67 protein-coding genes (2 of these 67 only partly in view) are annotated in these 57509 nt (G+C 40.0%); 37 read left to right on the forward strand and 30 right to left on the reverse strand.

The window, feature by feature from the left end:
* The 4 genes from LDM98_RS01440 to LDM98_RS01455 all read right to left on the reverse strand — a co-directional run.
* Positions 1-44, reverse strand: partial view of an NYN domain-containing protein gene (locus tag LDM98_RS01440; protein WP_223897499.1) — the start only. Its footprint begins 709 nt before the window's first position; 44 of the gene's 753 nt are visible here — the first part of the coding sequence; it begins with the start codon at positions 42-44; its stop codon lies beyond the left edge, outside the window.
* Position 45: 1 nt separating this feature from the next.
* Positions 46-657, reverse strand: coding sequence for a 16S rRNA (guanine(966)-N(2))-methyltransferase RsmD (gene rsmD / locus LDM98_RS01445; protein WP_223897501.1), 612 nt, complete (start codon positions 655-657; stop codon positions 46-48).
* Positions 658-721: 64 nt separating this feature from the next.
* Positions 722-2050 (reverse strand): SH3 domain-containing protein, encoded by a 1329-nt coding sequence (locus tag LDM98_RS01450; RefSeq protein WP_223897503.1) that lies wholly within the window; start codon positions 2048-2050, stop codon positions 722-724.
* A 68-nt stretch (positions 2051-2118) separates the two neighbouring features.
* Entirely contained in the window at positions 2119-2652 is a 534-nt protein-coding gene (locus LDM98_RS01455) for a DUF2062 domain-containing protein (protein ID WP_223897505.1), read from the reverse strand.
* Positions 2653-2769: 117 nt separating this feature from the next.
* On the opposite strand from LDM98_RS01455, the gene LDM98_RS01460 reads away from it, so the two are divergent.
* The 18 genes from LDM98_RS01460 (at position 2770) to LDM98_RS01545 (ending at position 17783) form a co-directional block, all read left to right on the forward strand.
* Positions 2770-3705, forward strand: coding sequence for a ribose-phosphate pyrophosphokinase (locus LDM98_RS01460; protein ID WP_223897507.1), 936 nt, complete (start codon positions 2770-2772; stop codon positions 3703-3705).
* A 23-nt stretch (positions 3706-3728) separates the two neighbouring features.
* Complete coding sequence (lepA, locus tag LDM98_RS01465) at positions 3729-5540, forward strand: translation elongation factor 4 (protein WP_223897509.1); 1812 nt, start codon at positions 3729-3731, stop codon at positions 5538-5540.
* The gene (locus tag LDM98_RS01470; protein ID WP_223897511.1) at positions 5540-5896 is read left to right on the forward strand and encodes a hypothetical protein; all 357 of its coding nucleotides are present in this window, start codon (positions 5540-5542) and stop codon (positions 5894-5896) included. Before lepA ends, LDM98_RS01470 begins: the two co-directional genes overlap by 1 nt.
* Positions 5896-6342 (forward strand): hypothetical protein, encoded by a 447-nt coding sequence (locus LDM98_RS01475; RefSeq protein WP_223897513.1) that lies wholly within the window; start codon positions 5896-5898, stop codon positions 6340-6342. The genes LDM98_RS01470 and LDM98_RS01475 overlap by 1 nt, the downstream gene beginning before the upstream one ends.
* 109 nt (positions 6343-6451) lie before the next feature.
* Positions 6452-7240: a bifunctional hydroxymethylpyrimidine kinase/phosphomethylpyrimidine kinase gene (gene thiD / locus LDM98_RS01480; protein ID WP_223897516.1), complete on the forward strand. Its 789-nt coding sequence runs from the start codon at positions 6452-6454 to the stop codon at positions 7238-7240.
* The gene (gene thiE, locus LDM98_RS01485) at positions 7224-7844 is read left to right on the forward strand and encodes a thiamine phosphate synthase (RefSeq protein WP_223897518.1); all 621 of its coding nucleotides are present in this window, start codon (positions 7224-7226) and stop codon (positions 7842-7844) included. The genes thiD and thiE overlap by 17 nt, the downstream gene beginning before the upstream one ends.
* Complete coding sequence (locus LDM98_RS01490) at positions 7841-8719, forward strand: ABC transporter substrate-binding protein (protein ID WP_223897520.1); 879 nt, start codon at positions 7841-7843, stop codon at positions 8717-8719. The genes thiE and LDM98_RS01490 overlap by 4 nt, the downstream gene beginning before the upstream one ends.
* A gap of 10 nt (positions 8720-8729) precedes the next feature.
* Positions 8730-9680 carry a DUF523 and DUF1722 domain-containing protein gene (locus LDM98_RS01495; protein WP_223897522.1) on the forward strand — a complete coding sequence of 317 codons (951 nt, stop codon included), beginning with the start codon at positions 8730-8732 and terminating at the stop codon, positions 9678-9680.
* On the forward strand, positions 9677-10546 hold the full coding sequence (locus tag LDM98_RS01500; RefSeq protein WP_223897524.1) for a hypothetical protein: 870 nt from the start codon (positions 9677-9679) through the stop codon (positions 10544-10546). The genes LDM98_RS01495 and LDM98_RS01500 overlap by 4 nt, the downstream gene beginning before the upstream one ends.
* 27 nt (positions 10547-10573) lie before the next feature.
* Positions 10574-11932, forward strand: a complete 1359-nt coding sequence (locus tag LDM98_RS01505) for a deoxyribodipyrimidine photo-lyase (RefSeq protein WP_223897525.1) — start codon at positions 10574-10576, stop codon at positions 11930-11932.
* A 9-nt stretch (positions 11933-11941) separates the two neighbouring features.
* Positions 11942-12580, forward strand: a complete 639-nt coding sequence (pdxH, locus tag LDM98_RS01510; protein WP_223897527.1) for a pyridoxamine 5'-phosphate oxidase — start codon at positions 11942-11944, stop codon at positions 12578-12580.
* A gap of 138 nt (positions 12581-12718) precedes the next feature.
* Positions 12719-13702 (forward strand): DUF2156 domain-containing protein, encoded by a 984-nt coding sequence (locus tag LDM98_RS01515; RefSeq protein ID WP_223897529.1) that lies wholly within the window; start codon positions 12719-12721, stop codon positions 13700-13702.
* Positions 13699-14142, forward strand: coding sequence for a GNAT family N-acetyltransferase (locus LDM98_RS01520; RefSeq protein WP_223897531.1), 444 nt, complete (start codon positions 13699-13701; stop codon positions 14140-14142). The genes LDM98_RS01515 and LDM98_RS01520 overlap by 4 nt, the downstream gene beginning before the upstream one ends.
* Positions 14123-14773, forward strand: a complete 651-nt coding sequence (locus tag LDM98_RS01525; protein WP_223897533.1) for a hypothetical protein — start codon at positions 14123-14125, stop codon at positions 14771-14773. The genes LDM98_RS01520 and LDM98_RS01525 overlap by 20 nt, the downstream gene beginning before the upstream one ends.
* 150 nt (positions 14774-14923) lie before the next feature.
* Positions 14924-16354 carry an SDR family oxidoreductase gene (locus LDM98_RS01530; RefSeq protein WP_223897534.1) on the forward strand — a complete coding sequence of 477 codons (1431 nt, stop codon included), beginning with the start codon at positions 14924-14926 and terminating at the stop codon, positions 16352-16354.
* Positions 16355-16458: 104 nt separating this feature from the next.
* Complete coding sequence (locus LDM98_RS01535) at positions 16459-17007, forward strand: lipocalin family protein (RefSeq protein WP_223897536.1); 549 nt, start codon at positions 16459-16461, stop codon at positions 17005-17007.
* Positions 16997-17380: a sirohydrochlorin chelatase gene (locus LDM98_RS01540; RefSeq protein ID WP_223897537.1), complete on the forward strand. Its 384-nt coding sequence runs from the start codon at positions 16997-16999 to the stop codon at positions 17378-17380. The genes LDM98_RS01535 and LDM98_RS01540 overlap by 11 nt, the downstream gene beginning before the upstream one ends.
* A gap of 100 nt (positions 17381-17480) precedes the next feature.
* The gene (locus LDM98_RS01545; protein WP_223897539.1) at positions 17481-17783 is read left to right on the forward strand and encodes a hypothetical protein; all 303 of its coding nucleotides are present in this window, start codon (positions 17481-17483) and stop codon (positions 17781-17783) included.
* Between the two features lie 270 nt (positions 17784-18053).
* On the opposite strand, the gene LDM98_RS01550 is transcribed toward LDM98_RS01545, so the two are convergent.
* Positions 18054-19211, reverse strand: coding sequence for a transposase (locus LDM98_RS01550; protein WP_223897541.1), 1158 nt, complete (start codon positions 19209-19211; stop codon positions 18054-18056).
* A 326-nt stretch (positions 19212-19537) separates the two neighbouring features.
* Here LDM98_RS01550 and LDM98_RS01555 point away from each other — a divergent pair, with 326 nt between their 5' ends.
* Together LDM98_RS01555 and LDM98_RS01560 are read left to right on the forward strand one after the other, a co-directional pair.
* A complete protein-coding gene (locus tag LDM98_RS01555) occupies positions 19538-20338 on the forward strand; it encodes a CPBP family intramembrane glutamic endopeptidase (RefSeq protein ID WP_223897543.1) in 801 nt (266 codons plus the stop codon).
* On the forward strand, positions 20335-21594 hold the full coding sequence (locus LDM98_RS01560) for a serine hydrolase (RefSeq protein ID WP_223897545.1): 1260 nt from the start codon (positions 20335-20337) through the stop codon (positions 21592-21594). Before LDM98_RS01555 ends, LDM98_RS01560 begins: the two co-directional genes overlap by 4 nt.
* 109 nt (positions 21595-21703) lie before the next feature.
* Here the strand turns inward: LDM98_RS01560 and LDM98_RS01565 are convergent, their stop codons facing one another.
* From LDM98_RS01565 to LDM98_RS01590, 6 genes are all read right to left on the reverse strand, one after another.
* Positions 21704-22228, reverse strand: coding sequence for a M23 family metallopeptidase (locus tag LDM98_RS01565; protein ID WP_308443040.1), 525 nt, complete (start codon positions 22226-22228; stop codon positions 21704-21706).
* 69 nt (positions 22229-22297) lie between these two features.
* Positions 22298-22531 (reverse strand): hypothetical protein, encoded by a 234-nt coding sequence (locus tag LDM98_RS01570; RefSeq protein WP_223897547.1) that lies wholly within the window; start codon positions 22529-22531, stop codon positions 22298-22300.
* Between the two features lie 125 nt (positions 22532-22656).
* On the reverse strand, positions 22657-23496 hold the full coding sequence (locus LDM98_RS01575; RefSeq protein WP_223897550.1) for a CPBP family intramembrane glutamic endopeptidase: 840 nt from the start codon (positions 23494-23496) through the stop codon (positions 22657-22659).
* A 151-nt stretch (positions 23497-23647) separates the two neighbouring features.
* Entirely contained in the window at positions 23648-23812 is a 165-nt protein-coding gene (locus LDM98_RS01580) for a hypothetical protein (RefSeq protein WP_223897552.1), read from the reverse strand.
* Between the two features lie 38 nt (positions 23813-23850).
* Positions 23851-24822: a nitroreductase family protein gene (locus LDM98_RS01585; protein ID WP_223897554.1), complete on the reverse strand. Its 972-nt coding sequence runs from the start codon at positions 24820-24822 to the stop codon at positions 23851-23853.
* Positions 24823-24949: 127 nt separating this feature from the next.
* On the reverse strand, positions 24950-25336 hold the full coding sequence (locus tag LDM98_RS01590) for a hypothetical protein (RefSeq protein ID WP_223897556.1): 387 nt from the start codon (positions 25334-25336) through the stop codon (positions 24950-24952).
* Between the two features lie 521 nt (positions 25337-25857).
* Here LDM98_RS01590 and LDM98_RS01595 point away from each other — a divergent pair.
* The 3 genes from LDM98_RS01595 to LDM98_RS01605 all read left to right on the forward strand — a co-directional run bounded on the left by LDM98_RS01595 (position 25858) and on the right by LDM98_RS01605 (position 28579).
* Complete coding sequence (locus tag LDM98_RS01595; RefSeq protein ID WP_223897558.1) at positions 25858-26400, forward strand: flavin reductase family protein; 543 nt, start codon at positions 25858-25860, stop codon at positions 26398-26400.
* Between the two features lie 291 nt (positions 26401-26691).
* Positions 26692-27900 (forward strand): tryptophan synthase subunit beta, encoded by a 1209-nt coding sequence (trpB, locus tag LDM98_RS01600; RefSeq protein WP_223897560.1) that lies wholly within the window; start codon positions 26692-26694, stop codon positions 27898-27900.
* Positions 27901-28159: 259 nt separating this feature from the next.
* Positions 28160-28579 (forward strand): ankyrin repeat domain-containing protein, encoded by a 420-nt coding sequence (locus tag LDM98_RS01605; RefSeq protein WP_223897561.1) that lies wholly within the window; start codon positions 28160-28162, stop codon positions 28577-28579.
* A 108-nt stretch (positions 28580-28687) separates the two neighbouring features.
* Here the strand turns inward: LDM98_RS01605 and LDM98_RS01610 are convergent, their stop codons facing one another.
* On the reverse strand, positions 28688-29155 hold the full coding sequence (locus tag LDM98_RS01610) for an SRPBCC family protein (protein ID WP_223897563.1): 468 nt from the start codon (positions 29153-29155) through the stop codon (positions 28688-28690).
* 22 nt (positions 29156-29177) lie between these two features.
* Here LDM98_RS01610 and LDM98_RS01615 point away from each other — a divergent pair, with 22 nt between their 5' ends.
* The 12 genes from LDM98_RS01615 (at position 29178) to LDM98_RS01665 (ending at position 38734) form a co-directional block, all read left to right on the forward strand.
* Complete coding sequence (locus tag LDM98_RS01615; protein WP_223897565.1) at positions 29178-29465, forward strand: DUF3833 family protein; 288 nt, start codon at positions 29178-29180, stop codon at positions 29463-29465.
* Positions 29466-29541: 76 nt separating this feature from the next.
* The gene (locus LDM98_RS01620) at positions 29542-30024 is read left to right on the forward strand and encodes a glutathione peroxidase (protein ID WP_223899054.1); all 483 of its coding nucleotides are present in this window, start codon (positions 29542-29544) and stop codon (positions 30022-30024) included.
* Positions 30025-30208: 184 nt separating this feature from the next.
* A complete protein-coding gene (locus LDM98_RS11750) occupies positions 30209-30331 on the forward strand; it encodes a hypothetical protein (RefSeq protein WP_255593169.1) in 123 nt (40 codons plus the stop codon).
* Complete coding sequence (gene nirK / locus LDM98_RS01625; protein ID WP_223897568.1) at positions 30328-31416, forward strand: copper-containing nitrite reductase; 1089 nt, start codon at positions 30328-30330, stop codon at positions 31414-31416. The genes LDM98_RS11750 and nirK overlap by 4 nt, the downstream gene beginning before the upstream one ends.
* Before the next feature lie 180 nt (positions 31417-31596).
* The gene (gene rpiB, locus LDM98_RS01630; RefSeq protein ID WP_223899055.1) at positions 31597-32031 is read left to right on the forward strand and encodes a ribose 5-phosphate isomerase B; all 435 of its coding nucleotides are present in this window, start codon (positions 31597-31599) and stop codon (positions 32029-32031) included.
* Between the two features lie 82 nt (positions 32032-32113).
* Entirely contained in the window at positions 32114-32932 is an 819-nt protein-coding gene (locus tag LDM98_RS01635; protein ID WP_223897569.1) for a TIGR01777 family oxidoreductase, read from the forward strand.
* A 78-nt stretch (positions 32933-33010) separates the two neighbouring features.
* Positions 33011-33949 carry a ferrochelatase gene (gene hemH, locus LDM98_RS01640; RefSeq protein WP_223897571.1) on the forward strand — a complete coding sequence of 313 codons (939 nt, stop codon included), beginning with the start codon at positions 33011-33013 and terminating at the stop codon, positions 33947-33949.
* Positions 33949-35370 carry an NAD(P)/FAD-dependent oxidoreductase gene (locus tag LDM98_RS01645; protein ID WP_223897573.1) on the forward strand — a complete coding sequence of 474 codons (1422 nt, stop codon included), beginning with the start codon at positions 33949-33951 and terminating at the stop codon, positions 35368-35370. Before hemH ends, LDM98_RS01645 begins: the two co-directional genes overlap by 1 nt.
* Complete coding sequence (locus LDM98_RS01650) at positions 35363-36370, forward strand: sensor histidine kinase (protein WP_223897575.1); 1008 nt, start codon at positions 35363-35365, stop codon at positions 36368-36370. Before LDM98_RS01645 ends, LDM98_RS01650 begins: the two co-directional genes overlap by 8 nt.
* Entirely contained in the window at positions 36351-37046 is a 696-nt protein-coding gene (locus LDM98_RS01655) for a LytTR family DNA-binding domain-containing protein (protein ID WP_223897577.1), read from the forward strand. The genes LDM98_RS01650 and LDM98_RS01655 overlap by 20 nt, the downstream gene beginning before the upstream one ends.
* A gap of 110 nt (positions 37047-37156) precedes the next feature.
* Entirely contained in the window at positions 37157-37930 is a 774-nt protein-coding gene (gene proB, locus LDM98_RS01660; RefSeq protein ID WP_223897579.1) for a glutamate 5-kinase, read from the forward strand.
* A gap of 222 nt (positions 37931-38152) precedes the next feature.
* On the forward strand, positions 38153-38734 hold the full coding sequence (locus LDM98_RS01665) for a hypothetical protein (protein ID WP_223897581.1): 582 nt from the start codon (positions 38153-38155) through the stop codon (positions 38732-38734).
* A gap of 15 nt (positions 38735-38749) precedes the next feature.
* Here LDM98_RS01665 and LDM98_RS01670 read toward each other — a convergent pair whose 3' ends face one another.
* Genes LDM98_RS01670 through nifJ form a run of 3 tightly spaced genes read right to left on the reverse strand, consistent with a single transcriptional unit; the run spans position 38750 to position 43754 of the window.
* Positions 38750-39154 (reverse strand): PGPGW domain-containing protein, encoded by a 405-nt coding sequence (locus LDM98_RS01670; protein WP_223897583.1) that lies wholly within the window; start codon positions 39152-39154, stop codon positions 38750-38752.
* Between the two features lie 32 nt (positions 39155-39186).
* Entirely contained in the window at positions 39187-40182 is a 996-nt protein-coding gene (locus LDM98_RS01675) for a dihydroorotate dehydrogenase-like protein (protein ID WP_223897585.1), read from the reverse strand.
* Between the two features lie 2 nt (positions 40183-40184).
* Positions 40185-43754 (reverse strand): pyruvate:ferredoxin (flavodoxin) oxidoreductase, encoded by a 3570-nt coding sequence (gene nifJ, locus LDM98_RS01680; RefSeq protein WP_223897587.1) that lies wholly within the window; start codon positions 43752-43754, stop codon positions 40185-40187.
* Between the two features lie 398 nt (positions 43755-44152).
* Between nifJ and LDM98_RS01685 the strand changes: the two genes are divergently transcribed.
* A complete protein-coding gene (locus LDM98_RS01685) occupies positions 44153-45856 on the forward strand; it encodes an EAL domain-containing protein (RefSeq protein WP_223897588.1) in 1704 nt (567 codons plus the stop codon).
* 86 nt (positions 45857-45942) lie between these two features.
* Here the strand turns inward: LDM98_RS01685 and LDM98_RS01690 are convergent, their stop codons facing one another.
* The 7 genes from LDM98_RS01690 to LDM98_RS01720 all read right to left on the reverse strand — a co-directional run bounded on the left by LDM98_RS01690 (position 45943) and on the right by LDM98_RS01720 (position 49911).
* Positions 45943-46152, reverse strand: coding sequence for a hypothetical protein (locus LDM98_RS01690; protein ID WP_223897590.1), 210 nt, complete (start codon positions 46150-46152; stop codon positions 45943-45945).
* Positions 46153-46173: 21 nt separating this feature from the next.
* The gene (locus LDM98_RS01695; protein WP_223897591.1) at positions 46174-46782 is read right to left on the reverse strand and encodes a fumarylacetoacetate hydrolase family protein; all 609 of its coding nucleotides are present in this window, start codon (positions 46780-46782) and stop codon (positions 46174-46176) included.
* A gap of 140 nt (positions 46783-46922) precedes the next feature.
* Positions 46923-47399: a GNAT family N-acetyltransferase gene (locus LDM98_RS01700; RefSeq protein ID WP_223897592.1), complete on the reverse strand. Its 477-nt coding sequence runs from the start codon at positions 47397-47399 to the stop codon at positions 46923-46925.
* Positions 47400-47432: 33 nt separating this feature from the next.
* Entirely contained in the window at positions 47433-47660 is a 228-nt protein-coding gene (locus tag LDM98_RS01705) for a hypothetical protein (RefSeq protein ID WP_223897593.1), read from the reverse strand.
* Between the two features lie 90 nt (positions 47661-47750).
* Complete coding sequence (locus LDM98_RS01710; RefSeq protein ID WP_223897594.1) at positions 47751-48395, reverse strand: hypothetical protein; 645 nt, start codon at positions 48393-48395, stop codon at positions 47751-47753.
* 75 nt (positions 48396-48470) lie between these two features.
* The gene (locus LDM98_RS01715) at positions 48471-48899 is read right to left on the reverse strand and encodes a GIY-YIG nuclease family protein (protein WP_223897595.1); all 429 of its coding nucleotides are present in this window, start codon (positions 48897-48899) and stop codon (positions 48471-48473) included.
* 76 nt (positions 48900-48975) lie between these two features.
* On the reverse strand, positions 48976-49911 hold the full coding sequence (locus tag LDM98_RS01720; RefSeq protein WP_223897596.1) for a hypothetical protein: 936 nt from the start codon (positions 49909-49911) through the stop codon (positions 48976-48978).
* Positions 49912-49964: 53 nt separating this feature from the next.
* Between LDM98_RS01720 and LDM98_RS01725 the strand changes: the two genes are divergently transcribed.
* Positions 49965-50498 (forward strand): transposase, encoded by a 534-nt coding sequence (locus LDM98_RS01725; protein WP_223897599.1) that lies wholly within the window; start codon positions 49965-49967, stop codon positions 50496-50498.
* A gap of 229 nt (positions 50499-50727) precedes the next feature.
* On the opposite strand, the gene LDM98_RS01730 is transcribed toward LDM98_RS01725, so the two are convergent.
* From LDM98_RS01730 to LDM98_RS01765, 8 genes are all read right to left on the reverse strand, one after another.
* Positions 50728-51603 (reverse strand): FmdE family protein, encoded by an 876-nt coding sequence (locus tag LDM98_RS01730; protein WP_223897601.1) that lies wholly within the window; start codon positions 51601-51603, stop codon positions 50728-50730.
* A gap of 46 nt (positions 51604-51649) precedes the next feature.
* Positions 51650-52201, reverse strand: a complete 552-nt coding sequence (locus LDM98_RS01735; protein WP_223897603.1) for a pyridoxamine 5'-phosphate oxidase family protein — start codon at positions 52199-52201, stop codon at positions 51650-51652.
* A 213-nt stretch (positions 52202-52414) separates the two neighbouring features.
* A complete protein-coding gene (locus LDM98_RS01740; RefSeq protein WP_223897605.1) occupies positions 52415-53911 on the reverse strand; it encodes a DEAD/DEAH box helicase in 1497 nt (498 codons plus the stop codon).
* Positions 53912-54291: 380 nt separating this feature from the next.
* Positions 54292-55389, reverse strand: coding sequence for a SufD family Fe-S cluster assembly protein (locus LDM98_RS01745; RefSeq protein ID WP_223897607.1), 1098 nt, complete (start codon positions 55387-55389; stop codon positions 54292-54294).
* The gene (locus LDM98_RS01750; RefSeq protein ID WP_223897610.1) at positions 55386-56138 is read right to left on the reverse strand and encodes an ABC transporter ATP-binding protein; all 753 of its coding nucleotides are present in this window, start codon (positions 56136-56138) and stop codon (positions 55386-55388) included. The genes LDM98_RS01745 and LDM98_RS01750 overlap by 4 nt, the downstream gene beginning before the upstream one ends.
* Before the next feature lie 218 nt (positions 56139-56356).
* Positions 56357-56752: a metal-sulfur cluster assembly factor gene (locus LDM98_RS01755; protein WP_223897612.1), complete on the reverse strand. Its 396-nt coding sequence runs from the start codon at positions 56750-56752 to the stop codon at positions 56357-56359.
* A 4-nt stretch (positions 56753-56756) separates the two neighbouring features.
* The gene (locus tag LDM98_RS01760; RefSeq protein ID WP_223897614.1) at positions 56757-57176 is read right to left on the reverse strand and encodes a SufE family protein; all 420 of its coding nucleotides are present in this window, start codon (positions 57174-57176) and stop codon (positions 56757-56759) included.
* On the reverse strand, positions 57176-57509 hold the 3' portion of the coding sequence (locus tag LDM98_RS01765) for a SufD family Fe-S cluster assembly protein (RefSeq protein WP_223897616.1). It continues 857 nt past the right edge of the window; the window shows 334 of its 1191 coding nt (coding positions 858-1191); the start codon falls outside the window, past its right edge; its stop codon occupies positions 57176-57178. Before LDM98_RS01765 ends, LDM98_RS01760 begins: the two co-directional genes overlap by 1 nt.

The following is a 57509-nucleotide window of genomic DNA, read 5'->3' on the forward strand; positions in this document are numbered from 1 at the left end:
TCTATAAACAATGCGATGTGATCTTCTTTTTTACTTTTTGCCATATCAATCCTTTGGTTTGTAATAGGTCATAGTGCTTCGGCCAAACTTTTTGCGTTTCATCAATGCCAATGCACCGATCTTGTCAGGCATATCCAGGTTGGACATATGCTCCACAATGACCATTTCAGCCACTTCAGGCTCAATGCTTTCTATGAGTGCAATGGTCTTATCATAGACATCATCCATACCATCACGGGTAGAGAACGGTGGATCAAAGTAAAAATAGGTCTTTTCCTTGCTCTGCTTGACGATATCATAGACAGTAGAGAACTTTTCAAAACTGTCACCATAGAAAAGATGACATTTAGAGGGATCGACACGTTTAACATTGCCTTCCAGACAACGAAACGCTGTGCTGTTGTACTCCATAAAATAACATTGTCCTGCACCACGGCTTAAAGCTTCCAGCCCTATGGAACCTGAACCTGCAAAGACTTCAACAAAATTTTTGTCGATAATATCAAATTGTAAGGTATTAAAAAGGGACTCTTTTAAGATACCTTTTGAGCTGCGTGTTGTAAAGATATCGGGTATCTCTATTTTTTTGCCTTTATGTGCACCTGCAGTGATGGTCGTTGTAAATATTTTAATTTTTTCTTTTGCACGATTCTGCATTTAGTGCCTCCCTGTATTGCATTTTAATGCTTAATCTCATGGTATGAGTGTATCTAAATATGCGTTAAAAATTGACTATGGTCTGAAGGGTATTGATCAACTTACTCTCTTCTCTGATATCCGCACGTTCTTTCCCAGGTTCAGTACTGGTAATGATAGTACGGGCAGTGATGAGTTTGGTAAGGTCTTTTTTGCGTATCCCCCAGTAGGTATGCATAATAACGGGCTCCCCTTTATACTCACCCAGATAGAGTACGACATGTCCAGGTACATAGAGTAAGGATCTAAAAGGCTCAGCATCTTTGATGATCTTCTTCTTTTTTATAGCTTTTGAAAGACCCTTTATAGAGATATTTTCTCCATCCTCAGCCTGTTTACTGGAGTTTCTACGAAGGAAGATGCCAAATGCCCCTAAAAAATCCCTGGTGGTTGCAGAGCAGTCACGACACTCATAACTTCCACCCCAGCCATAGGGCTCGCCATAAAACTCTTTGGCCAGCATGCCTACATTCCTGGCAGTAAAAGGCAGCGGTTTTTTTGCAATGATGGTCGGATTATTTACTTTGATCTTTTCAATATGGGCCCGTCCTTTGGCATCGCGTGAAGCTACCATATACTTTTGGTCTTCAGAGATGGGGAAGAGGGCACCCAGTTTAACAATGGAGACATCTTTAGAGCCATTGTAAAGACGGAGATCGTCTTTGATCACCATGGCATACGTACCATTTTTAAACGTTTTGATGAAATCAGAACTTACCAGTGCCAGATCGGTAGTTTTAACCCAACCAAAAGAGTATGATGCTCTGACAAAAGCCCATCGTTTATCTTTGGAAAAATGGGAGATGAAAAGAGGCACATTAATGTGCAGCGCAGAATTCTGGTTATAGTCAAAAGGAAATCCTTCACCCGTTTTTTTAGGGTCTCTAAAGAATGAAGAGGAAGTCGGAAGCGCCTTGACATTGGTACGGCGTACGGTAATGGCTTTATATTTTTTTGTATCAATATGGTCGTAATCTGCATTCTCTATCCATTTGTTATAGACTGAAGGCGGGATGATGGTACCTTTTGCTTTATAGATGGGCTTTTTTGTGATAAATCTGATCTCCCAGCCAAAGTCTTTTTCAGGGATATCCAGTGCACTTAAACTCCATGGTTCAAAGTATTTTTCGTTAAATTTGTCATCGAATTCTTTTTGTTTGTCTTTGGAAAAAGGTTTGATCTGATCCGCATAATATGCAGGGTCCTGAGGGATCTTCTTCATATCGGCTACTCTGTTTTTAGGCAGATGGTCTATTTTACTCTTTATCCGTTTACTCTCTTGAAGCAGGTACTCTGCCTGTACACTGGAAAAGGAGCCAAAAAGTAGGAGAAGAAGGGTTAGTTTTCGATACATTGTTTCTTTCTTTTTTGTAGTATCATAGGATAGTTTAGTTAATGGTTGGTTTATATGCTGTCTAGGTATTAAACTTTTGGAGGTTGGGATCTTTTACTGTCTTTTTTGCGTCTTTTTCGTTTTCTCTCTTTGTTTTCAGTATGTACGGACTTCACCCAGAGCCTGTTCAGTATGACATAGATGATCCCTGTAACAACGACAGAGTAAAATGCAGTCCCTACATAGAGTGGCACCAGTATATCATCAAAATGTTCACTGAACCATGACATGGTCAACTCTATATCTTCAAGACCTTCACGTCCCAGTATGAAGTTTCCTGTAAGGTATTCCATATAATACATAGGAGGCATGGTAAAAGGATTGCTTAGCCAAACCATTGAGATCGCTATGGGCACATTAAATCGGATAAAGGGCGTGGTCGCTATGACAGCCAGCATCTGCATAGGCATGGGGATAAAGCCCCAAAAAAGTCCTACAGCCATACCTCTGGTCACCATCCGTCTGTTTACAGCAAAATAAGCTTTGGGTAAATTGTATTTTTCTAAAAATACATCTATTTTATTGTTCCCGGCAGGCTTTTTTTTAAAAACTTTTCGTATCATTTATATTTATAGTTCCAATTAGTATCTGGCTTAGTGTAATACCGTAGAGCTTTAAATCACCTTTTTATCAACTTTTGTGTAAAATACGCGTAATAAAATAGTCACAAAGGTACAATTATGAGCGGATATATGATTTTTTCCGGAACATCAAACCCTGAACTCGCTGAAGAGATAGCATCTTACCTGGAAATGCCTCTTTCCAAGGCAAATATTAACCGTTTTTCTGATGGTGAGATCTCTGTACAGATCTCAGAAAGTGTACGTGGTAAAGATGTATTCATTATCCAGCCTACATCTGCCCCTGCCAACAGTAATCTCATGGAGCTTCTTATTATGACAGATGCCCTGAAGCGTTCTTCTGCGAAGTCTATTACGGCTGTTGTACCTTATTACGGTTATGCAAGACAAGATAGAAAAGCTGCACCAAGAGTACCTATTTCAGCAAAGCTTGTAGCAAACCTTATGGAGACCTCGGGTATCACACGTATGGTCACTGTGGACCTTCATGCTTCCCAGATACAAGGATTCTTTGATATCCCTGTAGACAACCTGTACGGTGCTATTTTATTTATGGACTACATTAGAGCAAAAAACTTTGAAAACCCTGTGATCGCTTCTCCGGATATAGGCGGTGTGGCAAGAGCGAGATATTTTGCCAATAAACTGGGCCTGGATATGGTGATCGTTGATAAGAGACGTGAAAAAGCCAATGAGAGCGAAGTGATGAATATCATTGGTAATGTAGAAGGTAAAGATGTGATCCTCATCGATGATATGGTCGATACCGCCGGAACGATGGTGAAAGCTGCATCGGCACTTAAAAAACTCGGTGCGACTTCGGTCATGGCATGCTGTACGCACCCTGTACTTTCAGGTCCTGCCTATGAGCGTATCGAAGAAGGGGACCTTGATGAACTAGTGGTTGCCAATACGATCCCTATGGCAAAACCGTCTAAAAAGATCAAAATGCTTTCAACAGCATCTATGCTGGGTGAAGTGATCCGTAGAGTACATAACAACGAGAGTGTAAACTCTTTATTTGAAACAAACTAGTAAGTAAGAAAACAAGGAATTTAATGGCTAAGCCAATACCTCAATCACGCATACGTAATTTTTCGATTATCGCACATATCGATCATGGGAAGTCAACATTGGCTGACCGTATCATACAAGAGTGTGGTGCTGTAACAGACAGACAAATGTCTGCACAGGTTATGGATACTATGGACATTGAAAAAGAGCGTGGCATTACCATTAAGGCACAATCTGTGCGTCTTGACTATGTCAAAGATGGAGAACACTACATCCTTAACCTTATAGACACTCCGGGTCACGTAGATTTTTCTTATGAAGTAAGCCGTTCTCTCGCTTCTTCTGAGGGTGCATTGCTCATTGTAGATGCTGCACAAGGAGTAGAGGCACAAACTATAGCCAACGTCTATATTGCTATAGATAATAATTTGGAACTTTTACCTGTAGTAAACAAGATAGATCTTCCAGCAGCTGATCCTGACAGAGTACTCGCGGAGCTTGAGGAAGCTATAGGCATAGATGCTACCGAACACAACCTTGTTTCCGCTAAAACAGGAGTAGGAGTTAAAGACCTCATAGACTCTATAGTGGACCGTGTTCCTGCACCATCAGGTGATGAAAATGCACCAACCAAAGCACTTATTTATGACTCTTGGTTTGACAACTATATGGGTGCACTGGCACTAGTTCGTGTCTTTGATGGAAGTATCAAAAAAGGACAGATTGTCAAGGTAATGGGAACCAAAGATGAGCATCAAGTTCTTAGTATGATGTATCCAAATCCCATAGCAAATATAAAAACCGATGAGATACGTACAGGTGAGATAGGTATCGTGGTCATGGGGCTTAAAACTGTAGATGGTCTTCAAGTTGGAGACACCATTACAGATTCTAAAAACCCTACAGCAGAAATTATCCATGGTTTTGAACCAGCTAAACCTTTTGTCTTTGCGGGTATCTACCCTATAGAGACCGATAAGTTTGAAGACCTGCGTGATGCACTGAACAAACTCAAACTCAACGACTCCTCTTTGAGCTTTGAACCGGAAAGTTCTATGGCACTGGGCTCTGGATTTAGAACAGGTTTCCTGGGCATGTTGCACATGGAAGTAGTGAAAGAGCGTTTAGAACGTGAATTTAATTTGGAACTCATTGCTACTGCACCTACTGTTGTTTATAAAGTAAAGCTAACAAATGGAGATGAAATAGAGATACAAAATCCAAGTGAGCTTCCTGAACCACAGAAGATAGATACGATCTATGAACCATATGTAAAAGCGACTATACTGACACCTCAAGAGTATGTTGGTAACCTTATCAAGCTACTTAACGATCGTCGTGGTATTCAGATCAAGATGGATTACCTTAATGAAACGCGTGTACTCATGGAATATGACATCCCTATGAATGAGATAGTGATGGATTTTTACGATAAACTGAAGTCTATGACGAAGGGATATGCGAGTTTTGATTATGAACCTGTGGGCTTTAGAGAGGGTAACCTTGTAAAACTTGACATTAAAGTGGCTGGAGAGGTTGTAGATTCCTTGTCTATTATTGTTCCTGAAGAGAAAGCTAGAACACGTGGACTTGCTTTTGTTGCGCAACTAAAAGAGCTTATCCCGAGACAACTTTTTGAAGTGGCTATTCAAGCGAGTATCGGAAACAATGTCATCGCCCGTTCTAACGTGAAATCTATGGGTAAAAACGTGACGGCAAAATGTTACGGTGGAGATATCACACGTAAAAGAAAGCTTTTAGAGAAGCAGAAAGCAGGGAAAAAACGTATGAAATCCATAGGTTCTGTGGAAGTACCGCAAGAGGCATTTATGGCTGTATTGAAGTTAGACACTTAATGACACTCATTCCTGTAGAAGAAGATAAAAAGACCATCTCAGAACGTTTTAGAAAAGCACACTCCTTTGCTTTTCTTGATGAGGGACAGATCTTTGTACAGGAAAACCCTCATAAAACGTCAAAATCGCCAGAATTTTTTGAATATTTTAAAACATTGAACATAGATAGGATCTATATCAAAGAGTTGGGGTACAAAACGTTCCTGAAACTTCTGGAACTGGATGTAGAGGTCTATCTGGTACAAGAGGCAGACAGATGGAACCGTATCAAGCCTGACACATTGCTTTTATTAACTATGGATAATGCAAAAGAATATTGTTCGTTAGGCCATCATAACAAAAGGGAAGGAAAGTAGTGGGCTGGTCATTACACTTACACCTTGTGGCAGCTATCGCATGGATCGGTGGTGCATTTTTTATGTTCATACTGGGTGTGAGTCTTAGAAAAAAAGAGGACCAGGATGCAGTATATCCGCGTATAGGTCCTATCTATGGGTATTTTGAAACAGCGGCACTCATCATCCTGCTTACCACAGGGTATCTCATGATATCAGGGAATGGTTTACTGGATATACTTTTTTCAAACCTCTCCAATGAAGTGATCGATGCATTGCGTATGAAACTCTATATTGTAGCCGTCATAGTAGTACTTACAGTGATACATATGACGATCGCCTTGAAAACCCTGCATACTGTAAAAACACCTTTACAGCGTCTTTTCTCCAAAGGGTCATCTATGGGCATTTTTCTTTTAAACCTTATTGTCCTGCACTACGCCATGGTACTCAGAGACATACTTTAATCTCCAAATTCACTTTATATTTTCATTTATTTCATTGAACTGACATTTTTACACTACTAAATGTATCGTATATTTCATATACTCCTAAAATATCAATCAAGGAGTGATCATGAAAGTTGTATTGAGTATTGCCGGTTCTGACAGTAGTGGTGGTGCAGGTATTCAGGCCGACCTAAAGACCTTTGAAGCATTTGATGTTTTCGGTACTACAGCCATTACAGCACTGACAGCACAGAACACTACAGGTGTGGAACAGATCGTCGGTATGGATGCAGCATTTGTCAAAAAACAAATTGAAATGGTTCTTAAAGATTTTGATGTTGCAGCCATAAAAATCGGTATGCTTTTCAATAAAAAGATCATAGATGCTGTGTGTGAGATGATCAAGGACCTTAGTATGCCTATCGTACTTGATCCGGTCTCTATATCGAAAGCAGGTTCCGCCTTGCTTGAGGATGATGCCTTAAGTGCAATGCAATCTCTTTTTGAGCATGTGACACTTATTACACCCAATCATCATGAAGCCTATGAATTCTTTGGATATACAGATGGAGATCCTAAATCTCTTGAAATGATCCAAAGTCTCAACACGCCCGTACTTGTCAAACATCATGTCGTTGAATTTTCTGAGGGTAGCTTCAGTGTGGATCAGCTTTATTTTCAGTGCCAAAAACGTCTGTTTCAATCACCGCTGATAGAAACCTCAAACTTGCATGGTACAGGATGCTCTTTTTCAAGTGCAATCACAGCAAATCTTGCATTGGGACATTCTCTTGAAGAATCTATCGCCATTGCAAAGAAGTTCATTACTTATGGACTGAGAGAAGCCCCGGGCATTGGAAATGGTCCAGGGCCTATACATCATAAAAAAGGAGGAGAGTATGCCGCGATCGCTTAATGGTCTGTATGTGATCACAGATGAATATCTTACACCAGATGCAACTGTACATAGTTATGTTGAAGATGCCCTAAAGGCAGGTGCATCCATCATACAATACAGAAATAAAACAAAATCAGATGAAGAGGTAGAAGAGGTATGTCGAATACTTCAATCACTCTGCCGTAGCCATAGTGTACCTTTTATTATAGATGATCGTCCTCACTTGGCCGCTAAAATTCAAGCTGATGGCCTGCATATCGGTAAAGATGATATGCCCATTGAAGAAGCTAGGAAAATTTTCCCAAAAGGTATCATAGGGGTATCATGTTACGGAAGTATCCGTAAAGCCAGAGAAGCACAGGAGGAGGGTGCAGACTATGTAGCATTCGGCTCATTTTTTGCTTCACCAACGAAACCTCACTCGGGTGTTATTTCTCTAAATGTACTGCATAAGGCAAAAGAAGCATTGGATATACCTATCTGTGCCATTGGAGGTATTTCCCAAACAAACATAGGGCAAATCGCAGCCACACAAACAGACATGATCTCTGTAGTAAGTGCAGCGTTTAAAGGTAATACAAAAGAAAATGTGTCAAATTTAATAAAAGGAATGAAACTATGAAACTTAAGCTTGCTTTTGAATGGTTCTTAAACCCAGATCATTTGCCGTTTTTGGTAGGTTTGCACAAAGGTTACTTTGAAAACTATGGTTTGGAGCTTGAACTCATTGTACCTGATGAGCATTATGACGGGTTGGATGAGTTAATTGCAGGGAATATCCAATTTGCCACCAACGAGCCTTTACATCTTATAGAACAATTCAATGAAAACTTTCTTTCTTTAGGGACCTACTTTGAAACCAAAGGGGGTGTACTACTCAAAAAAGAAACGTATGAAAAAGTCAAAAACGGTGCAATCATCACCATCACCACACCCGTATCAAATGATGTGACCAATACCATAGGGTATGAGATCATACGTCGTTACTTTGAAAAAGAGGGGATTGCTGTGTCCAAAGGGCAGGTACATTTTGAGCCTAACGGCTTTGAGCATATCAAGTATATGAAAGAAGGTGCCGATGGCGGATGGCTCTACTTCTATAATTTTGAAGGCATAGAGGCACAACATGAAGGCATGGATCTACTTTATCTTGATGCAAAAACTTCAGGCTTTGCAAACTTCAGTGCACTGGATCTGTTTGTCAATAAAGAGTTTTATCATGATAATGAAGAAGTATGTAAAGATTTTGATGCTGCAGTGAAAGAGTCCATCAGGTTTATGAACGAAAATCCGGAAGAGGCGATGGCTATCTATTACGATCACACAAAAGAAGCTAAATCTGCACTGATGGATGATATACTAAGAGCGACATTGGAATGTTTTGATGAAAATTACAGTTCAAACTATGCACAGTCTTTACCAATTTTAGAATTTTTTAGAGAGATAAGCATCACATCATTAGATGCTAAAAGATTTAAAACTGCATTTTTACAGTAAAGGGTGACTTATGAAAATAGCCGTATCAGGATGCTTACTAGGGGAAGAAATACGTTTTAACGGCGGACACAGCCATGATCGCTTTGTGACACAAAGTTTAGGAAAATATGCCCAGTTTGTTTCATTTTGTCCCGAAAATCTGGCATTCGGTACGCCCAGACCAACCATAAGACTTGTAGAAGATGAGAATGACAGCTGTTATGTACAAAGCAGTGATGGAGAGGTAGATGTTACTGAGAAACTCTTAGAGACAAATAACATTGAACTTCAAAAGATACAAAATGAACCTATACGGGGTATCATATTCAAGGCCAAATCCCCTAGTTGCGGATTCGGAAGTGCTATGATCTATAGAACAAACGGCTACTCCAAAGAGAAAGGTGACGGTCTCTTTGTAAAGATGTGCAAAGAGCATTTTCCTTTACTGCCCATGGAAGAAGAAGCAAGACTGAATGACCCTTGGTTGCGTGAGAACTTCATCATGCAGCTTTTTGCCTATGATGATTTCGAAAATTTCAAGGCTTCAAATCCTACGATGAAAGCGTTGGTATCTTTTCATCAGAGTTATAAGTTCATGCTCCAGGCAAAAAACGAAATGATGTATCGAGAACTAGGACAAATTGTAGGTAATCATGAGGGATTACCATTTGATGAAATACTAAGACAGTATGAAATACTCTTCAAAACAGCAATTGCTCAAAAGAGCTCTATAGGCAAGAATAGAAATGTCCTGGAACATATGGCAGGTTTTGTGAAGGATAAAATAAATGAAGTAGAGAAAGAGATGCTTCATGAACAGATACAGGACTATGCAAATAAAATAGTACCGCTTATCGCACCCTTAAGTAGACTTCATATGTTTGCAAAAGCCTATAATGTTGAGTATCTTTTGAATCAAAAATTTTTAGATCCATACCCTAAAGAGCTGGCACTACGTTCAGATATAAAGAGTGGAAAATGAAAAAAACCACACTATGTTTATGCGTGTTTGGATCAACTCTCTTTGCCCAAGAGCAAAAGCTTTCAATACTTGAGCAAATTACACAACCCAAGGTAAGTTTTCAAAGTGATTTTTTATCTGATGCGAAATTTGAGGGCTATGAGGGCAGTGTAAAAACCTACAAGCAGATGCTTCAGGTCAATAATGAGATTGTGGGGCTTAGCTACAGTCGCTGGGATTTTGACTGGGAAAAGGAAAACGATCTTCCCTTTTACCGGGGCAAAACACCCATAGATTACATGCACCGTATCAAACTTTATGCGAACTGGCCTTTACATATCAATGATACATGGTTCATGCTTAACTCCGTCAATATGAATGCAACCTATGAAAAAGAGATGAGCCATTCTTTGGGTGCAGGTATCACAAGTTTTTTTTCATATAAAGTTGATGATAAACATACGATTCAGCTTGGTGCTTTTGCAAATTATCACTCGGTGAAAACACTTGTGTTACCAGTGCTGGGGTATTCTTATCGTGCGAGAGCAACAGATGGTTTAAAAATGGTCATCGGATTTCCAAGAGCCTATATTGGCTATCAGATCACTCCGGAAGTTTTACTGAATGCAGGTATGATCTACTCTCAAGCAGTGATACGTCTTGCAGACGACAGTGGTATTGAGCCAGAGGGCTACAGCGAAGCAAAAGATTTTCAGGCAAACTTAGGATTTCGGTATGAAATCAATCAACACTTTGAACTAAGTACCGATCTACTCTATGCATTTAAGCGTGATTTTACGATTTACAACCGCAATGCTGATGAAGTAGATAGTTATAGCATTGAACCCTCTTTGGGTGGTATCATCAAATTAAAATATCTTTTTTAAAGCAGGTATGGTGAGAGTAGGTAATAGATGAAAAGGATTCTCTGGTTCAGGCGTGATCTTAGAGTGGAAGACAACCCTATACTCTCTTTGAGTGGGGAAGTACTGCCTATGTTTATCTTTGATAGTCAGATACTTAACTCACTTGTTCCAGATGATAAACGTGTCAGCTTTATTTTTGACGGGGTGGTCAAACTTAAACACTCACTACGATCCAAAGGGTTGGACCTTAAAATATACTGGGGTGATCCTGTTGAGATTTTTGCAGTATTAGAGTCACAAGGTTTTGATGAGGTGGTTGCCAGCGGAGATTATGATGCCTATGCCAAAGAAAGGGATATAAGAGTTTCTCATATTCTTCATTTTAGATACCTACATGATACCTATATCTTTAACCCTGCAGAGATACTCAAAGATGATGGTACCCCTTATCTGGTCTTTACCCCTTTTTACAACAAGGCCAAAGCACTTTTTTCTAAAGAACATCTGCATGAGTATACCTTTGGAGAACATACCCTTTATTTGACATCATATGAGGGGATCACCAAAATGAATGATAATAAAGAGGAGATCCTGCCTTTAGATATGGGATCGATCGGGTTTACAGAAAATCTTCCCAAGATCGATGAGGTAGAAACGAAACTAAAAGCCCTGAAAAAGAATCTTCCCATCTATACTCAGCAGAGGGATTTCCTTGACAAAGAGGCCACGTCTCATCTCAGTATCGATCTTCGTTTTGGTACGATCTCTATACGATCTCTTTTACGCTTTTTGGTGGAACAGAAAAAAGAAGGTGTGGATACGGAACCTTTCTTCAGACAGCTTATTTTTCGTGACTTTTATGCGTATCTGCTCTTTCACTTTCCCACCCTTGCCACACATAATTATAAATATAGATTTAACGGCATAGAGGACGAAGAGAAATACAGGGCATTTTGTGAAGCCAGAACAGGGGTACCCATAGTGGATGCAGGTATAAGAGAACTGCTACAGACCGGTTTGATGCATAACCGTGTACGGATGATCTGTGCTTCATTTTTTACGAAGGATCTGCTCTTGCCATGGCAGTGGGGTGAAAAGTTTTTTGCAAAGTATTTGTTGGATTATGATGCGGCATCCAACATACTCTCTTGGCAATGGAGTGCAGGGACAGGGATCGACCCTCAGCCTTATTTTCGTATCTTCAATCCCTATCTGCAGAGTAAAAAATTTGATAAAGAGGCAGGCTATATCAAAAAGTGGATACCCGAACTCAGATCGATAGATGCAAAAAAGCTTCATGATGAGAACTATTTGTTAAACTATACCATTGAAGCGTATCCCAAACCCATAGTAGTACATAAAGAGGCTTCACAAAATGCTTTGGCATATTTTAAACAGAGACTTTAGGAGATGATCATGTTGGATTTGCAAGAGATGCGTACAGAATATATACAGGCGACACTTGATGAAAGTTCGGTACCCATAGATCCTTTTACACTCTTTGAAATCTGGTTCGCACAAGCGGTCAAGACAGAGGTGAAAGATCCAAATAGTATGATATTGGCTACAAGTTCGAAAGATAATATTCCAAATATACGTACCGTACTTTTAAAGATATTTGACGAAAAGGGCTTTGTTTTTTTTACGAACTATAATAGTGTCAAGGCCAAAGAGATAGAAGAAAATCCTCATGTGGCACTGGAATTCTTATGGTTGGACCTCGAACGACAGGTACGTGTGATAGGCACCTGTGAGAAGGTCAGTACATCAGAGTCCATGTCATACTTTATGAAGCGTTCACGCGGGAGTCAGATAGGTGCATGGGTGAGCGAACAAAGTTCAGTGATCTCTTCACGGAAGATGCTTCAAATGCAAATAGAAAAAATGAAACAGAAGTTTGCGAATGGTTCGATCCCTCTACCTGATTTTTGGGGAGGTTACAGGGTCATACCCTCACAGATAGAATTCTGGCAGGGCAGAGAGAACAGACTGCATGACCGTATTCTTTATACGAGAGACAATGGCGGATGGAGCATCCAAAGGCTTGCGCCCTAGGGCACTGTTTTTTTATAGGTTGGTATCTGGTAAAAATAAGAAAGAAAAAGATCTTTAATTTCTTAAAAAAATTGTTGAAATTTTGATGCAAATCCGAAAAAAAGGAGTAAAATTCAAGAAAATACTTCGGAGAAAAATGTGTCAACCTTGACCGTGAGCAACTATACCCTGAAACACTTCGACCTAAGAGCAAAAGAACACATGGATAGATACCTAAAAGTGGTCAATGCAGATATCAGTGACTATACCTTTGCAGGCAATTACATCTGGCTCTCTACTGCTACCGGATTTTATGCCATTGTGAATGATACCTTTTGTCTTTTTATACTGAATTCCGGCGAACTTTCCATGCTTCTTCCTCCCTTGGGAAAACAGGAAAATACCTATGAAGCGATGCTGCAATGTTTTGAGATCATGAATGCACATAACAGTAACAGACAGTATTCAAAAATAGAATATATCCATGAAAATATGCTTGAAGGCTTTGTGGATTACCTTGAAGAGGGAACCGTGATCTTTGATATGCTCAAAGACTTTATCATCGAAAAGAAGTTGGTGGACTATATCTATAAAGTGGATAACCTTATTGAACTCAAAGGTGACCAGTATAAATCAAAAAGAAACGAGATCAACAAGTTTCAGAAGGTTTACACCAATCACAGGGTTGAGATCATAGATATCGATAAACACCGGGACGGGATCACACATCTTTTTAACAAATGGGTCAAAGACAGGACAACTTATATGCCAAAAGAAGAAGTGGAAAGCTTTTTAGACGGTATTTATTTTGAGAGATTTGCTATCAAACGTCTGTTGAATGATTATCAAAACCTTGATGTGGTAGGAATGGTACTTTATATCGATGATGAGATCAAGGGATTTACGGTAGGAGAGAGGATCAATGAACAAACCTCCAGTGTGATCATCGAAAAGACCGATTTTGAGGTGTTGGGATGTGCCCAGTTCATTTTTAGGGAGTTTACCAAATACCTTAAAGAGATCTATCATAGCGAGTATATCAACGTGGGCGATGATATGGGATTTGAAAATTTGAAAAAAGTTAAAATGTCCTATCGTCCGGATAAGCTCATTCCTAAATATACGATCTACCAAAAACAATGATCACGCACGCTACCCAAGACCATCTGAAGGCATTGGTTGCATTGGAAAACAGCCTTTTTTCCAATGATGATTTTCCTTTGAGCAGGGGTTCGTTTTCCTATCATATCAAAAAGAATGATCTATTCGTATTTATCCACGAGGGAGAAGTAGCAGGATATATTCTTTGGCTTAAAAGAAAAAGGTACTATCGTCTTTATTCTTTGGGTGTATCTGTAGAGTGTAGGGGGAGAGGTATGGCTCAAGAGTTACTTTCGTATTCATTTACACTTTTAAAAGCGCAGAGCTATACGCTTGAGGTCAAAACAACGAACCTAAGTGCCATATCACTTTACGAGAAGTTCGGTTTTGCAAAGCAAAAAATTCTAAAGGGGTATTATCCGAATAACCGTGACGGATATCTCATGAGAAGGCAGGACAACGATGAAACTCAAAAATTATAAGTTTATACTTCAAGAGATTAATCAAAGCACTTTTTTATATCTGCAGTCATTGGCTCTATTGCTTATCACCTATATTGATTGGACACTCATGCCCTATGTAACAAAACTTGAAGGTACCTATCTTCCCGTATATATGATCAGTTTTTTCATGCTGATCGGTGCACTGGATGGCATTGTACAACCTCTGTTCAAGCATATCAGGATATACAAGATCTATCTATTCTCCATCGTACTTGATTTGATTCAGATAGCAAGCTATTTTTTGTACCTTGTTTCTATCGAGCTCTTTACCTATGTGATCCTGGCTATATTTACCATTCAGGGTATTACCTTTGAAGTTGCCAGAGTGCATACGGTTGATTTCATGAAAGATGAATCCATTGAGCTTAGAGAATATTTGATGATACGATCGTTCATTATTTCCCTTGCGATTATATTGGGAGGGGTGAGCGCTATGCTGTTTGATTATCTTGATGTTCCTTTACTCTATATCCTTAGTTATTTGACACTGTTGGCTCTGTTCGGTATCTATCTGCAGTATAAATTGTACAAGATCTTTAAAAAAAGAATTTTTTTGTCGGATATAGAACTGGAGCAGGACAAAAAAGAACTTTTTGAAAAGTTCAGATGATCCGGATGCATAGGTAGCTCGAAAATATTGAAAACCTTTGATGAATAGTCAAAAGAACGCTATGAAAAATGGTATGAATATACTATACTTAGGATAGAGAAGTAAAAGGCACTTCAACTGGTACCTGAATACCCTGGGAAAGGAGAGATCATGAAGGTTCTGCTCACCGGTGCAAACGGCTACATAGGCAGACGTCTGAAGCAAACGCTATTAAATGAGGATGTTTCTCTACGTCTGCTTGTACGCAACCCCAAAAGTCTGGATCCTGATCTAAACGCTGAAATAGTACAAGGTGATACCTTTGATATGGATTCTTTGGAGCGTGCTCTTGAGGGTATCGATGTTGCGTACTATCTCATACACTCTTTGCAACAGAAAAACTATAAAGAGCTTGACAAACAAAGTGCACAGAATTTTCTGGATGCAGCCATTAAAAAAGGTGTAAAACGCATTATCTATCTAGGGGGACTTGGGATTAAAGAACATGCAAGTGAGCATCTTTTAAGTCGTATAGAAACGGGGGAAATACTCTCAAGCAGGCCGGATAAAATAGAGACTATCTGGATACGTGCAGGTGTGATCATAGGCTCGGGAAGTGCCAGTTTTGAGATCATCCGGCACCTTACAGAAAAACTGCCTGTGATGGTGACACCCAAATGGGTCAGTACATTAGCACAGCCGATCGGGGTAGATGATGTCATTGCTTACCTGAATGCCGCAAAAGATCTTAATATCAATAAGAATCTCGTGGTGGATATAGGCAGTGAGAAGATGACCTACAAAGAGATGATGCTTGGCTGTGCCCATGCACTTGGCCTTCGTCGCTGGATCATCCCACTCCCTGTACTGAGTATCAATCTTTCATCATATTGGTTAAATCTTTTCACTCCTGTACCCTACACAGTCGCACGTTCTCTTATAGAGGGTCTCTCTTCTGAGGTTGTGGTACAAAATGAAAATGCCAAAAAGTATTTCAGTCAGATCCAGCCCATCAGATTTGACGAAGCAGTCAAAAAAGCCATTAAAGAGATGGAAGAAAATCAGGTCTATAGCCGATGGAGTGATGCAGGGGGAGTAGGTGACAGGTGGGAGATGCAGCATAAAGGTGACCCCTCATCGGCAGTTTTAATGGACCGTCAGGTAGTTGATCTTAACGGTATTCCCAAAGAGACCATTTACCGTACTTTTTGTGCTATCGGTGGTAAAGAGGGGTGGCTTGGCTATCATTGGCTTTGGGAGATCAGAGGCTGGATAGATAAAATGATCGGTGGTGCAGGACTCAACAGAGGAAGAAGAGACAGTTGTCATCTCAGAATAGGAGAGAGTGTGGATTTTTGGAGAGTTGAAGATCTCATTCCCAATGAAAGACTGCTGCTCTATGCACAAATGAAAGTCCCCGGCAAAGCTTGGCTGGAATTTAAGATAAAAGGCGATGAACTGGTGCAAACAGCTTATTTTTATCCACGCGGGTTGTTTGGCAGGCTCTATTGGTATGTGCTTACTCCTGTGCATTATCTGGTATTTCGTACTATGATAAGATCTATACTGAAAAAAGCACAAAACGATGAACAGACAAAATAATACTATGAACACATCAAAAGAAAGAGTAGAATAAAGAAAACAGAGAGACTCATATTTTAGGTTGCAGGAATACTGCATTTCACTCATTATAGTAAAGGAAAAACATGAAAAAATTACTATTACCAATCGCACTCTCATTTGCGTTATTATTGACAGGGTGTGAAGACAAAAAACCGGAAAAAGTTACACCTGTTGAAAATTTTAATCTCAATGATTATCTTGGAACATGGTATGAGATAGTTAGGTTGGAACACAGGTTTGAAGAAGGTATGGAAGCTATATCGGCAACCTACAGTATGAGAGAAGACGGCGGTGTTAAAGTACTCAATAAAGGGTATAAAACCGAAGAGAAAGAGTGGAGCGAGGCCGAAGGTAAAGCCTATTTTGTCAAAAGTCCAAACGAGGGCTTCTTGAAAGTATCCTTTTTCGGACCGTTCTATGGTTCTTACATCGTGATGGATACAGACTATGAGACCTATACGATGATCAGCGGCCCTGATCTGAGTTATTTCTGGATACTCTCCAGAAAACCGACACTCGATGAGAAGATACTGGACAGACTTTTAGCGCAAGCAAAAGAAGCAGGGTTTGACACGAGCAAGCTTATCTATCCGGACCAAAGTATGAATGCAAGTATGAATAATGACAAATAAAGCACTCATCATCGTAGCGCATGGCAGCCGAAAAGACTCCTCCAATGAAGAGGTCAAGGCACTAGGAGAGAAAGTAAAAATCTTGCAGGATAAATACTATGCGTTTGTGATGACGGCATTTTTGGAGTTTGCTGTTCCTTCTTTGGAAGAGAGTATACTCTCCTGTATAGACAAGGGTATAAGTGAGATAGTCATCTTGCCTTATTTCCTGGCTTCGGGTAACCATGTTACCCGAGATATCCCTGAAGTGGTTGAAAAGATACAGGCATCATACCCGAAAGTAAAGATAACACTCAAAGAGCATTTAGGCAGTGCACCTGGTATGGTGAATCTTCTTAGCGATATGGCTGTCAGTTCGAACAAAAAACTCTAAAACTCAATCAATACACTACAAACTTTATTTTTTGTATGAGAATAAGCAAATCATGTTATGATGCCAAAAAAGATTATCTCCTATCTAAAAGGATACCCCCATGTATACAGTACAAATGGAAAAAGAGTGTGGATGTTTTAAAAAAAGTGAATACACCAATAATGTGACCTTTGAAATACAACAAGATGCCTACAAGTATGCAGCCACAGTCGCTGAACTTATGAATGAAGAGTTTTGTGGTACACATAACTTTACTGCACATAAAGGGGATGGTGACTACTTTCTCATAAGAGTGGCTATCAATCCTGAGGCTGTAGGCATTAAGCCTCATGTGAGTTGTGATGTTGGCTGTAGTGCTACTGATAAATGGTCTTTAGAGTCTAACACCAAATCTGATAAATAACATTTATGTTGATTTGAATAAATGTTGGATCATAAGAATCAAATTTACTACGATAAAAAACCTTATAAAATTATATATTGAGCCACTTGCAGATTCAATATCACAAAGTGGTTAATTTCTAATAGTCTGTAATTAGCTATTTAAAAAAGCTGTTTATTAAAATTATTTAGAACTAAACATCTAAAAACTGTTAAAAAACCTATTTTTAGGGCGTGCTTTATGGTTTAGATTTGAGGACATGGTGTTTTTGACTTTAATATTTAAATAAAGCTAGGTAACAAGTTTTAAAGACTGCGTGATGCAGACAGACAACACAGCAAAGGCTAACACAGAAGCTACCTTTTGAGCTCCCTGGTAATAGATCTTACTACATCCATAGTTGTCTTTCAAATAGGCATTAACCCTCTCAACACTGGTTGGTTGATTATAGTGCAGATCATCAGAGTTATTATAGAGTTTGAGTGGCTGCAATATCTTTTTTTCACTTTTAGCTAAAGCGATCTGTGCTTTGAGTTTTTTTGAATTCTTTGGATTAATATCAATAATGGGTCTGTGATTTTGTTTCTGAGAATAACTCTTTATAATTTTGTTGTCATAGGCTGCATCAGCCAGATCATACAGATAGTTTATTTTCTGACTACTCTGACAGATGAGCGGTAATGCTAATGAACTATCATGCACAGAGGCAGACGAATAGATAGCAGTGATAGGAATATCCCCATCTACCACACTCATATGAAGTTTGCCACCTGTCCATCTATATCGGTTTCCTTTTGAATTCTGTTTGATACTGGTATTACTCTCGGTGCTTATGAGAGATAACATCTCCTCAGTACTTTGCATATTCTCCTGTTGTTGTAAGATACTTGGCTTTTTAGGTGGAAGCTCTTCTCCTTTCTTTGGACGCCCCTGTCTGCGTTTAGGTTTGATCTCCTTTTCCTGCTTTACCGCTTTTTCTCTCAGTTCAATCGCGGTGGAATCGATACTGCTATAAAAGAAAAGTGTCTCACTTAAATACTTCTCTATAAAAACATCATGGGCTTTGGTTGCAATAGATTGTTGACTGAACTCTTTAAAGACACGGCTGAATTTTGATTCACTGGGGATTTCATTGTAATGTCTCCATCCACATATGACTCTTAATGTTCTATCTATTTTTAATCTGTCTATTAATGCACTTGTGGTTTGAAAGTTATAGACCTGTTTGGCTACAAAGGCACGCGCCATCTCTTCTCTGTCTTTGGGTGGATTGGTGATCTGTACAGTAGAGACAAATCTTTCTATCTCTGCAAAGTCAAGGATCTTTATCAGCTTTTCTTCTTTGGGACTTAATGCTCCTATAGATGCTTCTAGTTTGGGGAAAAGACTCTGCTCTAAATTAATGACTTTAAGCCACATTTTTGAAAGTGAAGGTATAATTTTTCTCATAAGCTGACTCTTTTTTCTGTTAGATTTTTGTGGTAAAAAATTATAACTTTTTGAAGTCAGAATCAGCTTTTTTCTTCATTTTAACTCTTAATAACCCCTCTTTTTTGATAATCTGCAAGTGGCTCTATTTTATAAGGTTTCCATTTCATATACTAATAGTCGGCTTTAAACTGTAAAGTCATTGTCCTCATTTCCTTCACAGTAACTATGTTATACTCCAACAATAACTTATAGACCTCATGGATGTGCAATATGAGTTTGATCATTGATGTATTGGCTTGCGTGGCAAGTACGTCAAAAAACACAAAAGAAGAGGGATTAAAATTATGAAAATTCGATCCTTGTTACCGTATCTGGCCATCACATTCGGATTAGCCTGGGGTCTTATAGCCTTACTTATGCTATTTCCACAACAAATCACAGCAGTATTCGGTGAATTAAGTGCGAAAAATCCGCTATTTATACTTGCGGTTTATGCCCCTGCGATAGCGGCCTTTATTTTGGTGTTTCGTCACAGAGGATTGCAAGGATTACGGCGCTACCTCTCAAGATTATTGCTATGGAGGGTGCATTGGGGTTGGTATATATATTTATTCATTGGTATTCCATTATTGTTCTATGCAGGTGCTTCTATAAAAGGAAATCTATTTACAGACCCATTTCCATTTTCAACCTGGAATGAAGTGTTTTGGGCTATGGCATTTATGCTCATTTTGGGACCTATAGAGGAATTTGGTTGGCGTGGAGTTGCGTTGCCGTTACTTCAGCAGCATTTTGCTCCAATATGGGCAGGTATTATCCTGGGGTTTGTCTGGGGGATGTGGCACCTTCCGGCATTTTACCTAAGTGGATCGCTACAGAGTACATGGTCTTTCTTTCCCTTTTTCATTGGTACCATAGCGCTCAGTATCATTGTCACACCACTGTTTAATGCCTCAGGCGGCAGCATTTTACTACCCATGCTATTTCATTGGCAGGTTATTAACCCTGTTTTTCCCGATGCTGCTCCATACGACACGATTATGTTTGTGGCTTCGGCCATCATTGTTGTCATCATCAATCGAAAGAAAATGTTCAGCAGGGATGGTGCAGTGATAGAGGTGGTCCCCGGAGAAACGATGAAATGAGTACCTGGAGTAATCAAAGGCTGTATGGTTGGACTGGAATGCTCATGGTAGTAGCGTGTGTTATTTATTTTCTTTCTGGAATAGATTTTGATGAACACAATCTTTCTAATGACGCGTTTGGAAAGCTTGAGAAAGATGTTCAAAACGTATTGGATGCACGGTATAAAGCAGCCCAGATCACAGATGAACTTTTTCCTGGGGCAACGGTAGCTTTTGTGCTGAGAGACGGACGTATGGCAGGGTTTGCAACAGGTTTTTCAGACATTGAAGAAAAGACTTCCATGTCGACTGAGTCACGCATGCCAGCGGGAAGCATTGGCAAGACATTTGTTGCTGCAGTTGCACTGAGCATGGTCTCGGATGGTATGCTGGATCTGGACGGTAAGATCATTAAGTGGCTTGGCGACGAGCCGTGGTTCAATCGCCTTCCAAACCATGAGATGATTACATTGCGGCATCTGTTGAATCATAGCAGCGGTCTCATTGATCATGTATTTGATGCAGGTTCAGGATTTCAGGATTATATGAAGAAGCAAGTGACTCTCGGCAATACAGAGCGCACTATTGACCCAAGGGAATTGGTACAGTTTATCCTAGACAAAAAGCCGTTATTCCCAGTTGGTGAAGGTTTTCACTATACTGATACAGGTTACATTTTGGTGGGACTCATCATCGAAAAAGCCAGCGGTTCGAGCTATTATAAAGAACTCTCCAATCGCTTTCTGAAGCCTTTGAATCTTAGGCTTACCTCGCCGTTGAGTCAAGGAAAAGTAGTGGGGTTGGCACAAGGGTATGCTCCCAAAAGCCAACAGCTTTTCGGACTTCCATACAAGGTTGTGGATGCAGGTACTTTTGTATTTAATACCTCTCTCGAATGGACGGGCGGTGGTGTGACAAGTAATTCACAAGATCTAGTACTGTGGGCAAAGAAGCTCTATGAAGGTAAAGTTATAGCCCAACCGTATCTTGACGAGATGTTGAACTCAGTAGCCAATCCTAAACAGGGTCGAGACAATTCGGGTCGAATATACGGATATGGACTCGGGGTAAGTATAGCGAAGACGAAATACGGTACGACATTCAGGCACGGTGGTTTTTTCCCTGGATATAATTCCATACTGGCCTATTTCCCCGAGTACAGAATAGCTATCGCCATGCAGATGAATAGCGATAGCTCAAAAATTGAAGAGCACTTCGAGGCCATTGTAAAAATCATTATTGAAGCCATTGATCCAGACCTTATCAAAATAGAGTAAGTCAAGAGTAATAATATCTCTTATCTACACAATGTTCTTTCTAAAGAGTCCGATGAATGGTTGTTAACTTACTGAACTTTTTCACCTGACACCCATACTTTGTTCCCCTTTAATTATCAGTCACTCTAAGCCTGTCATTACGCACTAGGAAACGTCCGTTGATGGTCAATGCGAGGGACTCTCCGCCAAGTGGCGCGTCTTCAGGCAATCCTCGCTGGGCATGAATATGCAGATGCGGTTCGGAGCTGTTCCCGGAATTGCCCAGTTCACCCAGCACATCACCAACCACCACGGCCTGCCCCTCGCGAACACCAATAGTGCCCTGACGAAAATGAGCCATCACCACATAGTACTCACCGCAGTCGATGGCAAGGTAATTGCCAGCCATCTGTTCCCGGTTCATGACAGGCACCCGATTATCAGGCACGCCATCAACGACTTTGGCAACGTGGCCACTACAGGGTGCCAATAGCGAGGTTCCGAAACTCACATATCGATTAGGATCCTCTGGCCGAAGACCTCGCACATGAAGCCCCCATGACGTGATTCGAAAAATATCGAGTGCGCGGCTCTGGCCATGATAATTATTAAACCGTTCAACATCGGGATTCAGAGTTTTCAGGTGGATGTTCACTGTTGCCGTGGATCCACCGTGGGCAATCAGATAGTCACCAGAAGGAAACGGTGCGGCGATATCTACAACCTACTCCTCTGGAAGCTGTCTTCCCTGCAGGGCAGTAATTCCCAGATAACACCCTAGTAGACCAATCGCGAAGAGTATCAGCAGGATAATACTGTGCAGAACACCGGCGCTCAAAAGTACAGAGCCATCAACAACACCGCGCCACAACTGAGAACCCACGATAGAAACAAGCAACAGCCAGTAAAGATACGGAGTCCAGTAGAGTGGCATCGCCCAGAGCATCGCGAGTGTCATGCCGAACAGTACCGAGGCAATCGCCAATACCTGAAGACTCCAGGCTAACCAACCTACTGCGGGCAGGAACGCCAGCCAGGCCAAAAAAAGTAACGGCAATAGAACTTGTACTAAAAGAGTCAGTATCATGATTGGTCAGGCACACGGTTTTTTGACCAAAAAACAAGCAATAGTAGCGCTAAGACTGCATATCCAGATAGAAGAAATGGATACATGTCTGACGAAATGCCGAGCATCTCACCGGTAAAGTTCATCATTCCATGGAACACCAAAACCGCAATTATACTTCCTCCGGTGCTGTTATATACGTGAGTAATCAACACTGTCGTACAGACTATCATTGGTAGCCACCAATAAAGCTCTGGATTAAAGGTCGTGTTTGCATAGTAACCGGGAAACCAGACGAACGGCGCGTGCCAGATAGCCCAGACCGTACCGTTGATCAATCCTGCCGTAGTCGGGCCGAGGCGCTGCAGTAGTGTATCCAAGTAGTATCCGCGCAAACCGATCTCTTCGATGGCTGGAAAAACAAAGGAAAGGAGCACAAGAAACAAAAGCATGCCCGGATTTGAAAAAAGTGACCAATTCACATCGAGTGGCAAATTGGTGACACCTATCAACACTGCGAGACCAGCCATCGCCAGATCGAACGCCAGCCAGAACAAAAGGATTACCAGCCACCAGGAGGTGGGAATGCGCCGCCAATCGATCAGCCGTTGAGTCAGATCGAGGAGTTGCGCCTTGCCTCCCGTAAACACCGCCAAGCCAAGTCCAGCAATAAGCGGACTGGCGCCGCCGATCAGGAACCACAGAATGTTCGGAAAGGACCACACCGAAGACTCCGAGAGCAGCAAGGGTGTCCAGAACAGGTAAGCCCAGCCGAGATAGATCAGTGGAAAGGTGAGGATCGGGTGTGCGAGCACCCATTGACGCAATCCGGGGAATCGTTCGCGCGTATCACTCATGGGGAAACTCCACAGCCATTACATCAGCCACAAAAAACAGAAAATAGTGATCCATGTCAAAGTGGCTACCCACTCCGACGTGCGTGGGCAAGCGGAATCCGCTGAATGACCAAAACTCGGAGGGTATCTCTCCAAACGGTTGCAACTGGTGCTACTTCTCATAATTAGTGTTGCTCCATCGTTCAAAGCGGACCTGTGTTGACTGGCCATCCGGTGCCACCATGACATTGACAGACTGTGACAAATCCTGATGTCTTACGGTAAGCCTGGTGCAGTCCGTATCCACCCAGTACCGTGTCCAGCATTTGCTGTTCAAGTGGATTTGCCTTCTTAGGTAGATATTCATCTCTATTCTCACTCCATCACTTCATCGAGATGGCGACGTGGCGCTGCGTCAATTTCATCTTTCGGAAAACCTAGCCTTAGCAAGATTTGCGGAAACCCCTGTTGGCTCAATAGGTTTTGAAGTTTGGGGCGTAATGATGCAACTTGGATAGGTTGATTTAAATAAGACGCTTGCAGCCCCTGAGAGTGTGCAGATAGCAATATCTTTTCCAACGCTTGACCAGCTGCTAACCAATCCGCAACGTTGTCACCAGCGGTGCCTAGAACAGCAAGTATAGGGGATTCATCGGCTAGTTGCTTATCCTTTGCCCCCACTACTTTGCCTATGTCGAAAGTTCGAACAATGACTTGCGCGATGGGCGCAACGATTCCAGGTACAGTCAGACCGTCACCTCGACGGCGTGGGTGCATCCATGCAGCGAGCTCTCTTCGCCAACTGGGGTTTGACCACTGAATGGAATCGCCCTCTGCGACAAGCTCTGCCACCTTCTGACGATCGTCTTCCGAATCGATGACTTCGAGCCAGGAAGCTTCTTCCGATGCATTCTCACTCAATGAATCTAGAACCTCAGTCGGTATATCTCTCGATGCAAAACGTCTTCGATAGGTTCGACGCCACTCGATAGATTTAAATAGTCCAGATTCGTCCGTGGATAACGAATTTTCTTTGTTAAATGAGATTACGGCTAGCAGGTCATCATTACCAGAATCTGGTGTAATGTCGCAAGTCACACCAATCCCTCCATGAGCAGCCGCCACACGCAAATTCATCAGAGCACAGCCACAGCTTATAGTGAGTTCTCTATCATCTGGATCGTTAGCAGGAAGGGCTCGCGTCCTATCGGCAAATATGGAGACTGCGCCATCAGTAATCTCAAATCGCCATGGCTGCGTGTTGTGACTCGAGGGAGCGAGGACGGCATAGCTCAGCAATGATTTTATCTGTTCCGAAGTAACAGACGTTTTCCTTGAATTTATCATGGTTTCTCCTTTTAGCTAAAACACCTAGCGTCTGAGTTCACTGGTGTTTAATACGATGGCCGTTTTTGAGATAGCAAAAATGGGCAGCGGCTCAAACGTCCTGTACAACGATTTCTTAGCCTTTTGCTCATTGCTGCATCCAAAAGACAATACTAGGACTCAAAAAAAGTAACAGCATACCTACACCAAGTAAATTACCCTTAAGGGGATTAAAATCTTCGATGATTTTACTCCACTTAAATTTGAATACGTACCTCCCAAAATAGATGTCTAGGCCTAACATAATCACTAACCAAACAAAGCCTATTTTATAACAGTCAAAATAATTGACGGGAGAAACCCATGGCAAAGTCAGCCAAGAAATAGCGTATATTATTGTTATGCCTGAAAAAAAACTGATCTTTTTCGCGCGTTTTTTACCATATAAACGATGCAAAACTCGTACTCTGATATTGCCATTTATAACTTCACCAAAGGCAAGTAGCACGCCAACTACAAGAATTTTCAATAACACTATGATTGCCTCATCAGCCTAACTATTTATTAGGGGAACAAAGTGTCCCCTCTGCACAGATACATCGTATTAGTAGTATACAACAAATATCTAGCTATTTTAAACATTTCATTAAAAATGTGAAAAATTGATATATTTTATGATTTTCACATCACTATTAATAAAATGATAACTGTCGCTAATGACCTTTTAGTCCGAAATACACAAATAGTCGGACAAAGTGTTCCCCTATTTATCCATATCAGGCAATAGAGAACATATTGTCCTCTATTTTTTTGGGAGGCATCAGTGTCAAGATGAGTTGTACATCTGCTTATGTAATTACTTAAAAAATGAAAACCTTATAAAACCAGCCATATTGGAATATTTTATAAGGTTTTCTATTATGTCTTGAGTCTTTAAAATATGCAACGTATTGTATTGGATTTTAGCGTTTTCCTTGGAACAGATAATGTCATGGTAGATATCTACCATGAATCAACAAAAATCCCCTACGAAATATTTCTGTATCCGTATAAAATATGAGAAAAAATGAGGAACCAATGTTTAAAACCTATGATACTTTAGAAGAAGCAACACATACACAGCCAAGAGTCACGGCTTTGCTCGCCTGCCAGCACAACCTGATGCCGGCTTCATGGCATATGCCTGTCTCTAAGTCGCCTTTTCGCTATGCTGTGGCGGTACGTGAAGAGAACTACACCCATGCACTACTGGAAAAACATCGAAGCTTTACACTCAATTTCTTACCATTTGATCATTATGAAACTGTCAGCATGATGGGAAAAATACATGGTGACATCGAAGACAAATTGTCTAAAAGTGGCTTAGTGGTAGAGGGTATAGATAGCAATGAAAATGTATTACTCAGTGCTTCAGACTTTATCTATGAATGTAGGGTATGTGATACCTATAAAAATGGTGATCATACCATTTTTATCGCAGATGTTAGTAACATACATGTCAATGAAAAACAGAGTCACAAGCCTATGCTGTTTTCCGGTCGTGGGAAGTATGCGACAGTAGAAGAGACATTTACAGTACCAAAAAGGAGTATTGTATGACTTTAGAAGAAATCGAGTTTGAGTTTGAGCTGGCAGGATTGAGTAGAGAACAGCAAGTCAAATGATTATCATCTATTAAAAGAAATGGTTTTGATGCAAAAGCAGTGGATAAAAAATTACAACTTATGGGATTTGAACCGATCTTCACTATTTATGATGATGACTTGGACGATACCTATATAAAAAACGTTAAAGAGCAACAGTAAAAAAGTCGGTAAATCTCTTTAACCGACATAAACCAACTACAAAAACTTCTTTAAACACGATAATATATGAGATAAAGGAGTTTTCATGAAACCGTATATACCAAAAGCATTTAGTTTCGACCCGGATGAGAGAGGCCACTTTGGGAAGTTTGGAGGCAGATACGTCCCAGAGACACTGATGCCCATACTCATTGAACTAGATGAAGTCTACAAACAATACCGTTTTGACAAAACCTTTTGGAATGAGGTCAATGCACTCTACAAAGACTATGTAGGACGTCCATCACCTCTGTATAAAGCACAGAATATAAGTAGTGAAATAGGTGCAGAAGTCTATCTTAAACGTGAAGATCTCAACCATACAGGTGCACACAAGGTGAACAATACGATTGCCCAAGGTCTTTTGGCTAAACGTATGGGAAAAACGAAGATCATTGCTGAGACGGGCGCAGGACAGCATGGCGTGGCTACTGCAACTGTCGCAGCACTTATGGGGCTTGAGTGTGAGGTTTTTATGGGTGCAAAAGACGTAGAGCGCCAACAACTCAATGTCTTTCGCATGAAATTGCTAGGTGCAAAAGTACACGCAGTGGAGTCTGGCAGTAGAACACTTAAAGATGCCATGAATGATGCCATAAGACACTGGGTCACTCATGCCAGAGATACCTTCTATATCATAGGTACTGCGGCAGGGCCACATCCTTACCCTTTGATGGTACGTGATTTCCAGGCTATCATCAGTTATGAAGCCAAAGCGCAACTCTTAGAACAAGCGAATACGCTACCTGATTTTGTCATCGCTTGTATAGGCGGAGGGTCAAATGCCTTAGGTATGTTTGCCCACTTTATAGAAGAAGAAAAAACAGAGTGTATCGGCATAGAAGCAGGAGGTAAAGGACTGCAAAGTGGAGAACATGGCGCCTCATTGGCTTTGGGAAGACCGGGTGTACTGCATGGACAATTGAGTTATCTGTTACAAACTGACGAAGGCCAGATCAATGAAGCTTACTCTATATCAGCAGGGCTTGACTACCCCGGAATAGGGCCTGAACACTCATTTCTTATGGAGCAGGGTAAAGTGATCTATGACTCTGTAACAGATGATGAGGCTATGGATGCCTTTGTATGGCTCAGCCGAAGCGAAGGGATCGTCCCTGCGTTTGAAAGCGCGCATGCGATCGCCTATCTTAAAAAAATGCCTCAAGAGAAGATCAAAGGTAAAACGATCATCATCAGCCTTTCGGGCAGAGGGGATAAAGATATGATACAGGCTATGGAGATCTTGAAGCTGTGATCTTATGGGTATCGTGTGATACGTGATTGTGAAAAGGATGCATAAATCAAGTACGATTATTTTCATCTGGCCTATATATTGTATATGCCGGTAGTATATATTGGAAGTACAATGAGTGGCAATTTAGACCAATATATACAAATAATATGCCAACCTAGAGTGTTTAGGATCAATATTTTCTAAATGATATCAATTATTAATATTATATTAAGCTCACTTTCTATAATATTTGATAATTAATATCAAATAGGAGCAGATAATGACAGCATGTATGCCAAGAAAACAGGGCAAAGAAATCAATCAGGTTATAGATTTTATGCAAACGGTTCAACACAATTATAAGTTAAATTCCATTGTTATGAACCATATAGATATACACCAAAAAGACAGGTTCGGATATACGGCACTGTATTGGGCCATTTACCATCACAATATACATAATGTAAAGCTTTTACTGTATTATGGATGTACACTTGATGTTACAAACAACTCTAAAAAAGCACCTTTTTGTGCAGTTGATGCGAATGACCTTGAAGTTCTTACATACTTGGTGGACAATGGCATTGATATTTTTATGGAATATCAAGGAGAAAGTCTGTTTGAGTATGTTGAACGTTTGGGAAGTAAAGAGATGAAAGAGTATTGTAAAAAGATAGGTTTGATGAGGTCCGGAGGATAACTCCGCTATATAGTCCCCCCCCTTATATTCTGTCCCATCTTTATGGGTCAAGATGCTCCCGGTGCAGGTGTAGAATAGATATTTTTAATAGAGTAGGGGGAAAGTGATCTATGACTCACTTACCGATGATGAAGCGATGAATGCCTTTGTCTGGGTATGCCGAAAGGCAAACATTTTCTTCATTTCACGTTTCACAAAGTACACTGCGGGCATACTCAGAGGCCAAAACGGAAGTGAAAATATGATCTTATCACGCAAGAAAGAATGTGTTCCATCTATTGTTATAAAATGATGTTCGTGCCTGAAACTTTTAAAGGGCGAACGTGTAGCGACATCGACAATGAGATCAGGATAGCGGACTTCTTGAAATCTTAACTCCCAGACGAAGGAGAGCAATCCTTTCTTGATCCTTAAAATTGCTTCATTCCCTTCTTTTAGAGGTGTTTCAAGCTTCAAGATCTCTACACTCGTATTTTTCGGTGTGATAAGCGGGAGGTTCTTGGTATCCGCATGAAAATCAAACAGGGTTTTGACACTGCAAGGCATAGGCATTTCGAATATTAGTGTATGTTCCATAATATATATTATGACATAACCTATGGACATTTCGTATCGTATTCGTGTCGATTTATCATCTATTACAGGTACAGCAGGAGATATCGTCGGGGAAGCAGAGATGGTTGCAAAAGGCAATACGGTTATGATAGACTATACGATGCGTGTTCCATATAACGATTCAACGATCGATATCAGCGTACGCGACAGGTTACATCTTCAGGAAGATGGCGTGATACTGAACCACTCAAAAATGAAAAAATTCGGATTTGAGGTCCGAGAGCTTGTGATCATGATCATCAAGGATTTCCCTGCGGATAAAAAAGAGTAAAGGAGACAGCGTGCTAAAAGGTATCTTGTCGTTAGTGTTTATTTTGAGTGTACATATGTCAGCAAAGGAGGTACAGATGGAAACGGTCTATGATTTCAAGGTCAAAACCATAGAGGGGAAAGAGACGACGCTTGAACCCTATAAAGGCAAGGTGATGCTCATCGTAAATGTTGCCAGTAAATGCGGGTATACCCCTCAGTATGATGGGCTTGAAGCACTCTATAAAAAATATAAGGATCAGGGATTGGTCGTACTCGGATTTCCCTGTAACCAGTTTGGCTCCCAGGAACCAGGTTCGGAAGCAGAGATACAGAATTTTTGTCGTGTGAACTTTGGTGTGACCTTCCCCATGTTCTCCAAGATCAATGTCAACGGCGAAGAGGCACATCCGCTTTACCGGTATCTGAAGTCTGAACAACCAGGTATTTTAGGTACGGAAGCGATCAAGTGGAATTTTACTAAATTTCTTGTAGATAAAGAGGGTAAGGTAGTGGAGCGTTTTGGTTCATCGACCAAACCTGTCGAACTGGAAGAGAAGATAGAAGCACTACTCAAATAATAGTGAATCTGTGTGATCCTTATATTCATACCAACCCGGTGAAGCGCGGGTATGTAGATGTTGCCACTGACTGGAGATAAGTTGAGAAAGGAACTATGAGGGGCTGGATGGCTTACTGGATACCATGAATAAAAACAAGATACAATAATAGAATGGGAAGCAGTCGCTACATAAAAGAGGCTATGTGGATGAGGCAAAACTTTGGAGATACTCCAGTGCGAGAAATTATGAAGGCATTGAAGGGTTGGTAGAGATCGAACATTTTCAGTATACGACGAGAAAAGTGAAAAAAGGGATGATCAGATGAAACGAACATTGAGAGTTTTTGGAGTTGCAAGTGTTCTCTTTTACTCGGCTATTGCTCTTGGGGCAAAAGAGTATTCGGCTGATTCACTCAAGCGTGTTACAGAAACATTGGTCGCGCCACCGGCTGTCCCAAAACACGAGCAAGTGGCCAAGGGTGCGCCAAAGATTGTGCAGGTTCGTCTGGTGATCGAAGAGAAACTGATACAAGTATCGCCTGATGGAGCTAGTATTTGGGCGATGACATACAACGGGAGCGTGCCAGGTCCACTTATTGTCGCCCATCAAGATGACTATCTAGAAGTTACACTTGTGAATCCAAGCACAAATACACTTGAGCACAACATAGACTTTCATGCAGCGACCGGTGCTCTAGGTGGTGGCGATCTTACACATATTGATCCAGGTCAAGAGGCTGTACTCCGCTTGAAGCTTACCAAAGCGGGCGTATTTGTTTATCACTGTGCACCAGGTGGGAAAATGACCCCTTTTCATGTTGCTTCTGGAATGAATGGAGCGATTATGGTGCTGCCGCGCGATGGTCTTCGTGATACGCAAGGTGATCTTGTTCACTACGATCGCGCCTATTACATCGGCGAGCAGGACTTTTATATTCCAAAAGACAAGAAAGGTCACTATAAAAAGTACAAAACACCTGCAGAGGGCTTGGATGACATGCTTACTGTCATGCGTACACTTACGCCGACATTTGAAGTATTTAATGGCAAAGTGGGTGCGCTCACTGGAGAGAATGCACTCAAAGCGCAGGTTGGAGAGACGGTTCTTTTTATCCATTCACAAGCAAACAAAGATACCCGTATTCACCTCATAGGCGGTCACGGCGATCTTGTATGGAGAGACGGTTCCTTTACTGATACTCCTGCAAGCAATTTGGAGACTTGGGCTATACCCGCAGGAACAGCTGCCGCGATGCTCTACGAATTTCGTCAACCGGGAACCTACGTGTATCTCAATCATAACTTGATTGAGAGTATATTGCTTGGTGCTATGGCTGAGATAAAGGTGGAAGGCACATGGGATGACGACCTTATGAAGCAGATCGAAAAGCCTAGAGCCATCAAAAAATAATAAAGACAGTGGACTTTATATCATGAAAAACTCTCAGGAGAGAACGAGAAAATATGAATCTCATAGTTTGACACGCCTAACTCGTTACATATATGGAGAGGTTTTAATGATAATGCATCCCGCAAGCCGGGGCTTGGGGACGAGGGAAAATATAATTAGGCTAGGAACTAATCATTGAAAATGAAGATAAGTATTGCAAGCGATCATGCTGGTTTTAAATATAAAACAGAAATCAAAAAACATCTTATATCAAAAGGGTATGAAGTAACTGATTGTGGGACTCATTCAAATGAACCGGTTGATTATCCCGACTTCATTAAACCAGCAGCAAAATTGGTTTCTTTGGGAAAGACCGAAGTCGGTATCGTTTTGGGTGGCAGTGGAAATGGTGAGGCTATGGCCGCTAATAAAATATCAGGAATCAGATGTGCTGTTTGTTGGAACAACGAATCAGCGAAGCTGGCAAAAGCGCATAACAATGCGAACATAATATCGATCGGTCAAAAGATGGTTACCCTGGAAAAAGCCATACAAATTGTGGATACATGGCTAAACACTAAATTTGAGGGGGGCCGACACATCCCCAGAATAGATAAAATCGAGAAGGAATACTAAACATCTACAGATAAAAATCCAATGGTGTGTGATTACACAGGAAGTCCATACAGGTATACTATAGTAAGCAAAAAGGGATAGTATGAAAGTAGCACTTACCGGAGCAAGTGGGTTTGTAGGCTCAGCACTGCAAAGTCATTTTAAAGAGTGTGTTGTCATAGACAGGCAAGACGATATACCTGTGATAGTAAAAAAACTGGAAGAGGTTGATGTTGTGATCAATCTTGCCGGTGCCCCCATCATCAAACGCTGGAGCGACCCTTATAAAAAAATACTGATGCAAAGCCGTATAGAGAGTACGGAGCGTCTGGTGAAAGCGATCAACCAAAGCAATGTGAAACATTTCATTTCTACTTCAGCCATCGGCATCTATCCTGATAACAAAAAATGTGATGAACGCTGTACCCAGATCGCCGATGATTTTTTGGGTGAGCTTGCCCATAAGTGGGAAGAAGAAGCGATTTTGTGTGAAAAACCCACCACTATACTGCGTTTTGGTGTGATACTTGGCAAAGAGGGGGGTGCGCTGGCACAGATGCTTACGCCGTTCAAATGGGGTGTGGGAGGCATTATCGGTAATGGAAAGATGATGACCAGCTGGATAGCTATGGAAGATCTGATGCGTATCTATCAATTTATCATCGATAAGCAGTTGACGGGTGTTTATAATGCTGTTTCACCCAATCCTGTTACAAATTATGTATTGACCAAAGCCTTGGGAAAGGTTTTACATCGTCCTACCATTCTTCCTATTCCTGAATTTGCGTTGCGTATCATGTATGGTGAAGCCAGTTCTGTTCTGACAGGTTCAAAAGAAGTCTATCCCACTGCACTTCAGGAAAAAGGTTTTGTCTTTGAATATACAGACATAGAAAAAGCGCTAAAACACCAGTTAACCTAGGTTTTACAATGAATTGACATTATGAGGCTACGAACAGAAACCCTTTCTTTGTAAAATAAACAAAAAAGTGAGGTTCTCGTGAAAAGAGCTGTTGTATTAATGAACATGGGCGGTCCGAACAACTTGGATGAAGTAGAAGTTTTTTTGAACAATATGTTCAATGATAAACGTATTATTTCTGCGCCTAAACCGATTCGAATGATGATTGCCAAACTCATTACATGGCAAAGAAAAAAAGAAGCTAAAAGTAACTATGAAGCCTTAGGTGGAAAATCTCCTTTGGTAGGGTATACAAAACAACTCATTTCAAAACTTGAAGAGGGTATCGATGCGACTGTCCATATGGCAATGCGTTACACACCTCCTTATTCAAGTGATACACTCCAGGGACTTAAAGATGTAGATGAGATCTATGCGATTCCTCTCTATCCTCATTATTCTAGTACCACTACACTTTCAAGTATCGAGGACTTGGAAGAAAACATTAAAAAACAGGGTATTAATGCAAAGGTAAAGACACTGAATAGTTATTATCAACATCCAGATTATATTGCTGCAATGGTAGAACGTATTAGAGAAACACTTGCAAATGATGATCCACAAGCATTTGAATTGGTTTTTTCTGCCCATGGTTTACCACAAAAGATCATAGACAAAGGTGATGACTATCAGCGTCACATCAGATACAATGTATATCATGCCCGAAAAACATTACTGGAAGCAGGCATTCAGTTTCATAAGACCCATCTTGCCTATCAGTCACGTCTGGGACCACTGGAGTGGATACGTCCCTATCTTGTGGATAAACTCAAAAATCTGAAGATGAAAAAGGTTATTATCTACCCTATAGCCTTTACGATCGATAATTCTGAGACAGAATATGAATTGGATGTAGAATACAGAGAGGTCGCTGAAGAGATCGGGTTTGAGGAGTATCGTGTGGCAAAAGCACCTAATGACCATCCTTTATTTGTAAAGTGTATCGCAAATATCTATGAGAATATGAAAGCTTCCTGATGATCGAGTATGCAGTAGTTGGTTCGGGTATCGGTGGCAGTAGTATAGCCGCATATCTGGATGCCAAAGGGTATGAGACCGTTTTATTTGAAAAAGAACCCTACCTCGGTGGATGCAGTTCGACATTTAAGCACAGAGGCTATTTGTATAATACCGGTGCCACAACGCTTGCAGGCTATCAAGAGGGACATATTGTCAAATCAATGTTTGATAAAATAGGCTTTACGCCTGAGCTGATAGTTACGGATCCTTCCATCATCATTATACAAAATGGAAAGATCACACCTCGTTTTTCCGATCTGGAAGATTTTTTAGAGGTACTTGAACAAAACTATCCTCATCCTAAAAACCGTGAATTTTGGACACTGGTGTATAGACTTGGAAAAGAGTTTTATGCTTTGCATGGGCACTACTACTCTAATCGTTCATTATGGCGTAAACTTATTTCATTGACAAGTTTTTTCCCTTTATTGGTCAAATTTCAACGTTATTTACGGAGGAATGCCTATGATTTTATCAACGATTTTTATGGAGATATTTCTGAGGAGTATCAAAAATTTTTAGAAGCACAGATATTTATCGTTGCACAGGCTCATTCAAAAGAGATCAATTTTTTTACTGCAGCACTCTCTTTGGGATATTCGTTTAATGAAACACATTATGTGCCTGGAGGATTAGGGAGATTGTTTGAGCAGATGACAGCAAAAATGAAGCATGTCAAGCGTCGTACACAAATAGAAAGTATTGAACGACACAGTGATCATTTCACTCTTCATACTAAAAATGAGTCTCTAAAAGCCAAAAAAGTGATACTGAACAGTACCGTTTATGACAGTGGAAAACTTTTTAATGATGAAAAAATAAAGCACTATTATCAAAAGTATGAGACACTCAACAATCATCAAAGTTCCTTTATGCTCTATATGACAATACAAAGTACGAAGAAGTATGAACATCATTACCAACTGATACAGGAGGAACAATATACACACAGTATATCCAATGCAGTTTTTGTTTCTTTCTCGGATGTGACTGATAACATACTTGCACCTGAAGGGCACTATAGTGTGACCGCATCTATACATACGGACAGTAGATGGTGGGAAGACAAGAAAACCTACAAGAGCAAAAAAGAAGAACTTCAACGCCAAATGCTAAAGAGTATCTGTGATATACTTGATATCAATGAAAGCGAAATAGTACATCAGTTTGCAGCAACACCCAGAAGCTTTAAACGTTACATCAACCGTGCACAACTTGGAGGAAATGCTATCACTATGAAAAACTTCCTGCCAAGACTTCCTTCAAATGACACTACTATAGAAGGCTTATACCACGTAGGAGATACCGTGTACGCTGCACAGGGATGGCCTGGAGTAATGTTGGGTGTGGAAAACCTTAGAGGATTGTTGGATGTATAATATCGCTTTACGTATCAAGATACTTGACTGGCTTTACATTTTACTCATCGGCATTGTTTTTGCGATGTTGCTCTCTTCTTTGGGATACGTGCTTTTGGGACTTGAGTGGATCCACGGTGCGTATTTTGGTGCTATACTTGGTTTTTCTATCACATTTTTCTCTCTTTTGTTCATTACTTTTATGAATCAAACTATTTTACCAAAGATCTCAAAAATATTTTGGCTTCCATTAGCGATATTTTTCTCGTTTCTTTCTGGTTTTTTAGGTACCTTGTTAAGTACGAAAATTGCAGAACTATGGGATATAAATCTTATACCTCTCTTTCATACACATCCTGTACAAATAGCTGTTGCCATAGGTGTTCTGACGTATATTGTAGGTGCTTTACTGTATCGTTTTGTAAAGATGCGTAATGAAAAAGAAGAGGTTGACCATCATTATGTGCAAAGCCGTCTTCGCTCGCTCGAAACTCAGCTCAATCCTCACTTTTTGTTCAATGCTTTGAATTCTATAGCTGAACTTGTGCATCAAGACCCTAACAAGGCTGAGACCGCTATCTTGAAAGTATCTACTTTTTTACGCAATACGATGGATGAAAAAGCACTCATACTATTGAGTGATGAACTCAGAAATGTACGTGATTATGTGGCACTTGAGAATATACGTTTTTCGGGTAAGATCCATATGCAGATTGATGATCCTATGCCTAAGATAAAAGTACCGAAATTTTCTGTTCAGTTACTTGTGGAGAATGCTATCAAGCATGGTTTTATAGACAAAAAAATATTGGAAATATTTCTATCCTATGATAAGAGTCAAAATAGACTTATATTGAAAAATAATGGTAAAGCGATGAAAAGTACAAAATTCGGAACCGGTTTAACGAATTTAGCCCAGCGTCTCAAGCTTCTCTGTAAAGGAAAGATAGAGATTGCTGACAAAGAAAATCCCACATTTATGATTTATTTAGGAGACTGTTGTGAAAATACTCATTGTTGATGACGAAGCATTGGCGCTTGCCAGACTGAAGAGAATGCTCAATACATTAGGATATGAAGATGTCACAGAAGCAGACAATGCAGTAAGTGCACTCGAAGCGATCAAAGAGAATCATTTTGATCTGGCACTCTTGGATATTAACATGCCTGGAAGTAATGGACTGGAATTAGGGTATGAACTGCGTTATCATCAGGAGGACATAGCGATCATCTTTCAGACAGCCTATGATGAACATGCCCTTAAAGCCTTTGATATCGGTGCGGTAGGGTATTTGGTCAAACCTTTCAGTATAGAACAGTTAGAACAGTGTATAGCACGTGTTAAAGCGGAAAGTAAAAGCAGTCATGGTCTTCGTTTAATGAGTAAGGCGGGTGAGAGCTATTATCTGCTCAAACCAGAGGAGATCTACTATGTCAAAGCTGACCTAAGTGAAGTGATGTTGCGCTCTTCGAAGGGATTTTCATACTATGCACAGAAGATCTCAGATCTTGAAAAAAGATTACTGGTTTATGATTTTGTACGTATCCATAGATCCTATCTGATCAATATAAACAAGATCAAAGAGATAGAGACCATCGAACAGAGTAAACTGCGATTTTCATTTCAGGATATCTCTGATCAGATAGAATCCAGTAAAGATGGTGCAAAAGCATTTAGAAACCAGTTTTCTGTCTGAAATACTTTCACCCATGCTTCATGGATCAAATCATAGTGCTTGATGAAATCTATAACTTTAAAGTTATTTTGCTATGATCGTTCGCTATATCCAAAGGAATTAAGATCAATATGAATCCATATAACAGAGTTGTTATAAAAGTGGGAAGTTCTGTGTTAACAGAGAAGGGTGAGATCGCAAAAGAGCGTATGGTTAACCTTGTTTCTTTTATCGTAGAGGTTCGCAAAAAATATGAGGTTATATTTGTAAGTTCTGGTGCAGCTGCAGCAGGGTATACGGCTTTAAAACTAGATAAAAGAGAACATATCAGTAAGAAGGTCCTGGCTGCAATTGGACAGCCTATACTCATGAGCTCTTATAAAAGAAAGTTTGATATCTATGATACGGATATTGCTCAAATTCTTTTGACAGAAGATGATTTTGACTCTAGAAAACGTACAGAGATATTTAGGCAGATCATTCAAACATCATTTAAAGAAGATATTATTCCTATTATCAATGAGAATGATATCTCAAGTACACCTGATCAGATTTTTGGAGATAATGATCAGCTTGCAGCCAAAGTAACCCATTATACAAACTCGGATCTGTTAGTGGTTTTGACTGATAGAGACGGCTACTATGACAGCGATCCAAATGAAAACCCCAATGCACAAATTCTAAAAGAAGTGAATAGCATTTCTGAAGATGAACTTACTGCAGTATATAGACCCCATCATGAATTTACATCAGGTGGCCTATACACTAAGTTGGTTGCTGCAGATTTCCTGATCAATAAAAAACGAGAGATGTTTTTATGCAGCGGATTTGACCTTTCTACTGCCTATGAATATCTCATGGATGGCAAATATACGAAAGGAACACTTTTTAGAGCAAAGCACTAGTGTATCTTGATGACATAGACTTGTGAAGATCCAACTCACGCTTCTCATACTTCTTCACATCATCCTTTCATTTGAGTACACCTCAATAGTTACTCTTATAAACTATGTTTGTAGCTTATCTCTTGAACTATAAGCAATTATCTATGGTATCAATGTGATTATTGAATTATCTATGTATAATAGACTTCACATATAGAGTTTGAATCATAAAAAGGGTTATGAATGAATGATAAGATCAGAGAGCTTATAGAAGAGATAGATGCCATGAAGTTAAAGCTTGCAAAAGAGATCGACAAGCAAGAGAGTCATATCTCTTATGAGATCAAAAATGGCTATGTGACATTTGAACAAGAGGTTTTGGCCAAACAAAAAGAGAATATGAAAAATCTTTTAACCTGGTTTAGGGAAGTGCCTTTTTTGCATCTGCTGAGTTCACCTCTGATCTATGCGATGATCATACCCGCTGTACTTTTGGATATCATCCTTTTTGTATTTCAACATGTGATCTTCAGGATCTACAAATTTGAGTTCATCAAGCGAAGTGACTATATGCATTTCGACCATCGTTATCTCGGATATTTAAATCCGATCGAAAAGCTCAACTGCCTCTATTGCTCCTATTTTAACGGTCTCATGCTCTATGCTTCAGCTGTTGCGGGGAGAACGGAACTTTTTTTCTGTCCTATCAAACATGCAAAGAAGATCGTAGCGCAGCATCAGTATTATGATGAATTTCTCTTGTATGGTGATGAAGAAAATTATCAGAAAAAGTTAAAGGATCTTCGGGAAACCTCTCAAGAATAGTAAAATGGTGACCATTTAGATCACTAAAGGACGTTTTTTTGCTTTTGAACGTAATTTATTGATAGAATTTAGAAGAAAAGTGTGCTTGATGATCCAGATCTCAAATTTATATTTGTAGGGAAAATCCATGATAAGCAAGCCTATCAGGATGGTCAGTATTCCCTGTCCCGGTAAAAAAAGCAGGGCGATACCACCTAGTACAAGCATCACTCCAATGATATTTTTAAGTAATATAAATATAAACCGTACGATTTTCGGCTGGTCACCCCATAGAAGCTTTTGACGTTTTGGGTGGGTAAAATAATCTGCAGGTATTTTAGTCACTATCCAGGGGATCAGTAGTATCGAGGCGATAACGCTAATGATCGACACTAGCGTTGACCAAAACAATAGATTTTCATGATTATCAATAAACTCCATCATTGCATTTTTTCTGTTTCTCTATTGTCGCATCAGCGCCGGTACTGCTGTAAAGCGTACATATAGGAGTTGCGTTCATAGGCAGCCGGGTTATCGGTATGGGCCAGAGAGATACTTCCTTTCATCTGTGAGATGGAGTCGTATTCATTCGCTTGCATCCACTGGATGAGCTCATTGAGTATGATTGCTGCCTGGGCTTCCCCTTTGGTAAGAAGTACAGAAGCCAGCGCCACTGCATCTGCTCCGCTCATGATGGCTTTGAGCACATCTTCCCCGCTGTGTATCCCGGTGCCCGCACACATTGAGCAGGAAAGCTTGTTATGTAGGATCGCACACCATCTTAAGGTTTCACTGATATTTGCAGAGCGGGTGATATTGGCACACTGTAAGGGAGTAAGAAGTTCAAGGTCCACATCCACGCGTGTAGGATTGTCAAAAATGGTCAGACCGTTGGCTCCGGCTTCCACAATGCGTTTTGCCATATTGGCAGGGCTGGAAAAATAGGCGTTCATCTTGACATTGAGGGGGATGGATATGTGTTCTTTTACCTGCGCTACCGTATCGACATACATCTGCTCTACGATATGTCCCTCCATATCAATAGATGTGGGAATATAGGTGATGTTCAGTTCCAAAGCATCTGCACCGGCTTCTTGCAGTTTTTTGGCGTATTTCACCCATCCTCCAGCCGAGACACCGTTCAGACTCGCGATAACCGGGATATGAACAGATTCTTTGATCTTTCTGATCTCTTCAAGATAGTGTTCAGAGTGAAGATTCTCAAAATCCACTTCATTGGGCAGATACGTGGTCGCCTCTGGATTTGAATTGTTGTGAATGTGTAAAAAGTGGTCGATCTGACGGATCTCATGGTTGATCTCTTCTTCGAAGAGTGAATGCATGATCACAGCGGCTATACCGCTCTCTTCAAGCTTTTTGATACTCTCCAGAGAGGCCGTTAACGGCGAAGCGCTGGCAATAAGGGGATTTTTCAATGTCAATCCCAAATGTGTCGTAGTTAGATCCATGGTCACACCTCCTTTTGTCTTGGCTGGTAATATTCATACAGGTTTTGGTACCGTTTGTAGAGACTCTGGGCCGTATGTGCCGCAGTTTCCAGGTAGGATTCTGCAGATTCAGCATTCATCTTCTCAACCATTTTAAATCGTGTTTCGCGATACATAAAGTCCTTGACATCTATTTTAGGTCCTTTGTAATCAAGTGTCATCGGGTTTTCCCCTTCTTTGATCTTATCGGGATCAAAGCGGAAGATCGGCCATAAACCACTGTCAACCGCGCGTTTTTGCTGATCAAAACCGTATTTGAGATCATAGCCGTGTGCGATACATTGTGAATAGGCGATGATGATGGAAGGGCCGTCATAGCGTTCTGCTTCAACAAAGGCTTTGACCGTGGCTTTGTCATTCGCACCCAATGCGACTTTTGCCACATAGACATTTTCGTAATTGATGGCCATTGCAGCGAGATCTTTCGGTACGCCTGCCTTTCCTTCTGCTGCAAACTTCGCCACAGCACCGGTCAAAGTAGCCTTGGACTGCTGGCCACCGGTGTTGGAGTAGACCTGGGTATCGAGTACCAGAATATTGACATTTTTTCCGCTGGCAAGTACATGGTCCAGGCCGCCATAGTCGATATCATAAGCCCAGCCGTCTCCACCGATGATCCAAACGGATTTTTTCACAAGATAATCTGCGATCTCATGTAGTTTTTTTGCTTCATTGTCTTCACGTTCAGCAAGAGCAGATTTAAGCAGTACAATCCGTTCTCTTTGCTGGTTGATCTCTGTTTCATTGTTCTGAGAAGCACCGAGTATCGTTTCAACAAGTGTTTTGTCCAGACCGTCCTGAAGTCCTTGAAGCAGGCTTCGGGCATGATCTACATGGTTATCGATGGCAAGGCGGAAGCCAAGCCCGAACTCTGCATTGTCTTCAAAGAGTGAATTGGACCATGCCGGTCCGCGTCCTTCATCATTTTTTCTCCATGGGGTCGTAGGAAGATTCCCTCCGTAAATGGAGCTGCATCCAGTGGCGTTGGCAACGACCATCCTGTCACCGAAAAGCTGTGTAGCAAGTTTAATGTACGGAGTCTCTCCGCACCCCGCACATGCACCGCTGAATTCAAAGAGAGGTTCAAGGAACTGTGACTCTTTCAGGTCATCATGGTCAAGTTGTGAACGTTCGATCTTCGGTAGTGAAGCAAAATAGTCCCACTGTGTGATCTTTTGCTCTTTTATGGCATCAAGCGGTGTCATATTGATGGCTTTGAGATTGGTCTGTGATTTGTTTTTGGCCGGACAGACTTCAGTACAGAGCGAACATCCTGTACAGTCCTCGACCGCTACTGAGATATTGAAAAGATCATTTTCACCGAATTTCTTCCCCTTTGCCAGTTTGGAGAGAAACCCTTCAGGCGCTTCTTGCATAAAGGAAACATCAAAGACATTAGAGCGTATGACCGAGTGGGGGCAGGCAGAGACACATTTATTGCACTGAATGCAGGTATCATGGTCCCAGACAGGCACTTCATGGGCGATGTTACGTTTTTCGTACTGTGTCGTCCCTGTGGGCCACGTTCCGTCAGCCGGAATCTTGGATACTGGAAGTTCATCTCCCATGTAGGCGCTCATTTTTCCGATCACTTCAGAAATGAACGGTGTCAATACACCTTTGAGCACAGGCCGAAGTTCTTGGGTACTCTCTGCCTGTGTGGGAATATCGACTTCATAGAGATGAGCAAGGGCATTGTCCACGGCGGCAAAATTCATCTCTACGATCACATCACCTTTTTTCCCGTAACTTTTTTGTATCGAGTGTTTTATTTTTTCAATGGCTTCATCTCTGGGAAGAATGCCGCTGATGGCAAAGAAACAGGTCTGCATTACAGTATTGATCCGTGACCCCATGTTGCTTTCTTTGGCCACACTGTAGGCATCAATGACATAAAATTTCAGCCCTTTGTCGATGATACGCTTCAAGGTCACACGGGGAAGATGCTGCCATACTTCCTCTTTGTTGTGAGGGGTGTTCAGCAGAAAAACGGCACCTGGTTTAGCATACTTCAGCAGATCGAGTTTTTCAAGAAATACTGACTGGTGTACGGCGATAAAGTCCGCTTCTTGTATCAGGTAACTGGAGTGGATCGGATCGGGACCGAAACGCAGATGAGAGATGGTCATGGAACCCGATTTTTTGGAGTCATAGACAAAATATCCCTGGGCATAATAGTCTGTCTCTTCACCGATGATCTTGATGGTATTTTTGTTCGCACCTACCGTACCATCCGAGCCCAGTCCGTAAAAAAGGGCTTGAAACTGGGTAGGGTTTTTTAAGATGAAATCATGATCATAATCAAGTGATGTATGGGTGACATCATCGTCAATGCCTATGGTGAAATGATTTTTCGGAGACGCTTTGGAAAGTTCCTTGTAGATCGCAAGGATCATGGCGGGTGTGAACTCTTTGGAAGAAAGGCCGTAGCGGCCTCCGATGATAGTCGGCAGCCCTGTAGAGAGTTGTGTACGCTGTTCAAACAGTGCACTTACTACATCATGATAGAGCGGTTCGCCCAGGCTTCCTGACTCTTTGGTACGGTCCAGTACTGCAATTGACTTCACTGATCTTGGCAGTGCATCCATGAATGCATCGATGGCAAAAGGCAATGCCAACCGTACCTTTATCATGCCTACTTTTTCACCTTGAGCGTTCAGATAGTGCACGCTCTCTTCTACGGCTTGGGTACCTGACCCCATCAATACGATCACTCTTTCAGCATCTTCAACACCGACATAATCAAAAAGCCGGTAGGATCTTCCTGTGAGACCGGCAAAGGCATCCATCTGCTCCTGCAAGATTTTCGGCAGAGCCTGATAATACTTATTGACACTTTCACGTCCTTGAAAATAGACATCGGGATTTTGTGAGGTACCTCGTAGTACAGGCGTATCAGGTGTCAGGCCCCGTTTCCGGTGTGCCGCAACCAGATCTGGGTTGATCATTGCTTTAAGTACGTCATCAGGGAGTTTTTCGATACGACTTACCTCATGTGAGGTTCGAAAACCGTCAAAAAAATGTAAAAAAGGAATACGTGCATGCAAGGTCGCCGCTTGTGAGATAAGCGCAAAATCATGGGCTTCCTGTACAGAACTTGATGCAAGCAGGGCAAATCCGGTCTGTCTTACCCCCATGACATCCTGATGATCACCAAAGATGGAAAGTGCCTGGGCTGCAAGAGATCTGGAGGCAACATGGAATACCGTTGAAGTGAGTTCCCCTGCGATCTTGTACATATTGGGTATCATCAGCAGCAGCCCCTGAGAAGCGGTAAAGGTTGTGGTCAGTGCACCTGCTTGCAATGCGCCGTGAACGGCACCGCTTGCACCTCCCTCACTTTGCATTTCATAGACTTGGGGGATGGTACCAAAAATGTTTTTCTGTTTTTTTGAACTGTAAATGTCACTGAATTCACCCATGGCAGAAGCAGGGGTGATAGGGTATATGGCAATGACTTCATTGATCTTGTGGGCGACCATGGCAACGGCTTCATTGCCGTCAACCATCATAGTGGAACGTTCTTTCATCATTATATTCCTTTATTTATCGTCAAAAAAATTCATATAATATATTGTAGAGTGAAAGGGTACAATATAAACGCATTAAATACTATTTTAAAAATGACTTGTATGGGTCCTTTTTATATTGTAGCATTTCTCCCTAAAATATCTGTATGCAATGATGGTCAAGATTTTGGGGAAGGGGTACAGTCGTCTCTTTTATAAAACTTCTACAAAATGATTCATACGTTGTTTTGTGATTTAGCACTTATTTGTAAGCATATATTTTAATTTTTACACTAATTTTACATATTTATTGTAGAGTATTATCGTCAAAATATTTTAAAAATTATTTTATTATATTCAAATAAATAATGAATTAATAATTTTATCTTCAAGTATTTTATCAAATAAGGTTTGCAGTTGGAATGAAAAATGAAAATTCTAAAAAAATAAAATTGCTAGAGTATAACGTACAACACTCTATGGATATTAGAGAAAAACCTCATATAGATATTGAACAGACTCAACTGCTTAACGAGTACAAAAAAGCGGTCGATCAGAGTACTATCGTATCAAAGACTGACAAGAATGGCGTTATTATATATGTTAATGATGCATTTGAGACCGTATCAGGGTATTCAAAAGATGAACTTATAGGTGCTTCACAGAGTATCATTAGACATACAGATACCCCTTTAGAGACTTTTAAAGCTATGTGGGAGACGATACTCAACAAACAGCCTTGGCATGGTATTCTAAAAAACCGTGCAAAAGATGGTAGCGCTTATTATGTGGATACGACCATCTCACCGATTTTGGGAACCAATGGTGAAATAGAAGAATTTATTGCTATGCGTCATGACATCACAAAGATATTTGAACAAGAACAGCTTATCAATAGACAGTTTACCGATGTTCTTACAGGTTTACCGAACCGTCTCAAACTCCTTCAAGAGCTTGAAAAAGAAGATTATAAGGAATTAATTCTCTTTGATCTTGATGCCTTTCAGGATGTTAACAAACTTTATGGGCAGGCTATAGGAGATGAGATACTCAAAAGAGTTGCTCTTTATATCACAGAAGTCTTCAGCAAAAAGAAGAAGCAGGTTTACAAATTGCCTGGAGATGTATTTGCTATTCTCTGTTTTGATGCATGTGTTGAAGACGCTTGCAAAGAAATCATCAGCACTTTCATTCAAGAGTTTTCCGAGAATCTTTTTCAGATCGGCGAACATGAGATCTATTTGAGCATAGCAGCCGGAGTAGGCTACGGAAAGAATAGTGACATACTTATCAATGCAAATATCGCACTTAATAATGCCAAGAAGCTTAAACTACCGTTTTCCTTTTACAATCTAACAGAAGAAGAAGAAGCGTACTATGTTCATAGCCATAAGATGATTAAAACACTTAAATATGCAATCTTAAACGATCTCGTCATCCCCTATTTTCATCCTATTTATAACAGCCAAACATGTAAAATAGAGAAATACGAAGTATTGATGCGTATCATAAATGAAAATGGAGAAGTTGTTGATCCCTTGTCATTTTTAGATATCTCCCGCAAAATAAAAATTTACCCTGAATTAACGAAAATCATTATTCGTAAAGCATTTGAAATGTTTCAGGACAAAGATATGATTTTTACCATTAACATTTCCATAGATGATATTCGAAACACGCAAACACAAACCTATATCATAGATATGATCAGTAGATTCAATAGACCACATAATATTGTTTTTGAGATTATTGAATCTGAAGAAATAGAGGACTACGGTCAAGTGAAAGCATTCGTTAAAGAATTAAAAAAATACGGAGTAAAGATTGCTATAGACGACTTTGGCTCAGGATATTCAAACTTTATGCATCTGCTGGAGCTGGATATAAACTTCATTAAAATAGATGGCTCTATTATCAAAAATATCCTTCATGATCAGAATTCGCAGATACTTATCGAGAGCATTGTGTTCATGGCAAATAAGCTCAACATAAAAATTATTGCCGAATTTGTTACTTCAAAAAAAATATTTGATGTAGTTACCTCTCTAGGTGTTGATTATACACAAGGAGATTATATTGGCAAACCAAACCCGGACTTGCCGAATTTGATGAGAAAGATAAGTTGATATCTAGGCAGCTACTGTTTTAGATTTCAAAGAACTATAGAAGCTTTTTGAGGTATAACGTTTTTTCTCATTCCTGTCCCACAACTCTAAGAGATCTGTTCTACTAGATCATTATCCGTAGGATAGCCTGGAACTTCATAACCATCCTCATCAAAAAAATGTTTTCTGCCTGTGTCCATACTAATGCATACCAGAGCGTACTCTTCGTCCTCGCGGATCTCTTTGATGATAAATCTCTTGCCCATCCGGGTCTTCCATCTCTGACCTGCTTTGAATTCTATAAACTCATATTCCATTGTTTACTTACCTTACTTAACTTACTTGGCTTGCCACATTTGAGAAAGTATCACTTCTTCATCACTATAAAGTTCAATATAAAAAGTATCCTCTCTTTTATAATTGGCTACCCCTTTAGGTGTACCCGACATAATAACATCCCCATCCTCTAAGCTCATAAAAGACCGGATCTCTTCTAACATCTCTAAAGGTTTATACATCATCAGTTCATAAGTTGCATGTTGCTGAAGTCTGTCATTGACGAAGAGCTTCATCGATAAGCTTTCTAAAGGTGTATCTAAAGCTATGAAGTCACTCAATACGGCTGAACCATCAAAAGCCTTAGCACGTTCCCACGGCAAGCCTTTCTCTTTCATCTTGTTTTGAATTGTTGCCTTTGTCAGATCAAGTCCAACGCCAACACCCGACAGTTTATTTTGCTCCACTAAAAAACAGATCTCTGCTTCAAAACGCGTCGTCTCATCTATAAAGTATAAGGTGTCCGTGATAGCTGAATTAGGTTTGTTAAATACTACCATGTTTTCCGGAATTTCATTACCCAACTCTTTGATATGTTCTACATAGTTTCGTCCTATACAGACGACTTTTGAAGGAGTGATAGTTTGCTGTTTAAATTGTAAAGTTTTCATGAAGTTATTCTATCTAAATTAAATAAGGGATAAAAAGTAATAGTTGTTAGCGGACACTTATTGGAATGCCAACAATACCTAGATACTTTATCCAGTCTGGATAGAAAACATCAATATATTCTTTATCTTCCATATGTTGCCTAACTATTTATTAGAGGAATATGCTTTTCCATTGAGAAATTCACTAATGATACACCTTTTCTTTGTACCTCATTTTTCTTAACCACAGAGAATCCACGGTGTTTGAAGAATGGTTTGGCAATGAGCGATGCTTCAACGTATAAACGCTTGAGATCTCTGGTTCTTGCTTCCGTAAGCAAATGCTCATACAGGGTAGATGCGACACCCTTTCCCTGAAAATCCGGATGCGTATAAGTACAGTCAATATGACCATCCGTATCCAGCTCCATAAAACCGACAACTTGATCATCAATAATCGCTATAAACGGTCTTTTCTCATGTAAGCGTTTAGCCCACTGTTTATAATTAGGCGGTGTTGGTGCCCATGCTTCTTTTTGTTCTGCTGTATATACCGAAGGATCAATCGCATGAACAGACTGATGAAACAAGTCCGCAATCTCCCTAGCCCTTTCTGCAGAATATATTTGTATATCCATAGTAATCCTAACGTTTAAAATGACCTGTGGTTTTTAGACATTTTCAAACTTCTTCTGAAAATGCAGGGCAATGACTTCATAGCCCTCTTTTTCCCAAAATCTGTGAGCTTCTTTATTGTTTATATAGCAGTTTTCTCGTTCCCATGTTGTACGTGGGAACGCATACTGACAGTTATTGTAGCGGTTTTCAACTTGCTGGTTTATTGACGGTTTGATATGCGTTCCATATCGGGAGGTATGGAACGAGTTAAAGTTGGTCATTTAGATATTGAGTGGTTTTGGTAGTTTATGCTCTCGTATGCATTCCCACGGAAACCGTGGGAACGAGTTAAATAGTTTGATAATAGTACATTAGTTTCCTACTTTTGGAATATAAACTTGAGACATTATTTTAATATCTTGCTCTTCATCAGAGTCAACTTGAACATCTAGGATTTCTTTCATAAAAGATATACAAAGTTTAATACCTTCTTTTTCAGAAACTATATCTTTTAAAAATATTTTATTGTCATGGTATTCTTCAGGAAAATTAATAGATATATGAGTCATTAGTTTTTTACTTTCTTCCCATATTCTATACTTTATAGTTCCTTTATCATCAATTTTGATTTTACTACTTTTTTCCAAAAATTTATGAATTGTTCCTGCTTTATTCCATGTAGCTAAATCCTTAGTAATATATACATCATTCCAATTATCAAATACTGGAAAATGTAAAAGTAAATTTCTTATAAAACTAAAAAGATCACTAATAATTATTCCTTCAATCGGCGGTTTAGTCTTTTTTATTAGTTCAATATGATATTTAATTGGTTCATATCCTAAAAGTTCTTTATATATTGAAAAAATTTCTCGTATTTTATAAAATCTATATGCTGATTTGTTTAAAAAAAAATCATTAATAGATAATTCTTCATATAAATCATAAAACCTATTATAAAATAAGTCTAAAGCAATTCTTTCTTTTTCATTTGGTTTAATATTTTGATGTTTCATGTTTGCCTAGTAATCTAACGTTTAACTTGAGGAATATTTGAGCCATAGCGTCAAATATTCCTCTCCAATGTGTTGTTATACACTTTTCACCCAAAAATATTGAGTCCCTTTTAGCAATCTTGTTGTTGGTTTATTTATTAGTGTTTTTCTCCACCTTAAAATCAAATATTCTTCAATTTCTGAACGTCCTAAATCTATTGAGATGTATGACAATTTATAGTTAGTATTCATATATCTTCTTAGTTCTTCTAAGCTTGTTGCTTCTATTTTTTTATCTATTTTTTTTGTAAATGCATGATTTATTGGTCTCATTAAATCAGACATTCTACTTTTTAATCCAGATGTTTCACCAACATATATAGGCTTTTCATTCTCCCATATAACGTATACTCCACTGTAATCTGGAAATATATTTTTCCAATTATTTTGAAACAATACATATCTTTGTGATGAACTTAATCTTTTTTCATAATCAAATAATATATTTTGTATGTTTGTATTCAATTGTATCCTTGGTGTATAAGGTTCTAATCAAGAAATAGTTTCGCCGTAGGGGAAACTATTTCTCTTCGATGTTTTGTTATACATTTTTAAATTCTCTTAATATTGTTTCTGTTTTTTCTTGATTAACATTGAAAAAGTCATAGGTACCGTCGATTATGCTCTTAAAACAGACATTTAATGAAAATATTAATTTTGTGTTTTCATCGAATGTAAATGATATTTTTTCTCCTTGACGAAATATTTTTGTTTCATCAATGAAATTAATATTTGTAGTTTGTCTTCCCTTTATATATGAAGATGGTGTTATTTCACCATTAGGCGAGTCAATTCTTGGATATCTAAATTTAATAGACATATAATTTTTTGACGGCTCACAATCTCTTTTAGATACTATTCCCGCTCTATGCTCTAAACAATTACGTACTTTATTAATTTGAGAAAGAGTATCTAGTGATGCAGATAAGCTCAAATCATCTGTAATTATGTTTAGTTTCTCAGGAAATTTCTTACTATGGAATTTTGAACATAAAGTTTCAATATGTTTCTCGAACTCTAATATTGTATCTCCTTTTTTACATTCTTTTAAAGAGATATATATCTTATATGCTAATTCAATATGTTCGTGTATTATTTTGACCAATTGATGATAATTCAATAAATCAACTTCCATTTTAACGTCTGAATATATTTCTGAAAATTTTCTCAACTCAAGAGTTCTTAGGGAATAAATATATTCCAATTGTAGAGCTTTAGAATAATCACTTTCTGCTAATTGATTGATGGCTAGATATGTAAATTTATAATTTTGAAACCATTGTTCCATTTTTGAATTTAAGGTATTGGCCAACAAAAGTGGAGTAGCTCTAACTTGACCATATGAGTCAGTGGAAACTTGATAACTTATGGGAACATGATTAATCGTATATCCTTTGTATAACGGTTGAGTTTTCTCGTTCCCACGTTTTACGTGGGAATGCATACCGACATCAGAGATTCTATGACAATTTGACATATTTTTAAACTCACCTATGTTGATCAAATATAATACAGAAAAAAGATAAAAATATGGGAAGAAGTAGATATAAAATATATGAACCTACACATCCACATTTTATTACTTGTACGGTATTGAACTGGATACCTTTGTTTACAAGAAAAGATAGTGTTGAAATACTTCTTGAAAGCTTTAGATACCTTCAGGAAAAAGATAATTTCAAACTCTACGCTTATGTCATACTTGAAAATCATATCCATATCTTAGCCCAAAGTGATGACATAGGTAAAAGTATGGCAAAATTTAAAACACATACTGCAAAATCTCTTATAAGATTACTTCAAAATGAAAATGTTAAAACCATACTGGAACAATTAATATTTTACAAAAAAGCACATAAATCAGATCGAGAATATCAATTATGGCAAGAAGGTATCCAGCCTAAACTTATGCAAAGTGATGCGATGATGATCTCTAAAATTAAATACATTCATGACAATCCTGTCAAAAGAGGATATGTAGATGAAGCCAAACATTGGCGATATAGTTCTGCCAGAGATTATGAAGGGGAAGTTGGTCTTTTAGATATTGAGCGGTTTTGGTAGTTTAAGCTCTCGTATGCATTCCCACGGAAACCGTGGGAACGAGGAATGATAAGAATTTCTTATGTCCTTTAGTAGGATATAGGTCGATATTTGGACAAAGTGTTCTTCTATTTGTTAATTTCTGGCAATAAAGGACATTATGTCCTGCTATTTTTTAGGAGATACATATGGAAATCAAAACTGGTATCCACAACTAGATATCATTCTTAGAAAAGACGTGTTAAACAATTCATTTTATATCTAAGACAGGCTTTTCACGATACGGGTGATTCTTTAAACGTGTGTCTGACCTGACAAACGGTTTTGCAATGCTTTTTGTGTTATCTACCCAGTCGTCCCAGTTGAAATCTTCAATGACTTTGGCTTGGTAGCTTTCATGTAATGGATGATTCAGAATGTCGTTCACATGTGTCCATTGGTAGAAACGTAAGAGATCGACCTGATAGGGGGTGGGGGTGCCTTTTGCATTTTTTACTTCTTTCTTCAATGCAACGACATCCTGCATGTTCACTTTGGTTGTCCAATTGATCTTTTCAGGCAGTACGACGGGTTCACCCGGAATATTATTGATACCTTTTTTCCATGTCGCTAAAACAGCAACCTTAGTGTCTGTCCGGTACAGCAGAATGGAATGGTTATACTCTTTGTTCTTGAAGAAGCCAAGATTGCCATATTGAAGTCGGGCACCGGTCAGGAAGGCAACAGCATCTGACCAGCAGGGACCGGTTCCTGAAATACCCTTGATGACACTTCTATCTATAATGCCGTCAGGAAAAAGTATTTCGAATGCGACTTTCATACTGTTTGCAGCATGGGTGGTTCCTTCACAATCATGGCCATGCCACTTGATCATATCCTTTATCGTTAAAGCATATGTGTACTGGTAATACCTGCCTTGCGTTCCTTTTGTAGCGAGAATTTCGAAAACAGGCGCATAGGGCTTAGCCACCATCGGTGCATACCATGTAGGGATATTATCTGGCTGGGTTACACCGGTTTCTATGAATATGTTCACCCCTTGCTTATAAGTCGGTTCCTGTGCATGTATAGTATGATCGAATAACATCACGATCAATATTTGTGGAAAAAATAATCGTAGTTTCATGTCGAATCCTTTTTATGTTCATAAGAACTATGAGTGATATACCTTCTTAGTCATTTTTATCCATAATATGGGTTGCAATACCATCAAGGCTGTATTGATTATTTTTATCCCAATATTTTTTTATGCCTTCTTCACCTTTCTTCTTAGCCCACTCATTGAGCTGTTCTCTTTCGTCAATATAATCAAAAAATGGTATCGACATACCACAAGAAGACTGTACAAGCTCTATTTGTAAATCAAATATCTGTCTTGATCCCGGCAATGGGTTAAATAACGAAAACAATGATTCCCACTCCTTGTCTTTTTTATGGATAACTTTTGCAGTTCCATAAATACGCAATATCATAGGATCACCTTGAAAAGCAGTAAACATAATGGTCATTCGAGGGTTCTCTTGAATATGTGCTGACGTTTCGTTACCGCTACCCGTTACGTTAAGCCATACAATTCGATCTGCATCCAATACTTTTAAGGAATCCATACCTTTTGGAGATATATTTATTCTACTCTCAGCGGTTGCTGTACCAACAAAATATATTTTTTGTTCTTCGATAAACTGTATGAGTTTATCGGACAATTCAGAATATTGTTGTCCCATTTGTTTTTTCCTTTGTATCTAAAGTTTAAACCGACCGACCAAAAAGTGCTTGAGAGTATTGATCAGTTTATTTTATTGAAGTATGAATAGTATACAAGAAATAGCTGGCCATTACAAGAAATGTCATCTAGATATTTAAGGTATTTAGATACGAAAAGAGGTGTGTTTTAATCTATGAATGTAATAGTAAAGTGAGAGAAGAGGAGGGTAGTACTACCCTCTGTTGCTGCCTTGTCCGCCATTACGGCTGTCACGGCCACCACCGCTACGACTACCGCTTGAACGTCCGTTACGACCATGTCTACTGCGACCACCGCCGCCACTTCTGTTACCGCCACGATAACCACCACGGTTACGGCCACCACCGCCACCGCCTCTGTTCTGCATTGCTCTTTCGATGAGAAGTTCTATCTCTTCAAGACCAAGACCGATGTTGTCTTTACCTTTAACAAAATTTTCTTCCTGAACTAAAGAAGCTAAAAGATGTGCGATCGTCACAATGTCTAGATCATGTTGAAGCGTTTTAACAAGATTGATAGCACTTTCAGTGACTTTGGTTTCAGAGATCTTAGCAATGAGCGCATCTGCACGATTGTTTTGTACTTCCATACGTGTAGGTATCACTTGTGTCGTCATCTTCGTACCCACATCTTTTTCTATACGTTTGATGGTTCTGAGTTCGTTAGGGCTTACCAAAGTGATCGCTTCACCTGTTTTACCTCCACGACCTGTACGACCGATACGGTGTACATAGGACTCAGAGTCAAAAGGGATATGATAGTTGAAAACATGTGTCACATCATTGACATCAAGCCCACGTGCCGCTACATCCGTTGCAACAAAGATATCGATACCGCCCTGTTTAAAGGCACGGATCGTTACTTCTCTTTGTTTTTGCTCCATATCTCCGTGAAGACCTGATACTTTAAATCCTTGTGCAGTCAGGTGCGCAACCAGTCTGTCCACCTCTTTTTTCATACGACAGAAGATGATACATTTGTTAGGGTTCTTGTAGTCAATAAGTCTTACAAGCGCATCGTCTCTCTCTTTGTCTTGTACAACATAGTAAAGTTGTGTGATAGAAGTATTTGTACTCTCAGCCTTCGTAATAGAAACTGTTTTAGGGTTTTTTAAGATCTGTTCAGCAAGTTTTCTGATACTCCCTGGCATCGTTGCTGAGAACATAAGTGTCTGACGCTCTTTTGGAAGGTAAGTAAAGATGTTCTTGATCTCATCCAGGAATCCCATGTCAAGCATTTCATCTGCTTCATCAAGTACAACGAACTGAGGGTTCATTTTGATCTTGCCGCTCTCAAGCAGATCTTGGAGTCTACCCGGTGTTGCTACGACGATAGAAGCCTGTTTGATACGTTCTATCTGTTTAGCATACGGTGTACCACCATAGACTGTAGCCGTTTTAAGTCCACTCATTTGACCGAAACGGTACAGTTCATCACTCACCTGCATTGCAAGCTCACGGGTAGGAACGATCACAAGTCCCTCAACAGAACCGTCACCTTTCATCATACTCATGATAGGAAGACCAAATGCAGCAGTCTTACCTGTACCTGTCTGTGCCTGTGCGATCATATCGTGACCTTCCAATACTAAAGGAATCGCGTCTTTTTGAACCGGGCTCGGTTCCGTAAATCCAGCTTCTGCTATAGCAGCCTGAATAGTCTCTTTTAAATTAAAATCTGTAAATTTCATGTAATGTTTTCTTTATGTTGATATTGTGTGGGGTGGTAAAGTCTTGGCGATAGAACGGTTCTAAAGTTACAAGCATGTTATCTGGCACTCATTGCCGATACCCCCGCCGCTCTATGCAAGTGGGGTGCACCCTGTTTTATGCAACTTGATACCAAACTATCACACGCCAATGCGCGGCAAAAAGGAGATACGATTTGAATGTATCTAAATAAGGAGTTTGATACTCTCTTGCAGTAAAAGTTCGGAATTATAGCAAAATAAATACAATAATGCTAGGGATATTTATATTTCTTATGGTTTCTTAAACTATTTGTTATAATTTTGATACACTGTAATGCATTGAATCACTATTTGAAACACTAAAAGCAGGTCGATACTTTTTACATAGTTTCAAAGTCTTTTGTCTCTTTGATGACGGCATTGATCTGTTCTTGCAGTGCATCAGGCAGTGAGGGGATCTTCAGGTCCAAAAATCCTTCAATGATCAGAGATTTTGCTTTCTCCTCTTCGATACCCGATGCCATCAGGTAGGCAAGTTCATCTTTGGAGATCATACCCACACTTGCCTCGTGGGAGAGTTCAAGATGCGGATCCTCGCCCAGCAATTCAGGGATGGCATGAATGAAGCCTTTTTTACTCAGAAGCAATCCGTTGCATGACATCGAACCTCTGCCATTGGGGTGTTTACCTATGATCTTCCCGCGAGTGATCACTTTACCGCCATTGGAAACCACACGGCTGATGATCTCGGATGAAGCATTATCACCATTTAAGACCACCGTCGAACCTATATCAAACTCGGAGTTTTCGGGTGCATATATGACCGAGTAGAACTCTCCCAGAGCAGAATCTTCGAGTACTGCAAGCGGATCCATCTGGAGTTTTTTGACAGATCCCAATGCGACATAATTTGAAATGAACTTTGCATGTTTCCCGACATGGGCAGCACTCCTGGGATAGACTTCTACCTCTTTCCCCCAGCTGTGTATCATGGTACTGGTGACAGTAGCCCCATCTTTGATAAAATACTCTGTGACACCCAGATGCTGTCCGGATACAATATGTACATTGGCCGCACAGCCGTTGATAAGATGAAGTTCGGAATTCTCTTCAGCGATCACAATATTATGTGTGCATTGCGTGAATTTCTCGGTATTGATCATATAACAGGTATGTACAGGTAGAGTAATTTTAACACCAGCTTTGATACGGATGAAATAGCCCAGCAGCACATCACTTGAAGCGACCTGCTTGACATAATCGTCTTTGTCTTTATCCACAAGCGTAAAGAATAGTTCTTTGAGCCATGCATATTTTTCCAATGCTTTTTCGATGGGGAGTATCTCAAGCCCCTCCGCGGCAGAGTGGGTATCTAAAATATCCCAGTCCTTTGCCAAAAAGCTTGCGGATCTCTCCACATCTTCATCAAATGCAACTTTTTTCAGGGTTGATTTCGTAGCTTCATCCAGTTGATTCATCTGTGATCCTTTGATTCATTACTACATGCGACAGATCGTGAAAATCCCAATTTTTTGATATCTTCCATAAGTGTTTTAGGATCGCCGGTGCAAACGATATCTCCATCCATAAATATATGCCCCACATCCGCATCAATATAGTTAAGAATATGTCCGGTATGGGTGATAATAATAGCAGAGCGTTCACGCTTTGTTTTGGGCATCTCTTTTTGAAGGATCTTGTTGATCGCTTTGGAGATCACCGCAATATTTTCGATATCGACCCCGGATTCGGGTTCATCTATCAAAAGCAGGTCAGGGCTTTGTGCATAGAGTTTCAGTACTTCCGCTCTTTTGAGCTCTCCGCCGGAAAAACCGACATTGAGCTCTCTTTCTAAAAAGTTTTCCATACTGAGCGCCTGAATTTCATCCTCAAGATCCTCGGAGCGGTTGATCGCATGCAGAAAGTTTTGGAGTGTGACCCCTTTGATCTTTGGCGGATGCTGAAAAGACATGCCTATACCCAGATTGGCGATCTCATCTGTGGTCAATGCTTGTATGTTTGTAGATTTTACGTGAATCTCTCCACTGTCAATGCTATAGCCGGGAAGTTTCAAAATCGTATTGAGGAAGGTGGATTTTCCGGAACCGTTGGGACCGAAAATCACATGAACTTCACCTTTGCCCACGCTAAGGTTCATCCCTTTGATGATCTGTTTGTTCTCTACAGAGACATAGAGATCGGTAATTTCTAATAGGGGTCCATCCATTTTAAACCCTTTCTTTCTTACAGACAGTTTAATATACCAATAAGTATATAGCTCTAAAACTGATTATATCATAAAATATCTCTATTCGTTTTTTGCACTCAAATATGTATTTTAGCCTGTGGATTTGGATTGGAAAAAAAGAGAAATAACGTGTACTAAAAAAGGTGTTTAATACACGTTTGCTGGGTAGATTCAGATGGATAGGGTCAGTATGGTTTTTAGAGTAATCCCATAGCCAACTTTGCTTCATCGGTCATACTGTCTTGACCCCATGGCGGGTCAAAGACTATCTCTACCTCTACGTCTTCAAGACCCTCTTGACGCGTAGCGATACTTTTGACCAGGTCGATGATCACTTGTGAAAATGAACAGGTTGCTGAAGTCAGCGTCATCGTGATCTTGGCTTTTTTCATCATAGAGACTTCATCTGTCCATGTGTCTATATTGTAGATGAGTCCCAGGTCATAAATATTTACCGGAAGTTCAGGATCATAGATCTCTTTAAGGTGAGCGATGATCTTTTCTTTCATCTCTTCATCTGTTGGCTGAGAATCTATAAATTTCTGTTTCTCTTCAGCCATTTTGTCATTGATGTTTTTCTCTTCATTACTCATCAGATCATCCTTGTTCTTTACATTTCTGTGCGTAGCCGTAGACCATATTTAAAAATGCTTCCAAACTTTGCTGGCGCACAGGAGAGAGGAGCTCTACTACACCCATGTCATGGAGTTTGGCAGGATCAAAGTTGAGTATCTCATCTGCCGGGCGGTTGGAAAATATGTCTAAAAGAAGAGTCAGCATACCTTTTGCCATTTCAGAAGTACCTTCACCGCGAAGTTCGAGTATACCATTTTTACATTCGCCTACAAGCCATGCGTCAGAAGCACATCCTTTGACATAAGTATCTTCATTTTTCTCTTCTTCAGAGAGTGTTGTATGGCGTTTCCCCAGATCAAAGATGTACTCTAACTTATCATTGTCCGTAGGAAAAAGTTCAAAATCTTCTTTATACCTTGCTACTGTCTCTTCCATATTCATTAGTTATCCTTTTTATGTACTAGATAAAAGACTTCTTCAAAAGCTTTTTTAATGCGCTCTTGATGTCTGCTGTCTTTTACTGTCTCGATCAGTGTATTTGCAAAAGCGATCACCAACATTTTTCTTGCTTCAATGCGTGAGATACCACGGCTTTGTAGATAGAAAAGCTGTTTTTCACTGAGTTGTCCTGTCGTTGCACCATGGCTTGCTTCCAGTTCATCAATGTAGATCTCAAGTTGTGGCTTTGCAATCATATACGCCTTATCATGAAGTAAGATCGCTTTAGAATTCTGCTCAGCTTTGGTATATTTACCACTCTTTTCTACACGGATG

It is taken from the genome of Sulfurovum sp. TSL1 (assembly GCF_019972135.1).
Taxonomy (GTDB): domain Bacteria; phylum Campylobacterota; class Campylobacteria; order Campylobacterales; family Sulfurovaceae; genus Sulfurovum.

Coding starts and splice junctions, on each gene's coding strand:
- rsmD (WP_223897501.1), bottom strand. CDS start 657: ATGCAGAATCGTGCAAAAGAAAAAATTAAAATATTTACAACGACCATC.
- LDM98_RS01450 (WP_223897503.1), bottom strand. CDS start 2,050: ATGTATCGAAAACTAACCCTTCTTCTCCTACTTTTTGGCTCCTTTTCC.
- LDM98_RS01455 (WP_223897505.1), bottom strand. CDS start 2,652: ATGATACGAAAAGTTTTTAAAAAAAAGCCTGCCGGGAACAATAAAATA.
- LDM98_RS01460 (WP_223897507.1), top strand. CDS start 2,770: ATGAGCGGATATATGATTTTTTCCGGAACATCAAACCCTGAACTCGCT.
- lepA (WP_223897509.1), top strand. CDS start 3,729: ATGGCTAAGCCAATACCTCAATCACGCATACGTAATTTTTCGATTATC.
- LDM98_RS01470 (WP_223897511.1), top strand. CDS start 5,540: ATGACACTCATTCCTGTAGAAGAAGATAAAAAGACCATCTCAGAACGT.
- thiD (WP_223897516.1), top strand. CDS start 6,452: ATGAAAGTTGTATTGAGTATTGCCGGTTCTGACAGTAGTGGTGGTGCA.
- thiE (WP_223897518.1), top strand. CDS start 7,224: ATGCCGCGATCGCTTAATGGTCTGTATGTGATCACAGATGAATATCTT.
- LDM98_RS01490 (WP_223897520.1), top strand. CDS start 7,841: ATGAAACTTAAGCTTGCTTTTGAATGGTTCTTAAACCCAGATCATTTG.
- LDM98_RS01495 (WP_223897522.1), top strand. CDS start 8,730: ATGAAAATAGCCGTATCAGGATGCTTACTAGGGGAAGAAATACGTTTT.
- LDM98_RS01500 (WP_223897524.1), top strand. CDS start 9,677: ATGAAAAAAACCACACTATGTTTATGCGTGTTTGGATCAACTCTCTTT.
- LDM98_RS01505 (WP_223897525.1), top strand. CDS start 10,574: ATGAAAAGGATTCTCTGGTTCAGGCGTGATCTTAGAGTGGAAGACAAC.
- pdxH (WP_223897527.1), top strand. CDS start 11,942: ATGTTGGATTTGCAAGAGATGCGTACAGAATATATACAGGCGACACTT.
- LDM98_RS01520 (WP_223897531.1), top strand. CDS start 13,699: ATGATCACGCACGCTACCCAAGACCATCTGAAGGCATTGGTTGCATTG.
- LDM98_RS01525 (WP_223897533.1), top strand. CDS start 14,123: ATGAAACTCAAAAATTATAAGTTTATACTTCAAGAGATTAATCAAAGC.
- LDM98_RS01530 (WP_223897534.1), top strand. CDS start 14,924: ATGAAGGTTCTGCTCACCGGTGCAAACGGCTACATAGGCAGACGTCTG.
- LDM98_RS01535 (WP_223897536.1), top strand. CDS start 16,459: ATGAAAAAATTACTATTACCAATCGCACTCTCATTTGCGTTATTATTG.
- LDM98_RS01540 (WP_223897537.1), top strand. CDS start 16,997: ATGACAAATAAAGCACTCATCATCGTAGCGCATGGCAGCCGAAAAGAC.
- LDM98_RS01545 (WP_223897539.1), top strand. CDS start 17,481: ATGTATACAGTACAAATGGAAAAAGAGTGTGGATGTTTTAAAAAAAGT.
- LDM98_RS01550 (WP_223897541.1), bottom strand. CDS start 19,211: ATGAGAAAAATTATACCTTCACTTTCAAAAATGTGGCTTAAAGTCATT.
- LDM98_RS01555 (WP_223897543.1), top strand. CDS start 19,538: ATGAAAATTCGATCCTTGTTACCGTATCTGGCCATCACATTCGGATTA.
- LDM98_RS01560 (WP_223897545.1), top strand. CDS start 20,335: ATGAGTACCTGGAGTAATCAAAGGCTGTATGGTTGGACTGGAATGCTC.
- LDM98_RS01570 (WP_223897547.1), bottom strand. CDS start 22,531: ATGACACTCGCGATGCTCTGGGCGATGCCACTCTACTGGACTCCGTAT.
- LDM98_RS01575 (WP_223897550.1), bottom strand. CDS start 23,496: ATGAGTGATACGCGCGAACGATTCCCCGGATTGCGTCAATGGGTGCTC.
- LDM98_RS01585 (WP_223897554.1), bottom strand. CDS start 24,822: ATGATAAATTCAAGGAAAACGTCTGTTACTTCGGAACAGATAAAATCA.
- LDM98_RS01595 (WP_223897558.1), top strand. CDS start 25,858: ATGAGAAAAAATGAGGAACCAATGTTTAAAACCTATGATACTTTAGAA.
- trpB (WP_223897560.1), top strand. CDS start 26,692: ATGAAACCGTATATACCAAAAGCATTTAGTTTCGACCCGGATGAGAGA.
- LDM98_RS01605 (WP_223897561.1), top strand. CDS start 28,160: ATGACAGCATGTATGCCAAGAAAACAGGGCAAAGAAATCAATCAGGTT.
- LDM98_RS01610 (WP_223897563.1), bottom strand. CDS start 29,155: ATGGAACATACACTAATATTCGAAATGCCTATGCCTTGCAGTGTCAAA.
- LDM98_RS01615 (WP_223897565.1), top strand. CDS start 29,178: ATGGACATTTCGTATCGTATTCGTGTCGATTTATCATCTATTACAGGT.
- LDM98_RS01620 (WP_223899054.1), top strand. CDS start 29,542: ATGGAAACGGTCTATGATTTCAAGGTCAAAACCATAGAGGGGAAAGAG.
- nirK (WP_223897568.1), top strand. CDS start 30,328: ATGAAACGAACATTGAGAGTTTTTGGAGTTGCAAGTGTTCTCTTTTAC.
- rpiB (WP_223899055.1), top strand. CDS start 31,597: ATGAAGATAAGTATTGCAAGCGATCATGCTGGTTTTAAATATAAAACA.
- LDM98_RS01635 (WP_223897569.1), top strand. CDS start 32,114: ATGAAAGTAGCACTTACCGGAGCAAGTGGGTTTGTAGGCTCAGCACTG.
- LDM98_RS01645 (WP_223897573.1), top strand. CDS start 33,949: ATGATCGAGTATGCAGTAGTTGGTTCGGGTATCGGTGGCAGTAGTATA.
- LDM98_RS01650 (WP_223897575.1), top strand. CDS start 35,363: ATGTATAATATCGCTTTACGTATCAAGATACTTGACTGGCTTTACATT.
- proB (WP_223897579.1), top strand. CDS start 37,157: ATGAATCCATATAACAGAGTTGTTATAAAAGTGGGAAGTTCTGTGTTA.
- LDM98_RS01665 (WP_223897581.1), top strand. CDS start 38,153: ATGAATGATAAGATCAGAGAGCTTATAGAAGAGATAGATGCCATGAAG.
- LDM98_RS01670 (WP_223897583.1), bottom strand. CDS start 39,154: ATGGAGTTTATTGATAATCATGAAAATCTATTGTTTTGGTCAACGCTA.
- LDM98_RS01675 (WP_223897585.1), bottom strand. CDS start 40,182: ATGGATCTAACTACGACACATTTGGGATTGACATTGAAAAATCCCCTT.
- nifJ (WP_223897587.1), bottom strand. CDS start 43,754: ATGATGAAAGAACGTTCCACTATGATGGTTGACGGCAATGAAGCCGTT.
- LDM98_RS01685 (WP_223897588.1), top strand. CDS start 44,153: ATGAAAAATGAAAATTCTAAAAAAATAAAATTGCTAGAGTATAACGTA.
- LDM98_RS01690 (WP_223897590.1), bottom strand. CDS start 46,152: ATGGAATATGAGTTTATAGAATTCAAAGCAGGTCAGAGATGGAAGACC.
- LDM98_RS01695 (WP_223897591.1), bottom strand. CDS start 46,782: ATGAAAACTTTACAATTTAAACAGCAAACTATCACTCCTTCAAAAGTC.
- LDM98_RS01700 (WP_223897592.1), bottom strand. CDS start 47,399: ATGGATATACAAATATATTCTGCAGAAAGGGCTAGGGAGATTGCGGAC.
- LDM98_RS01705 (WP_223897593.1), bottom strand. CDS start 47,660: ATGACCAACTTTAACTCGTTCCATACCTCCCGATATGGAACGCATATC.
- LDM98_RS01710 (WP_223897594.1), bottom strand. CDS start 48,395: ATGAAACATCAAAATATTAAACCAAATGAAAAAGAAAGAATTGCTTTA.
- LDM98_RS01720 (WP_223897596.1), bottom strand. CDS start 49,911: ATGTCAAATTGTCATAGAATCTCTGATGTCGGTATGCATTCCCACGTA.
- LDM98_RS01725 (WP_223897599.1), top strand. CDS start 49,965: ATGGGAAGAAGTAGATATAAAATATATGAACCTACACATCCACATTTT.
- LDM98_RS01730 (WP_223897601.1), bottom strand. CDS start 51,603: ATGAAACTACGATTATTTTTTCCACAAATATTGATCGTGATGTTATTC.
- LDM98_RS01735 (WP_223897603.1), bottom strand. CDS start 52,201: ATGGGACAACAATATTCTGAATTGTCCGATAAACTCATACAGTTTATC.
- LDM98_RS01740 (WP_223897605.1), bottom strand. CDS start 53,911: ATGAAATTTACAGATTTTAATTTAAAAGAGACTATTCAGGCTGCTATA.
- LDM98_RS01745 (WP_223897607.1), bottom strand. CDS start 55,389: ATGAATCAACTGGATGAAGCTACGAAATCAACCCTGAAAAAAGTTGCA.
- LDM98_RS01750 (WP_223897610.1), bottom strand. CDS start 56,138: ATGGATGGACCCCTATTAGAAATTACCGATCTCTATGTCTCTGTAGAG.
- LDM98_RS01755 (WP_223897612.1), bottom strand. CDS start 56,752: ATGAGTAATGAAGAGAAAAACATCAATGACAAAATGGCTGAAGAGAAA.
- LDM98_RS01760 (WP_223897614.1), bottom strand. CDS start 57,176: ATGAATATGGAAGAGACAGTAGCAAGGTATAAAGAAGATTTTGAACTT.